This is a genomic window from Paenibacillus sp. 7516 (genome assembly GCF_002272715.1).
GTDB classification, from domain to species: Bacteria; Bacillota; Bacilli; order Paenibacillales; family Paenibacillaceae; genus Paenibacillus; species Paenibacillus illinoisensis_A.
In genome coordinates this window covers 1-48,434 of record NZ_NPBI01000034.1, presented here as the reverse complement: position 1 = coordinate 48,434, position 48,434 = coordinate 1, and the positions used below count along the sequence as shown (strand labels likewise).

The 48,434-nt window shown below is 46.6% G+C and carries 50 protein-coding genes, 1 pseudogene and 1 other annotated feature; of the genes and pseudogenes, 35 read left to right on the top strand and 16 right to left on the bottom strand.

From position 1 onward, the window contains the following. Nucleotides 1-251: 251 nt before the first annotated feature. On the top strand, nt 252-1,199 hold the full coding sequence (locus CHI14_RS24865; RefSeq protein ID WP_095292224.1) for a class I SAM-dependent methyltransferase: 948 nt from the start codon (nt 252-254) through the stop codon (nt 1,197-1,199). A 101-nt stretch (nt 1,200-1,300) separates the two neighbouring features. On the opposite strand, the gene CHI14_RS24860 is transcribed toward CHI14_RS24865, so the two are convergent. Next, entirely contained in the window at nt 1,301-3,688 is a 2,388-nt protein-coding gene (locus tag CHI14_RS24860; protein WP_095292223.1) for a helix-turn-helix domain-containing protein, read from the bottom strand. A gap of 491 nt (nt 3,689-4,179) precedes the next feature. Between CHI14_RS24860 and CHI14_RS24855 the strand changes: the two genes are divergently transcribed. The 12 genes from CHI14_RS24855 (at nt 4,180) to CHI14_RS24800 (ending at nt 14,642) form a co-directional block, all read left to right on the top strand. Next, a complete protein-coding gene (locus tag CHI14_RS24855) occupies nt 4,180-4,488 on the top strand; it encodes a LiaF transmembrane domain-containing protein (RefSeq protein WP_095292221.1) in 309 nt (102 codons plus the stop codon). A gap of 34 nt (nt 4,489-4,522) precedes the next feature. Then, nucleotides 4,523-5,194: a PspA/IM30 family protein gene (locus CHI14_RS24850; RefSeq protein WP_095292220.1), complete on the top strand. Its 672-nt coding sequence runs from the start codon at nt 4,523-4,525 to the stop codon at nt 5,192-5,194. Between the two features lie 4 nt (nt 5,195-5,198). Continuing rightward, nucleotides 5,199-5,429: a PspC domain-containing protein gene (locus tag CHI14_RS24845; RefSeq protein WP_095292218.1), complete on the top strand. Its 231-nt coding sequence runs from the start codon at nt 5,199-5,201 to the stop codon at nt 5,427-5,429. Nucleotides 5,430-5,446: 17 nt separating this feature from the next. Then, nucleotides 5,447-5,944 carry a PspC domain-containing protein gene (locus tag CHI14_RS24840; RefSeq protein WP_095292217.1) on the top strand — a complete coding sequence of 166 codons (498 nt, stop codon included), beginning with the start codon at nt 5,447-5,449 and terminating at the stop codon, nt 5,942-5,944. A 1-nt stretch (nt 5,945) separates the two neighbouring features. Further along, nucleotides 5,946-6,653, top strand: coding sequence for a PspA/IM30 family protein (locus tag CHI14_RS24835; protein WP_095292215.1), 708 nt, complete (start codon nt 5,946-5,948; stop codon nt 6,651-6,653). A gap of 149 nt (nt 6,654-6,802) precedes the next feature. Further along, nucleotides 6,803-7,450: a cell wall-active antibiotics response protein LiaF gene (liaF, locus tag CHI14_RS24830; RefSeq protein ID WP_095292214.1), complete on the top strand. Its 648-nt coding sequence runs from the start codon at nt 6,803-6,805 to the stop codon at nt 7,448-7,450. Nucleotides 7,451-7,484: 34 nt separating this feature from the next. Continuing rightward, nucleotides 7,485-8,600 carry a sensor histidine kinase gene (locus tag CHI14_RS24825; RefSeq protein ID WP_095292213.1) on the top strand — a complete coding sequence of 372 codons (1,116 nt, stop codon included), beginning with the start codon at nt 7,485-7,487 and terminating at the stop codon, nt 8,598-8,600. Then, on the top strand, nt 8,542-9,210 hold the full coding sequence (locus CHI14_RS24820) for a response regulator transcription factor (RefSeq protein ID WP_095292211.1): 669 nt from the start codon (nt 8,542-8,544) through the stop codon (nt 9,208-9,210). Before CHI14_RS24825 ends, CHI14_RS24820 begins: the two co-directional genes overlap by 59 nt. Before the next feature lie 219 nt (nt 9,211-9,429). Then, nucleotides 9,430-10,167 (top strand): YwmB family TATA-box binding protein, encoded by a 738-nt coding sequence (locus CHI14_RS24815; RefSeq protein WP_095292210.1) that lies wholly within the window; start codon nt 9,430-9,432, stop codon nt 10,165-10,167. 250 nt (nt 10,168-10,417) lie between these two features. Continuing rightward, complete coding sequence (gene zwf / locus CHI14_RS24810) at nt 10,418-11,968, top strand: glucose-6-phosphate dehydrogenase (RefSeq protein WP_095292209.1); 1,551 nt, start codon at nt 10,418-10,420, stop codon at nt 11,966-11,968. A gap of 349 nt (nt 11,969-12,317) precedes the next feature. Next, nucleotides 12,318-12,716 (top strand): DoxX family protein, encoded by a 399-nt coding sequence (locus CHI14_RS24805; protein ID WP_053783291.1) that lies wholly within the window; start codon nt 12,318-12,320, stop codon nt 12,714-12,716. Between the two features lie 345 nt (nt 12,717-13,061). Beyond that, a complete protein-coding gene (locus CHI14_RS24800) occupies nt 13,062-14,642 on the top strand; it encodes a peptide chain release factor 3 (protein WP_095292207.1) in 1,581 nt (526 codons plus the stop codon). 198 nt (nt 14,643-14,840) lie between these two features. Here the strand turns inward: CHI14_RS24800 and sspI are convergent, their stop codons facing one another. Next, nucleotides 14,841-15,074, bottom strand: coding sequence for a small acid-soluble spore protein SspI (gene sspI / locus CHI14_RS24795; protein WP_095292206.1), 234 nt, complete (start codon nt 15,072-15,074; stop codon nt 14,841-14,843). Nucleotides 15,075-15,201: 127 nt separating this feature from the next. Between sspI and CHI14_RS24790 the strand changes: the two genes are divergently transcribed. From CHI14_RS24790 to CHI14_RS24775, 4 genes are all read left to right on the top strand, one after another. Further along, nucleotides 15,202-15,903 (top strand): potassium channel family protein, encoded by a 702-nt coding sequence (locus CHI14_RS24790; RefSeq protein WP_095292232.1) that lies wholly within the window; start codon nt 15,202-15,204, stop codon nt 15,901-15,903. A 52-nt stretch (nt 15,904-15,955) separates the two neighbouring features. Further along, nucleotides 15,956-16,744, top strand: coding sequence for a TrmH family RNA methyltransferase (locus CHI14_RS24785; RefSeq protein ID WP_095292204.1), 789 nt, complete (start codon nt 15,956-15,958; stop codon nt 16,742-16,744). Between the two features lie 185 nt (nt 16,745-16,929). Then, on the top strand, nt 16,930-17,514 hold the full coding sequence (locus tag CHI14_RS24780; protein ID WP_095292202.1) for a sigma-70 family RNA polymerase sigma factor: 585 nt from the start codon (nt 16,930-16,932) through the stop codon (nt 17,512-17,514). Next, on the top strand, nt 17,504-18,271 hold the full coding sequence (locus CHI14_RS24775; protein ID WP_095292201.1) for a DUF3600 domain-containing protein: 768 nt from the start codon (nt 17,504-17,506) through the stop codon (nt 18,269-18,271). Before CHI14_RS24780 ends, CHI14_RS24775 begins: the two co-directional genes overlap by 11 nt. A gap of 134 nt (nt 18,272-18,405) precedes the next feature. On the opposite strand, the gene CHI14_RS24770 is transcribed toward CHI14_RS24775, so the two are convergent. Further along, nucleotides 18,406-19,275 carry an AraC family transcriptional regulator gene (locus tag CHI14_RS24770; protein WP_249281233.1) on the bottom strand — a complete coding sequence of 290 codons (870 nt, stop codon included), beginning with the start codon at nt 19,273-19,275 and terminating at the stop codon, nt 18,406-18,408. A gap of 119 nt (nt 19,276-19,394) precedes the next feature. On the opposite strand from CHI14_RS24770, the gene CHI14_RS24765 reads away from it, so the two are divergent. Further along, a complete protein-coding gene (locus tag CHI14_RS24765) occupies nt 19,395-20,555 on the top strand; it encodes a Gfo/Idh/MocA family protein (protein WP_095292198.1) in 1,161 nt (386 codons plus the stop codon). Nucleotides 20,556-20,896: 341 nt separating this feature from the next. Here the strand turns inward: CHI14_RS24765 and CHI14_RS24760 are convergent, their stop codons facing one another. Continuing rightward, the gene (locus CHI14_RS24760) at nt 20,897-21,217 is read right to left on the bottom strand and encodes a winged helix-turn-helix transcriptional regulator (RefSeq protein ID WP_095292196.1); all 321 of its coding nucleotides are present in this window, start codon (nt 21,215-21,217) and stop codon (nt 20,897-20,899) included. A 416-nt stretch (nt 21,218-21,633) separates the two neighbouring features. Here CHI14_RS24760 and zwf (CHI14_RS24755) point away from each other — a divergent pair, with 416 nt between their 5' ends. The 4 genes from zwf (CHI14_RS24755) to yunB all read left to right on the top strand — a co-directional run bounded on the left by zwf (CHI14_RS24755) (nt 21,634) and on the right by yunB (nt 25,973). Further along, on the top strand, nt 21,634-23,088 hold the full coding sequence (zwf, locus tag CHI14_RS24755) for a glucose-6-phosphate dehydrogenase (RefSeq protein ID WP_095292195.1): 1,455 nt from the start codon (nt 21,634-21,636) through the stop codon (nt 23,086-23,088). Between the two features lie 126 nt (nt 23,089-23,214). Further along, entirely contained in the window at nt 23,215-24,108 is an 894-nt protein-coding gene (gnd, locus tag CHI14_RS24750; RefSeq protein ID WP_095292193.1) for a phosphogluconate dehydrogenase (NAD(+)-dependent, decarboxylating), read from the top strand. A gap of 86 nt (nt 24,109-24,194) precedes the next feature. Next, nucleotides 24,195-24,839, top strand: a complete 645-nt coding sequence (gene fsa / locus CHI14_RS24745; protein WP_095292192.1) for a fructose-6-phosphate aldolase — start codon at nt 24,195-24,197, stop codon at nt 24,837-24,839. A 258-nt stretch (nt 24,840-25,097) separates the two neighbouring features. Continuing rightward, nucleotides 25,098-25,973: a sporulation protein YunB gene (gene yunB / locus CHI14_RS24740; RefSeq protein ID WP_170948266.1), complete on the top strand. Its 876-nt coding sequence runs from the start codon at nt 25,098-25,100 to the stop codon at nt 25,971-25,973. 78 nt (nt 25,974-26,051) lie between these two features. On the opposite strand, the gene CHI14_RS24735 is transcribed toward yunB, so the two are convergent. Further along, nucleotides 26,052-27,086 carry a M23 family metallopeptidase gene (locus CHI14_RS24735; protein WP_095292229.1) on the bottom strand — a complete coding sequence of 345 codons (1,035 nt, stop codon included), beginning with the start codon at nt 27,084-27,086 and terminating at the stop codon, nt 26,052-26,054. A 246-nt stretch (nt 27,087-27,332) separates the two neighbouring features. Between CHI14_RS24735 and lipA the strand changes: the two genes are divergently transcribed. Further along, on the top strand, nt 27,333-28,232 hold the full coding sequence (gene lipA, locus CHI14_RS24730; protein WP_095292190.1) for a lipoyl synthase: 900 nt from the start codon (nt 27,333-27,335) through the stop codon (nt 28,230-28,232). A gap of 14 nt (nt 28,233-28,246) precedes the next feature. Then, complete coding sequence (locus CHI14_RS24725) at nt 28,247-28,642, top strand: YutD family protein (RefSeq protein WP_249281232.1); 396 nt, start codon at nt 28,247-28,249, stop codon at nt 28,640-28,642. Nucleotides 28,643-28,725: 83 nt separating this feature from the next. Here CHI14_RS24725 and CHI14_RS24720 read toward each other — a convergent pair whose 3' ends face one another. Further along, complete coding sequence (locus CHI14_RS24720; protein ID WP_095292189.1) at nt 28,726-29,529, bottom strand: NAD kinase; 804 nt, start codon at nt 29,527-29,529, stop codon at nt 28,726-28,728. Between the two features lie 105 nt (nt 29,530-29,634). Then, nucleotides 29,635-30,888, bottom strand: a complete 1,254-nt coding sequence (gene ylbJ, locus CHI14_RS24715) for a sporulation integral membrane protein YlbJ (RefSeq protein ID WP_095292187.1) — start codon at nt 30,886-30,888, stop codon at nt 29,635-29,637. A gap of 563 nt (nt 30,889-31,451) precedes the next feature. On the opposite strand from ylbJ, the gene CHI14_RS24710 reads away from it, so the two are divergent. Both CHI14_RS24710 and CHI14_RS24705 read left to right on the top strand, forming a co-directional pair. After that, nucleotides 31,452-31,829 (top strand): globin domain-containing protein, encoded by a 378-nt coding sequence (locus CHI14_RS24710; protein ID WP_095292186.1) that lies wholly within the window; start codon nt 31,452-31,454, stop codon nt 31,827-31,829. A gap of 38 nt (nt 31,830-31,867) precedes the next feature. Next, the gene (locus CHI14_RS24705) at nt 31,868-32,599 is read left to right on the top strand and encodes a DUF2225 domain-containing protein (protein WP_095292184.1); all 732 of its coding nucleotides are present in this window, start codon (nt 31,868-31,870) and stop codon (nt 32,597-32,599) included. Between the two features lie 11 nt (nt 32,600-32,610). Here CHI14_RS24705 and CHI14_RS24700 read toward each other — a convergent pair whose 3' ends face one another. After that, entirely contained in the window at nt 32,611-32,844 is a 234-nt protein-coding gene (locus tag CHI14_RS24700) for a hypothetical protein (protein ID WP_095292183.1), read from the bottom strand. Next, nucleotides 32,841-33,011: a YycC family protein gene (locus CHI14_RS24695; protein WP_095292182.1), complete on the bottom strand. Its 171-nt coding sequence runs from the start codon at nt 33,009-33,011 to the stop codon at nt 32,841-32,843. The genes CHI14_RS24700 and CHI14_RS24695 overlap by 4 nt, the downstream gene beginning before the upstream one ends. Nucleotides 33,012-33,141: 130 nt before the next feature. Here CHI14_RS24695 and CHI14_RS24690 point away from each other — a divergent pair, with 130 nt between their 5' ends. Further along, nucleotides 33,142-34,941: a M3 family oligoendopeptidase gene (locus tag CHI14_RS24690; RefSeq protein WP_095292180.1), complete on the top strand. Its 1,800-nt coding sequence runs from the start codon at nt 33,142-33,144 to the stop codon at nt 34,939-34,941. A 318-nt stretch (nt 34,942-35,259) separates the two neighbouring features. Next, nucleotides 35,260-35,673: an O-methyltransferase gene (locus CHI14_RS24685; protein ID WP_095292178.1), complete on the top strand. Its 414-nt coding sequence runs from the start codon at nt 35,260-35,262 to the stop codon at nt 35,671-35,673. A gap of 79 nt (nt 35,674-35,752) precedes the next feature. Here CHI14_RS24685 and CHI14_RS24680 read toward each other — a convergent pair whose 3' ends face one another. Both CHI14_RS24680 and CHI14_RS24675 read right to left on the bottom strand, forming a co-directional pair. Then, nucleotides 35,753-35,986 carry an alpha/beta-type small acid-soluble spore protein gene (locus tag CHI14_RS24680; RefSeq protein ID WP_095292177.1) on the bottom strand — a complete coding sequence of 78 codons (234 nt, stop codon included), beginning with the start codon at nt 35,984-35,986 and terminating at the stop codon, nt 35,753-35,755. A 198-nt stretch (nt 35,987-36,184) separates the two neighbouring features. Beyond that, a complete protein-coding gene (locus CHI14_RS24675; RefSeq protein WP_095292175.1) occupies nt 36,185-37,162 on the bottom strand; it encodes an aldose 1-epimerase in 978 nt (325 codons plus the stop codon). 241 nt (nt 37,163-37,403) lie between these two features. Continuing rightward, nucleotides 37,404-37,650, top strand: a binding site (T-box leader). Nucleotides 37,651-37,720: 70 nt separating this feature from the next. Between CHI14_RS24675 and trpS the strand changes: the two genes are divergently transcribed. Beyond that, nucleotides 37,721-38,713, top strand: a complete 993-nt coding sequence (gene trpS / locus CHI14_RS24665; RefSeq protein ID WP_095292173.1) for a tryptophan--tRNA ligase — start codon at nt 37,721-37,723, stop codon at nt 38,711-38,713. 106 nt (nt 38,714-38,819) lie between these two features. Here the strand turns inward: trpS and CHI14_RS29800 are convergent. Both CHI14_RS29800 and CHI14_RS24660 read right to left on the bottom strand, forming a co-directional pair. Continuing rightward, nucleotides 38,820-38,900, bottom strand: a pseudogene (locus CHI14_RS29800) (GntT/GntP/DsdX family permease); the annotation flags it as partial. Between the two features lie 12 nt (nt 38,901-38,912). Next, nucleotides 38,913-39,110, bottom strand: a complete 198-nt coding sequence (locus CHI14_RS24660) for a hypothetical protein (protein ID WP_095292171.1) — start codon at nt 39,108-39,110, stop codon at nt 38,913-38,915. Nucleotides 39,111-39,228: 118 nt separating this feature from the next. On the opposite strand from CHI14_RS24660, the gene CHI14_RS24655 reads away from it, so the two are divergent. Then, nucleotides 39,229-39,447, top strand: coding sequence for an alpha/beta-type small acid-soluble spore protein (locus tag CHI14_RS24655; RefSeq protein ID WP_095292170.1), 219 nt, complete (start codon nt 39,229-39,231; stop codon nt 39,445-39,447). A 107-nt stretch (nt 39,448-39,554) separates the two neighbouring features. Here the strand turns inward: CHI14_RS24655 and CHI14_RS24650 are convergent, their stop codons facing one another. Continuing rightward, complete coding sequence (locus CHI14_RS24650; RefSeq protein ID WP_095292168.1) at nt 39,555-40,535, bottom strand: metal-dependent hydrolase; 981 nt, start codon at nt 40,533-40,535, stop codon at nt 39,555-39,557. Between the two features lie 258 nt (nt 40,536-40,793). On the opposite strand from CHI14_RS24650, the gene cyoE reads away from it, so the two are divergent. Continuing rightward, nucleotides 40,794-41,723 (top strand): heme o synthase, encoded by a 930-nt coding sequence (gene cyoE, locus CHI14_RS24645; RefSeq protein WP_095292167.1) that lies wholly within the window; start codon nt 40,794-40,796, stop codon nt 41,721-41,723. A gap of 238 nt (nt 41,724-41,961) precedes the next feature. Next, entirely contained in the window at nt 41,962-42,573 is a 612-nt protein-coding gene (locus tag CHI14_RS24640; RefSeq protein ID WP_095292226.1) for an SCO family protein, read from the top strand. A gap of 101 nt (nt 42,574-42,674) precedes the next feature. On the opposite strand, the gene CHI14_RS24635 is transcribed toward CHI14_RS24640, so the two are convergent. Both CHI14_RS24635 and CHI14_RS24630 read right to left on the bottom strand, forming a co-directional pair. Further along, the gene (locus CHI14_RS24635) at nt 42,675-43,022 is read right to left on the bottom strand and encodes a toprim domain-containing protein (protein ID WP_095292165.1); all 348 of its coding nucleotides are present in this window, start codon (nt 43,020-43,022) and stop codon (nt 42,675-42,677) included. A gap of 165 nt (nt 43,023-43,187) precedes the next feature. Continuing rightward, complete coding sequence (locus tag CHI14_RS24630; RefSeq protein ID WP_095292164.1) at nt 43,188-44,369, bottom strand: MFS transporter; 1,182 nt, start codon at nt 44,367-44,369, stop codon at nt 43,188-43,190. Nucleotides 44,370-44,586: 217 nt separating this feature from the next. On the opposite strand from CHI14_RS24630, the gene CHI14_RS24625 reads away from it, so the two are divergent. From CHI14_RS24625 to CHI14_RS24615, 3 genes are all read left to right on the top strand, one after another. Then, nucleotides 44,587-45,042, top strand: a complete 456-nt coding sequence (locus tag CHI14_RS24625) for an ATPase (RefSeq protein WP_095292162.1) — start codon at nt 44,587-44,589, stop codon at nt 45,040-45,042. A gap of 18 nt (nt 45,043-45,060) precedes the next feature. After that, on the top strand, nt 45,061-46,209 hold the full coding sequence (locus CHI14_RS24620; protein WP_095292161.1) for a transglutaminase domain-containing protein: 1,149 nt from the start codon (nt 45,061-45,063) through the stop codon (nt 46,207-46,209). Nucleotides 46,210-46,315: 106 nt separating this feature from the next. Beyond that, nucleotides 46,316-48,340: a peptidoglycan D,D-transpeptidase FtsI family protein gene (locus CHI14_RS24615; RefSeq protein WP_095292160.1), complete on the top strand. Its 2,025-nt coding sequence runs from the start codon at nt 46,316-46,318 to the stop codon at nt 48,338-48,340. Nucleotides 48,341-48,434 lie beyond the last annotated feature (94 nt).

Genomic DNA, 48,434 nt, shown 5'->3' with positions numbered 1-48,434 from the left:
GTATAACCCTGTGGATTGCTTAGACAATTCACAGGGTTATTTTTATTACTTTAGTTTTCGTAATGGATGAATAGTTAACTATATGAGGTTGACGTATAAAGAGATTAAATATATTGTAGATAAATAAAGTCTGTGATATGGAGCCTTAGTAATATTAGCTACAAGGTATTGAGATACTTTTGTTGGTTTAAAGAGAGAAGATCTTTTCAGGTGAACTTTTAATTTTATTACATAGAACGGAGTGAAACGAAATGCTTAAGGAAAAAGTGTCTGAGGAAAACAATTCAGTTAATTATTCAGAACTATTATTTGATCTATCGATCTGGGAAGAGGCGTGGAAGCAGCGGCCGAGGAATCCCAGATACAAGAAGAAGAGTGCGCCATTCGAAACGGAAGAAGCATTTGAACGCTGGGCACGTGACTATCATCGTCAATCCTTTACAGAAGAAGGTAAGCAGCGTTCCGAGCGCATCATGAGCTGGATTGAGAATCAGGGCGTAGATTTTAGTGAGTTATCCATATTGGACATTGGTGCGGCTTCAGGCATTTTTACAATTCCTTTTGCAGAAAAGGGGGCAACTGTCACTGCAGTCGAACCTTCTGAACTGCTTATTTCTTTGATGAAAGAGACAATACCGAGCACATTAGCGTCTAAAATCGAGATTGTTCCTGAACGGTTTGAAGAAATATCGATTCAGGAGAAAGGCTGGGAACAGAAATATGATTTAGCTTTCGCCTCCATGTGCCCCGCAATGTCTGATTGGGAAACCGTTGAACAGGCAATTCAAAGTGCACGCAAATACGTTTATATCAGTGGCATGGCCGGCCCGAGAGTGCATACGTTAATAGACGAGTTAAAAGAGGTACTTCATGTTAATCCGCCTTACCGTTCGGGAGATATGGGATACATACAACAGCTGCTATTCTTGAAGGGTTACGCGTATACGTCGTTAATTACAAATGAAGTTAACACCATTGAGATGCCTGTTCAGCAAGTTGTAGATCATCTACAGGAATGGCTAAACACCTATGGATTGCCTACGGACACAGACTCACTATACAAGGCTGAGCACTATATCCGAAGTGCCTATCCAGATGGCGTGGTTAACTTCCTACGTGGCGGCAGGTTCGGAAAAATACTAATTCAGCTAGACCAGCAGAATATGAAGATTGTTCGTAAGAAGGAAGCTAAGAAATAAAACAAGAAATAAAACAAGAGATAAAATAAGAAATAAAACCATGCATGAATCATTCAAAGGAGCAGACCATCTGCTCCTTTTTCATTCATCATTACAAACAGTTATTTCATCGAAGAGCGAAGAGGCTTCTGTCTACGTTCCCGGTACTGACCTGGAGTAATTCCCTCCCATTTTCGAAACGAACGGATAAAGTTCTGTGGGTTATTGTAACGAAGCCGAGCAGCAATATCCTTAATGGTTAGCTCGGTTTCATCCAACCACATTCGGGCCATCTTGAACCGATACTGTGACAAATATTCACTGAATGCGTAGCCTGTTTCTTTGCTGAACACAGTACTCAAATAGCTCGCATTATAATGGAGCCTACAAGCACACTCTTCGAGTGTCAGATCGGTATCGTATTCCTGATGGATGATGGCAATCATTCTTTCCGAGATCTGCTGATGCTGTGCATACTGCCTTTCTCTGAAAATGTCAACAACCGGTCTAATGATACGGTAAATAAACCATTGTTCGATATCGGCAGCCGTTTGCAGAGCGAGAAGTTCCTGGATCATTGGTCTGTGTCCTGAAGAGATCTGTCCAATTCGTATACCGGACTCCTGCATGATCTGTAATATATGCATCAATAATCGAGTTAAAGCAACCTGGTATTCTTCCTCGGTCCATTCCATATGATACACACGCTGGAGCAACTGTTGTAATAGTACGGAAGCTTCTGCCTCATCTGCAGATTGAATGGATTGCATAAGACGATATTCGAGGGACTCAGGGTAAGGTAGCGTCCACATGGAAGAGTAAATTGAAGCTTCATCATTTTGTTTGACACTAGCTCCCGGTATGGTCTGCTGCTGCAACAGCTTCATGGCTTCAATATACGCCAGGTGTATTTCTGAAAAGGAAGTATGTGGTTGACTGAAACGGATATCCAGCTGAAGATTCAAAACTTCACTCACTCGATGGTGCAGCAGCTCAGTTATTTCGTAAAGTTCTTTTGAAAATACAGAGTTGTCCATTTCTACTGTACCTATTACGGTTACTACAGTCTGTTCCACAATGATCGGAAGGAGTTGTCGATCCTTATCGATGGATTCCTCCACTATATTCTGAACGGCAAATAACAGGAGATCGAGATCGTGATGATCATATTTCGTTTGACTTGCCAAATCGATCTGTAGGGTCAATACGGCCATTTGTTGCCACTGAAAAAGATGATCTCTGTAACCTAGTTCGATCAAGTTTTGGTGCAGCATGCCGGGCGAGCACTTACCTAGAAGCATATTTATCATATACTGAGTGCGTGTCTGCAAAATGTATTGATTTAATTTATACTCCATTTGGGACCGAGAAGCCGACAGCTGAGTAATATGGGTCTTGATCTGCTCGAATTCATTTTGAGGTGAAAAAAAGGATTGTTGCAGTTTCTGATTCGATGAGACTCTGTCAGTGATTCCAAGCTGTGATAGCAGGTTCCGTATGGGGACATGCAGACGCCTTGAACCTAACCATACGAATAATATGGAGAGTAGAAGGAGTATTACGCCGACAGACAAGGAATACAGTCCAATCTCAACATACTCTTGGGATAGGACATTCATAGGTGTAATTAAAATATAAGTCCATCCCTTTAACGGTGTTTTAGCGAAGGTTAAGGAATATTCCGTATCAGCAATTCGAACTTCGCGGTATTCTTTTGGAGCAGCAGACGTATTCGGAGAAAGCAATTCGCTTATGTCCATTTTAGATTCAATATCTTCTATGTTCATTGCCGATAAGGGTTGTCCAATATACATAGGATCGGGGTGAACAAGAATGCGCTGTTCCCGGTTCACAATAATCAATTCTGAAGCAGACATATTCATGTCAACAGATTCAGATACAATAGAATGGTGCAATGAGCATGCAGGAATCCCGCCAATTAAAGCCGAGTCAGAGGGTGCATTCATAAGTGAGATGGATCTGCCGAGCACGATATGATAGTTACATCCGGACGGGAAATCCTGTTCATTATGCTTAAATACAGATGATGGAATCAGCTGCCAGCCAGAGGTCAGGGTTTTGGACAACAAATCTCGCATGGGAAGAGCCAAAGGGAAGTCTGTGTTAAGATATAACCCCGCATGATCGACCAGCCAATCCTGAGCTTCGTTAACTAGCGTAATATCCATTAAGGGCTCCCAGGATCGCATATGTTGAAATTCGGATTGAAGCTGGTTTGCTGTCGTTAATGTACCTGGAAGTGTAGCTGAAAGGGACTGAAGTGTAATAGGAGAGCGAGTCGCCTGATCCAGCATATAACTGACGGTGTTAAGCTTATGCTCGACGCTCGTCTGCATGTGTAAAAGAAGTTGTTTATTTGTTTGCATGCGATGCAGCTCCGTTTGATTCATGGAATACAGAATTGCCGCTATTCCGGCCAGTAGAATAGGCAGGGTACTGAGCAGAATGCCAAACAAGATCATTTTATGAAGATAACTGATGGACCGCACAGCTCCCACTCCTAACTTAAGAATTAGGATCAATACTGCTTCTATTTTAGTAAACGCTTACATTAATAACAACATAAATTTGTTTATATGGATAAAAAAGTATTTAGGTTTTGGGTTAAGAAGGGCTTTTCATTCAACCGCACATCATTTGGGGGAAACGAAATCCTTTTGTAAACGTACATAAGGCTTAAGGGCAGATCATATCAATGGCGATTGCAAGCTCAGATGCGGTTAAGTCTCACTAATCGGATAAGGGTATATAAGGCATCCCAATTACAAGCTCATTGTATGTCGACAGAGGTCTGATGTAAGGACAGACGGAGGTCCAACACCATCCCCGACCTGAGTCTAGGATGAAAAACCGTCCGCGGTCTGTTTTGAAAAGTCCCCGTTTCCCCTAGAATAAAGACATAAGGTTGAACAAGAAACAACAAACACAAACGAGCAAATAAACAAATCAAAATACAAACCGAAAGGGTGGTGAAAAAATTATGAGATGGAATAAGGGAAATGGTTGGGCGATTGTCCTGATTGCGCTGGGAGCTCTCATCCTTTTCGGAAAGTTAACTCCGCTTCTTGGACACCTGATGGGGTATCTGATTCCGATTCTGATGATTGCACTTGGTTATTACGGGGTTAAACGAGGAAATGTAATGCTGGGCTGGATCGTCTTGATCATCGGTATCCTGTCACTGATGGGTAAACTGGCTTGGTTGATCGGACCAATCATCGCCATCGGATTAATCATCTTCGGTGTCTCGATGCTCAGCAACAATCGCAGTCGTCGTGGCCGCTACTAAATTATCACGATCTTGAAAAGGAGGACAGAACATAATGAGTGTATTTCGTCGAATGCGGGATATTACCGTAGCTACATTAAATGAACATCTGGAGCAAAGTCAGGATCCAGTAAAACTGATTGATCAGTTTCTGGTCTCGACCCGCCAAGACATTGGCGAAGCCGAGAAGCTTCGTCATCAATATGCAAGCCATACTAGACAGATGAAGCAGCAAGCCGACCAGGCAGCAAGCATGGTGCACAAACGTGAAGAGCAGGCTTCAATGGCTCTGAAAGCAGGAGAAGAGCATCTTGCGAAACTTGCCCTGCAGGAGAAAATTCTCCATGAAGAAAAGATGGAACAATACAATGAACTGTATGCCCAGAGCAATGCAGCATTACAGGAACTTGATGAACAGATTGACCAGCTGAAAGTGGAGTATCAGAATGTGTACAGCAAACGTCAATACTACTACGCTCGTATGCAAACTATTCAGTTGCAGCAACGAATGAATCAAAGAGGTCATTACAATAATCAGAATGTACCTCGAATGTTTAATCGCCTGGACGACCAAGTCTCTGATCTTGAATATGAGGCACAGAGTCTGAGAGACATTCGCCGCATGAGCCAGGATGGTTCAGGAACAACAGGCAGCATGTCCTCCTCTACCTTGGATAAAGAGCTAGAGCGCCTGAAACAGAAGCTGAACAATGAAAGGAAGGAGTAGTCACATGAATAGATTATACCGCTCGACGCGTAACCGAAGGCTGACAGGTTTGATCGGCGGCATCTCTGAGAATCTTGGTTTTAGTTCGATGCTGCTGCGTCTCATCTTCTTCATCAGTATTTTCGCTACGGGGGGTACATCATTGCTGATCTACTTCATCGCTGCATTAGTGGTGCCGAAGGAACCCTATCCTGCAGATCCATACGGATATGATTCCGTAACAGGATATAAGTAAACGAAAGGAGTAAGCACATGAGCAAATTATACCGCTCAACGCGTGACCGGATGCTAACAGGTTTGATCGGCGGGATATCCGAATCCATTGGGATGGACTCCACGCTGCTGCGGATCATCTTCGTCATCAGTATCTTTGTAACAGGCGGCACAGCGTTGTTAATCTACTTTATCGCAGCCCTGGTGGTACCGAAAGAACCGTTTCCACCTTATGATCCGTACGGTTACGGTCCTGGTCCCGGTCCTGGCAGAGGATACAACAGCTATGATCACGACCCGAACAGAGGACCTTTCCGGGGCAACAATCAAGGTCACGGTGGCTTCGGTCCCGGCCCAGGTTACAATAACAGACCCAATTCGGGCCCACGTTCTTACGATAATAACAGCTATGGAGCGGGTGCACCTCAAGAGAGTGAACTGGATTCCATGATGAAAGATATTGAGAAAAAAGCATTGAAAAAAGAAGTTGAAGAGCTTCGCCAAAAATTATCTCGTTACGAGAAGGGAGAAAAGTAAAATGGGAGTATTTAAACGGATTAAGGACATGACTAAAGCGTCGGTAAACGATATGTTGGATAAAGTGGAAGATCCGATTGTAATGTTGAACCAGTATTTGCGTGACATGGAGGCAGAGATCCATGAGGCTGAAGTAACAGTAGCCAAACAAATGGCAAACGAGCGTCGCATGAAGCAGCGTCTGGACGAAGCGGAGCGTACATCGGTACAACGCGAGTCCCAAGCTGAAGCTGCGCTTGCTAATGGTCAGGAAGAAGTAGCTCGCAAATTGCTGGAAGAGAAAATCTACTTTGATCAAAAAATTACGGAGTACAGTGAACTGCACGCACAATCTGAAGCACAAGCCAAAGACTTGCTGCAACAGCTTCATGACATGAAAGACGAGTTCTACAAAATGCGTAACAAACGCAATGAGCTCGTATCCCGTGCCCAAATGGCGAAAGCCAAAAAGCAAATGTCTTCCATCAACAGCTTGCATTCGATCGAAAGTGGTAGTGCATCGCTTGGATTCCATCGTATGGAAGAGAAAATCATGCAGCTGGAAGCAGAAGCAGACGTATCCCGTGCACCTTACCGGAACACACAATCTACGTATACGAATCCTGTAGATGTTGAGAAACAATTCAAGGTAGATCAACAATTGCAAGCTCTGAAGAACAAACTGGGCAACGGATCAAAAAATGAAACAGGCGGCACTTCTAAAGAATAACTGTTCGCTCAGCAGACAATATGATATTCTATAAATCGTGAATAAAGAACGGTTTGTAGAACAAAGGTTAAGCCATACAGGTCATTATCGCCTGGTATGGCTTTTCCAACGAATAGGGAAAATCAACTTGCAGAGGAGGTGCGGCAGAGATGAACAAAAAAGAACAATGGCTTGCATTTGCGATCATTATTATCGGTATAATCATGCTATTGAATCAGCATATTAATCTGCTGACAGCTGCCGCACTGATCCTGTTAACGATTGGAATGGTCCAGGTTCGTAAAGGAGATGCGCACAAAGGTCACCGCTACTTGGCGATTGGTGGATGTCTTCTGCTGCTTGGGAACCTGATGATTGTATTTTTAATTGTACTGGCTTCACTAGCCTATTTTTATTCCAAAAACAAAAAGATGCATCTGCATGGCGATGTCATGCGCAAACAGAATTTTTTGGCCCGCTACTACTGGGACCAGGTGCCTTGGACGTTACGAAGCATGAGCCTATGGCACGCTATTGGTGAAGTCAATGCAGATCTGTCTCTCTCCATTCCGGAAGAAAAACAGACCATTGTATTGTTACAAGGGGTTATGGGAAATGTTCGGTTGACACTGCCTGAGGATTACGGAGTAGAGATTGAGGCTTCGGTCATGTTTGGACGAATTAGTCTGAATGGGGAAAAAGACAGTGGCATGATGAACAAGTTGATATGGAGAACACCTGGTTATGAAACCAGTGAACATAAAGCAAAATTTGTTATTTCTTATATTGTTGGCGACCTAAGCATTCGTAATCCGTAATAAATCAATAAGTGAAGAAAAGGAGGAGACCCGGTTGAAGACAAAACGACATACCGACATGGTAACCCGAAGTATGGGTGAAGGGATCCTCCTTGTTTTCATTGTGCTCGCTGTTATCTTATATGTGTTGTATACATATGGTTATCTTGCTCCGTTTGCTGGATGGAGGCATCTGATTCAGTCTGGCTTAGCGCTGGTTTTATTGCTGATAGGCATCGGAGCGGCTTTTGGCTTCTATCAGAGTTACCGGGTCAAACGCAGGCTTGAATTGCTGCGGGAAACCCTTTTACAATGGGAAAAGGGATCTCTATCGCGCACCGTACCCGATCTGGGGATCGACGATGTAGGGCGTTTAAGCGAACAGCTCGGACGGATCGGCAAGAAGTGGGAAGATCAGGTTACCTCACTGCAACGATTATCGACCAATAATGCACAGCTCGCAGAGCAAGCCAGAATCACGGCAATTGTGGAAGAGCGGCAGCGATTGGCCCGAGAGCTGCATGATGCCGTATCCCAGCAGTTGTTTGCCATTTCGATGACTGCCACAGCGGTTGGACGAAAGATGGAAAAGGACTTTGCACGTGCCCAGCGGCAGGTGGCGTTAATTGAGGAGATGGCTTCGGTAGCCCAATCCGAGATGCGGGCTTTACTTCTGCATTTGCGGCCGGTGTATCTGGAAGGCAAACATTTGGAACAGGGCCTGAAAGATCTTGTCATGGAATTAAAAACCAAAGTACCCATGGACATTGTGCTTGAGATGGATGAAGATATCGATTTGGTCAAAGGCATTGAGAATCATCTGTTCCGTATTATTCAGGAAGCGATGTCCAATACATTGCGCCATGCTAAGGCAGAAAAAATGGAGATTCGGCTGCAGCGCCGGACCGATGCAATTCGTGTGCTTATTCGTGATGATGGTCAGGGCTTCGATCTGGATGACCAGAAGCAGGCTTCCTATGGTCTGGCCAACATGCGGGAACGTGTTACGGAGATCGGTGGAGCCATTCAATTTGTTACGGCACCAGGTAAGGGAACACGAATTGAGATAACGATACCTTTGATGAGCGATGAAAGTGAGGAAGAACATGTCAATGGAACCGGAAGTAGAAACGGAGACGGAAACGTCGATCAAAGTGTTGCTCGTGGATGACCATGAAATGGTACGGATTGGCCTCGCGGCCGTGCTCGATACGGAGGACGGGATTGAGGTTGTGGGTGAAGCGGGAAGTGGCGAGGAAGGCATTCGACTGGCACAGGAATATAAGCCTGACGTTGTTCTGATGGATCTGGTCATGGAAGGTATGGACGGGATCGAGGCTACCCGGCAGCTGCTCAAAATGTATCCGGAATGCAAAGTCATCGTACTAACCAGTTACTTGGATGATGAGAAGATGTATCCCGTTATTGAGGCAGGCGCCTTCAGCTATCTGTTAAAGACATCAAGAGCCAATGAAGTGGCAGATGCCATTCGTGCTGCGGCACGTGGACAATCGGTTCTGGAATCACAGGTGGCCTCCAAAATGATGAATCGATTCCGGCAGCCACAGGCAGCAGCGCCAGCGCATGAAGAGCTTACAGACCGGGAGATGGATGTGCTTCGTTTACTTGCGAAGGGCAAGTCCAATCAGGATATAGCCGATGATCTGATCATTGGTATCAAAACAGTCAAGTTCCATGTAACGAATATCCTGGCCAAACTTGGCGTGGATGACCGGACACAAGCAGCCATCTATGCCTATAAAAATGGTCTAGCAGAGTAAGAAGATTGTAGTGTGAACGACTTTAATTAGCAAATTCATTGAACAAGTAAACGTACTTAACGAATTTGAATAGCATAGATAGGCAAGTGGAAAGGTCTGCTCTACCATGCAAGTGGTGGAACGGGCCTTTTTTGTGTTTTCCGAAGAAGTTTAGCAAATGGGGAAAGGGGGCATGCTGTTGATAGATTCATAGAATGAAAGAGAGAGCGGAGGATAACCATGTTAAATCGTTGGATGTCTGCAGGTATAGTGGCATTGGCACTTATTATTGTTATAGGTATGACGAAGGCGTATGCAGGGAGTAGCGAGTCAGAAGGTGCCAAGTTGGAACAGTTGATACATACTTCGAACGCAGCGATGGATCAGGTGGAACGAATGATTATCAAATGGCAGGGACAAGGGACAGGGAGTGCAGAGGAACAAGCAGGCCGGTTATCGGAGCAATTGGGACTGCCGCGACCGATTTTGGGAAGCCAGACAGGTCATGATGTATATCGCAGCGAGATTCAGGCTGATGGAAGTCATGCGGGCATATTGGTAAATGCCGTCGTGACTGGAGAAAACGGATACTATGTTATTGTACAGTTGGCGGGTAATCGTTCCACCGAATTAAGCGAACTCATTTCCCTGCATGAACAGGTAGATCAGCTGCTTGCAAATTCTGAGGTGGAAGCGACATGGAACCTTGCAGTTCAGGGCAGAGGAACAACCGATGCCTCGGTTAGCAATCAACTAGGAGAGACAGAGGCTAAGCTGTCTGGCCAGCTGGGTATGCATGCAGCTGAGCGTTATACGGATGACAATACAGCAAGCGTGTCCTACCGTGTCCCTGAGCTCCCGACTGCCATCCAGAGTGGCTCGGATGTTCTAAACATGCAGGTTGCTGTACATCAGGATCACGATAAGGGAAGCAATCGTATTACGTTAGGTTTTCCGGTAATCACTATAGAATATTGAAATGATATTAGGTGAATTTATAAGCTCGATCATGAATTATTTATAGATGGATTTTTCAGAAAAATGTTTGGAGGAATAAAGGGTTCCTTTATCAGGAAAATTAGTGCAACCCTTCAGGCAATATGCTAAAATGGCATCACATCCAAGAGGAAGCTACTGGTAATTGTCGGTTGTATGTTGTGCATATATAACACCATTACATAGCTCGGGAAGAGCAGAGAAAGAGTCTTCCCGGAAGGAAGAGGAGCCCATGGTCGAAAAACAAATGCGAGATGAAGTGCAGACGCCAGGCGCAGTATTTTTCATTTTTGGAGCAACGGGTGATTTGGCCCGCCGGAAGCTGTTTCCGGCAATCTATAGTCTTTACCGTGAAGGCAAGCTAGCCGAAGACTTTGCGGTTATTGGTGTAGCCAGACGTCCGAGGACACCAGAACAATTCCGGGAAGACATCCATGAATCCATTAAGGAGTTCTGCCGTTATCCGGCAGGTGAACCTGATGAGTGGAATGCGTTTGTCGAACATTTTGAGTATAAATCTCTTGATATTAATAACGTGGATGGCTTCAGAGAGTTACGGGATCAAACAGAAAGCCTGGAAGCGAAGTTTAACACGCCAGGCAACCGGCTGTTTTATCTGGCACTGGCTCCAGAGCTGTTCGGCAGTGTCTCCTATAGTTTACGTGATGGCGGAATGCTGGAGAGCCGAGGCTGGAACCGGCTTGTCATTGAGAAACCATTTGGGTACGATCTGCAATCAGCAGAGCAATTAAATGAGCAGATCCGTGAAGTGTTCCGTGAAGAGGAAATCTATCGGATTGACCATTATCTGGGCAAGGAAATGGTGCAGAATATTGAAGTGATTCGCTTTGGTAATGCATTTTTTGAGCCGCTCTGGAATAACAAACATATTGCGAATGTTCAAATCACGCTTGGTGAGACGGTTGGTGTGGAGGAACGTGGGGGTTACTACGATCATTCCGGTGCCCTGCGGGATATGGGGCAGAATCATATGCTTCAGATGCTGACGATGATTGCCATGGAGCCGCCAAGCCGTCTATTTCCCGAGGATATTCGGGATGAGAAGGTTAAGGTGCTGCGTTCCCTACGACCATTTACGTCCGATGAAGAAGTGAGCAATAACGTTGTCCGTGGACAGTATACGGAGGGGGAGTACCGGGGCAAACAGCTTCCGGGATATCGTCAGGAGGACAAGGTTGATCCGGAGTCGAATACCGAGACTTATTTTGCTGCGCGTGTATTTGTGGATAATTTCCGCTGGGCGGGTGTACCTTTTTACATTCGGACAGGCAAACGTCTGCCGGTGAAAACGACCGAGATCGTGGTTGAATTCAAGTCCATGCCGAACAATGTATATCTGGGCAAAAAATATAAACTGGAACCGAATCTGCTCGTCATTCGGGTGAATCCGATGGAAGGCATCTATATTAAAATCAATGCCAAGAAGCCGGGCTCGGACTCCGAAATTCAGCCGCTCGCAATGGACTTCTGTCAGAGCTGTATGATTGGAATCAACTCGCCAGAAGCGTACGAGCGACTGCTGCATGATGCGGCAGAAGGAGATTCCACGTACTTCACCCGTTGGGATGAAGTGGCGACCGCATGGTCTTTTGTCGACCGTATTGCTTCCGCATGGGCTGGAAATCATGGAGAACTGCATACGTATCCTGCAGGCACATGGGGACCGGAAGCGACAGGGAAGTTGCTGGAGCAGGATGGTTTCCACTGGTGGCCGGTGAATGGGCAGGACGAAGACAGTGTTATTTGGCAAGTAAACAACTAATCCAGTAAATCATGTGTAAAGAAGCCTTGGATAGGACGTGAGTGCGCGTTCTTCCGGGCTTTTTTTGCGTAGGTGAGAGAAAAGAATAATAAGGAAATAAATAAATAAAAATAAGTTGTTGACAAAAAGTAAGTGAATAACTTATACTCAACTCAAGAGTTAAAGAAATTACGCAAAAAGAAAAACGGACGAAGGAGTTCTAAGGAGTTCCTCGAACCGATAGATTATTCATGAGATGAAATTTGAACCAGGTGAAGGGGTTACGAACACATTCATGAAGGAACATTTTAGCATAATATCTTTAATCTAAGAATACTATTTTGTAACTATTTGAATGGAGGAAAAGGACATGTTGGATGTAGGACTTTTGTTAATTCGTTTGGTGATCGGTTTGTCGTTTATGGCTCATGGTGCACAGAAATTGTTTGGTTGGTTCGGGGGTTATGGGATCAAGGGTACAGGCGGATGGTTTGAGTCCATGGGCATGAAGCCTGGCGCACTCGTTGCACTGCTGGCAGGTTTGGCGGAATTCGGTGGCGGCTTGCTGCTGGCTCTAGGTCTGCTGACTCCAGTAGGTGGCATTCTGATTGCACTGACTATGGTAATTGCGATTGTGAAAGTTCATGGTGCGAATGGATACTGGTCTACACAAAACGGTTTTGAGTATAATCTCGCGATCCTGGTGGTCGGTGTGGCATTGGCTCTGACCGGTGGAGGACAATACGCACTGGATGCATTAATTTTCTAAAATGAGCTACGAACGTGAAATAGGAGTACCTGGATGCCATTCTATTGGCTGAAAGGTGCTCTTTTTTTGTGATTGGAAAAGTGAAGAATGCTTTGCAGGTAATCGGTTATTTTCGGTAAAGATTATGGTACAATAGGAGAGTTGGGTAAGAAGCAGGTTAACGGTTTGTTATAGCAGCACAGGAATAGGGAGGATGAACTCCGTTGTAAATGTGTAAAATTAAACCTAATGTGCAAAAATCGAAGGAAACAATCAACCGGTATCGCCGGATTGCATAAAAGATTGAGATTAGACCGGCCAGGCCGGTAATTAACGTTGAATGAACGGATGAAAGGGATAGAACCTATGAGCAAAGCAGATAACATTCTTCAACAGGAAGTGGACAAACGCCGGACGTTTGCCATTATCTCTCACCCGGATGCGGGTAAAACCACCTTGACCGAGAAGCTGTTGCTGTTCGGGGGCGCGATTCGTCTCGCCGGTACGGTCAAAGCGCGGAAAGCAAGCAAGCACGCTACAAGTGACTGGATGGAAATCGAGAAACAGCGGGGGATCTCGGTTACATCTTCCGTCATGCAGTTCGATTACCTGGGTCATCGTGTAAACATTCTGGATACACCGGGTCACCAGGACTTCAGTGAAGATACCTATCGTACACTGACGGCTGCAGACAGTGCAGTCATGTTGATTGACGTGGCCAAAGGTGTCGAGGCACAAACCATCAAGCTGTTCCAAGTTTGTGCGAAGCGCGGCATTCCAATCTTCACATTCATCAACAAGCTGGACCGTGAAGGACAAAGCCCGTTTGACCTGATGGAAGAGCTCGAAAACGTACTGGGTATTCGCTCGGTACCAATGAACTGGCCGATTGGTACAGGACGCGATCTGTGCGGCGTGTATGACCGGATGAAAAACCAGGTGGAATTGTTCCAAGGGGACGATCACTCCACGATTAAAGTGCAAAAAGTAGACGGCTACGAAGATCCGATTATCCGCGAGATGGCGGGAGAATATCTTCATGACCAGCTGTGTCAGGATCTGGAGCTTCTGGATGTAGCGGGAGATCAGTTCGACATGGAGAAGGTACAACGTGGAGAGCTGACACCGGTATTCTTCGGTAGTGCCATCAACAACTTTGGTGTGCAGACATTCCTGGAGAACTTCCTGCAGTTGGCTCCTAAGCCTGAGCCACGTCACAGTACGGCGGGTGAGATCGAGCCGACGAATGAGAAATTCAGCGGATATGTATTCAAAATCCAGGCAAACATGAACCCGGCACACCGCGACCGTATCGCGTTCCTGCGGATTGTATCCGGTAAATTCCAACGGGGGATGAGCGTTAAGCATAACCGCGTGGGGAAAGAGATTAAGCTGTCCCAACCACAGCAATTCCTGGCTCAGGACCGGGATATCGTAGAAGAGGCATATGCTGGCGATATCATCGGATTATTTGACCCGGGTATTTTCCGGATTGGTGATTCGCTTAGTCAGGGAAGTGAGGTTGTATTTGATGAAATGCCAACCTTCTCGCCAGAGATTTTTGCCAAAGTAACCGTCAAAAATGCATTGAAACATAAACAGTACCAAAAGGGTATCGACCAGTTGACGGAAGAAGGAACGATTCAGGTCTTTAACACCGTAAGTTTCGATGAAACACTGCTTGGTGTTGTAGGTCAGCTCCAGTTCGAGGTATTCGAATACCGGATGAAAGGCGAGTACGGGGTAGATGTGCAGCTGCAGCGCATGCCTTATCAGTTTGCTCGCTGGATCGTGGACGAGAATCTGGATCCGAGCAAGTTCCGGATTAACTCTACCCTGGTAAAGGATAAAAAGGGGAATTACGTTGTCCTGTTCGAGAATGAGTATGCGATGAGAACAGCAATGGACAAAAACCCGACAGCTCAATTTCTTGAGACAGCTCCATAAGTTTAGCTCTTAAAATGAAGCCAATATAATAATGGCAGTAATACAGCAATGGTAAAGATCCCTCCGCCTTCTGGCGGGGGGATCTGTTGCTTTGCACCTTACTTAGATGGCAGGTATGATCCAGTCGGATAAGGGAAAGCTTTCTTTTGCAGGCAGAACAAACGTGATGACGGTTACCGATCCCTTTCAATGCCTCGATTAGCGAAGCGGTTGAACGGGGATGGTGTGCAGATGCTCCTGCGCGACTTGAATCAACTCATCCTGCTTCGCAGAATCAGTGTTCTTCCAGATCATTTCGAAAATGGCACCTAGTCCGGGCAATGCGGCTTCCGGTCCGTCAACAGAACCTTCAATCATTTCCCGGAGCTGATCATCACTTTTGTCATGAACTTTATGAACAATCGCTTCACGCAGGCTTAATGTAATTGGCATCGCAATTCCCTCCTCGTATATTCGGCTGCTCCTATACTGTTCCCTGGGAAGCGTGAGCGCATTCAAGTTTATCCGGCTTTGTGGTATACTACGAAGGATATTTAAGTAAGCATTGACATCTGAAAGGATGGCAAGAGCTGAAGTGCAGCGGGAGGTTAAGACCCTAATGGCTAAGAAACAGTATGCCGTAATTGGCATGGGGCGGTTCGGATCAAGTGTGGCCAATGCGCTGAGCGGTATGGGATTCGACGTACTGGCAATTGATGCGGACGAGCAGCGGACGCAGGAAATGTCCAATGTGGTGACTCATGCTGTATCGGCAGATTCAACGGATGAAGAAGCGCTACGAGCGCTGGGCATACGAAATTTCGACGTTGTCGTTGTGGCAATCGGTGAAGATATTCAGGCGAGCATTTTGACGACCCTGATTTTGAAAGATATGGGTGTACCGGTTCTGATCGTCAAGGCACAAAATGAGCTTCATGGTAAAGTGCTGCAAAAGATTGGAGCAGACAAGGTCATTTACCCTGAGCGGGATATGGGGCTGCGTGTAGCCCATCATTTGACCTCCCCGAACATACTGGATTACATTGAGCTATCTGAAGATTACAGCATATTGGAGATGAGAGCCTCCGAGCAGATGATCGGCAAAAATCTGTTGGAGCTTAACATTCGTGCACGCTTTGGTTGTAACGTCATGGCGATTCGCAGCGGGAATTCCATGAATATCTCTCCGTATGCTGAAGATCGGATTGAAGCTGGGGATGTATTGATCATAGTGGGCCACAAAGACCATTTGACGAAAATGGAGCTTGCCTATCCGAAGTGATCTCTCGGAGTCACCCGGAGTAAATTGAACGGCAGACGGGAAGGATGGAAAGATGGATATCGTATCACCGCAAAATACACGTGTGAAGGAATGGGCACAGCTGCTGGAGAAAAAGCACCGTACCCGTCAGCATAAATATCTCATAGAAGGCATTCACCTGGTTCAGGAAGCATTACGTGCACAGGCTGATCTGGAATGCATCGTTTATGATGGTGAGCAAGGAGTACCTACGGAACTGGCTGGCCTTGAGGGACCACTTCAACGTATAGAATGGATCAGCGTATCGCCGGCTGTGATTGCCAAATGTACGGATACAATGACACCTCAGCCTGTTTTTGCCATTGTTCGGAAAGGTCGTGAGCCGCTGGAAAGCCTGCTCTCTGGAGAGCGTCGGCTCGTTGTGGTGCTGGATGGAGTGCAGGACCCAGGTAATGTAGGGACGATCATTCGCAGTGCTGACGCAGCCGGAGCAGCCGGTGTGGTGCTAGGTGCAGGCTCTGCCGACGTGTATAATCCGAAGACCATTCGTTCAACGATGGGATCATTGTTTCATTTGCCCATTGTGGAAGGGCAGTTGGAATCTTTGCTTCCGGAAGCGAAAGCAGCGGGCGTGAAGCTCGTAAGTACCTCTTTGCAGGCAGAGTACTCATGTTATAGCTATGATTTTACTCAATCCGTTTGGCTTGTGATTGGCAATGAGGGTAAGGGGATATCCGAGTCTACGGCAAGGCTTGTGGATGATGCAATTACGATACCGATGCAGGGACAAGCTGAATCGTTGAATGCCGCAATGGCGGCGACGATTTTGATGTTCGAAGCGATGAGACAGCGGATGGTTTAGTTATAGATCGGTAAGTAGTATGTGCGATATAGGACAAGGATTTAAGAAAAACAAATTAAGCTTATTCCTACTTATGTGAGAGATAGGGATGAGCTTTTTTCTTTTGAAATAGAAAGTTAATAAAAAAATCGAACGAAATCCTTCCCGTATACCAATATATAGTGTAAAGAGGAGAGGGGATGCGGATGAGTGAGCAAGAAAAGTACATAGAACTAGTGGCGTTAACTCGAGCTGGTGACGATGAGGCATATGGAGAATTGTATGAAAAAACAGTAACGGATGTGTATCGAACGGTACGCTTTCTTATCAAAGATGCATCTGATGCTGAAGATCTGGTGCAGGAGATATATATTCAAGCGTATCGGTCGTTGGAACGGTATGATTCGAATCGGGATTTTCGACCTTGGCTGATGGGAGTAACGATGCGACAGGTGCAGAATTATCGGCGCAGGAGATTGATGCAGTTCCGGTTCAGCCAACGGGTTGAGAGAATGGACATGGGGATGGAAATGGATTTTGCCGGGGATCTGATTAATAAGCTTGCCAATCGACCTTTACTAGAACATGTGCGCCGTTTGCCATATAAGCTGCAGCAGGTAATTACTCTCCACTATTTGAACGAGCACACACAAGAGGAGATTGCTGTCATTCTGGATATTCCTTTAGGGACGGTTAAGTCCCGGATTCATGCCGCTCTGACCAAGCTGCGCCAAAAACAGAGGATGAGATCCGAATTTGGAGGAAAGGTGGAGGGACTACATGAAACTTGATGAGCAGTTAAGACAGGCCTATCGGAACGAGACAGAAGAGTGGGGAATTCCCGAAAGGACCAAAGGTGCAGTTTTGGATAAGATACGTAGTTATCCCTATCGCCGAAGTAATCGAAAAAAATGGATGATTGCTGCACTGCTTACCGCTGTGTTAATTATTCCTACTGGAGCATATGCAGGATATACCTATCTGGCGGATGATATCTATGGTTCACAGGAGAATATTTCGATCATGGGAGGTACACCAGAGGAATACACGAGACTTGAAGCCAAACTGCAGATGGCCAAAGCCCATTTTAATCAAGAAGAATTTGTTCAGTACATGAATTTGTTAAAACAATTGGGGCAATTGGCTATAGAACACTCCGACGAGCAAGGGAGAATGTATCCTGAACAGTGGAGTGATTCATATCAAAAGCAGTATGCCTTTCTCACGAGTGAACTGGAACCGCTTTTTGCAGAGCTGGAAGCTGTATCATCAGCAGACTCACCGAAGACCCTGTTGGATCCAGATCAATTCTGGAACGAGCAGCTGGCACAAGCAGAAAAGACATTTAATAAAGAGCAATGGGCTGAGTTTAAGTCATTGTATGAACGGATGAAGCAGCTCGAAGACCAAGTGACAGACCAAAATGGTATGATTCACGAGGAGTGGCTACCCGCAAAACAGAAAAATGAGCTGGATCGGATCAGAGAGAAACTCTATAGCTACCTGGAGAAGCTAGGACTTGAAATCAGGGAATCTAATAAGGGCTAATGGGAAGAATCTGAACACTGCTTGTAAACTTAATCTGACATTCAAATATGATTTGGATACAATAGTTCCGAAAATGAATGAGTGTAGGCGGAGGACATGTTCCTTCGCTTTTTTGAGGTATGTGGATTATGAATTCATGCCCTCCCTTGCACGTTCAGCCGATATTGATGCGGAGTTGTACCGGTAACGGAACGGAATACTTTGCAGAAGTAGGAAGGCGTGGACATGCCTACACGATGACCGATTTCCGGGACGCTGTATGAATTGCGGGCAAGTAATACGCAAGCATGACGAATACGGGTGGCTTGAGTATAGGCGACAATGGTCGTTCCCGTGGCCTTTTTGAATACATGAGACAGGTGATAAAGAGACATATGCAGTTCTGCAGCGAGATCTTTGAGTTGAAAGGGTTCATGATAATGTTCCTCAATCCACTTCATGACGGCTTCAGCGTGAGGATGAAGAAGACTGTTGAAGGTTGGACGAACGGATTGGGAAAGCGCATGCTTGTCTTCTTCCCATATGTATTGAATCTGTACGAGCAGGTTCAGTAAAAAGAGCCGGGTAGCCTCCTCTTCTCTTTCTATATGAAGTCCATTGAGATGAATCTGCGCGAACTGTTCCATGAATTGCACCAGCATGGAAGAAGAAGACAGAATGAAAGGTGCAATAGGTGAAGGCTGTCCCAGAAGCTCCTGTACAAAATGATGAGTAGCCGTAAAATGCCGCCAGGTTTCCTTCAGCACATCCAGCTCATACATAAGTACACTACGGACAAAAGGATGCTCATCCGTAACCTGAATCTGTACCTGATGCAGCTGAAAAGGACGGAAAACCATCAGTGTACCCGGTTTAAGTGGAAAAGCTTGGCCTTCCGTAATTAACTGGCCATACCCATCATGAATGTAGGTCACTTCCATTTGGGAATGGGCATGAAATATTTCAAGAAAAGTCGTGGTGGATGTACGGCGGCAAGCCAGATCGAATTGCTCCTTGTCTAACATGGACAATGCCTATTCCTCCCTCAATATGAGCACAAGATCCTTTTATTTTAACACAAGATACGCGCATAAAAGCGCTTAATAATTGTGTATTGTGAAGGGAACAAGGGAGGTATGTTCAGATGTTAAAGGTAGCGATTATTGGTGCTGGTGCAATTAGTGGAGCGCATATCTCAGCCTATTTGGCCTTTCCCGATCGATGTCAGATTGTAGCTGTGGTTGATATGTACCCTGAGAAAGCACAGAAACGAATTAATGAACATGGACTGGAGAATGCACTGGCCGTAGCGGATTATAAAGAATTGCTAAGCCAAAATATTGATGTGGTCTCTGTCTGTACTCCGCCGTATACACATGCTCCCATTGCGTGTGACTTTTTGCGTGCGGGTACTAACGTGCTGGTGGAAAAACCGATGGCTTCCTCCCTGGAAGAAGCGGACCAAATGCTGAAAGCGGCTGAACAGAGTGGCAAACTTCTCTCAGTCGTGGCACAGAATCGGTTCACTACACCGATGATGAAGCTTAAGGGCGTGCTGGACAGTAAGCTGATGGGCCCGATTGTGCATGTTCAAGTGGATTCATTCTGGTGGCGGGGTCATAACTACTATGATCTGTGGTGGCGCGGTACTTGGGAAAAAGAGGGGGGTGGCTGTACGCTTAATCATGCCGTGCATCATATTGATGCGATGCTCTGGATGATGGGGCCACCGGTGGAACTGCAGGCCATGATGGCCAATACCTCGCATGATAATGCGGAAGTGGAAGATGTATCGATGGCCATGCTTCGATTCCGAGAAGGGGCACTTGGCATGATAACGAGTTCCGTCGTCCATCACGGAGAGGAGCAGCAGTTAATTTTTCAGGGAAAAGAGGCCCGGGTATCTGCACCGTGGAAAGTGGTTGCCTCAACGGCCCGTAGTAATGGATTTCCGGAGTCGAATCCGGAACTGGAACAACAGATACAGCAGAAAGCAGACGCATTGCCGGATGTCATTCACGTCGGTCATGCGGGTCAGGTCGAGAATGTGCTAAACGCCATTGAGACCGGATCACCACTTCTGGTGGATGGACGGAGTGGGCGGAATACACTTGAACTGATTGTAGGTATATATAAGTCCGCGAGTACGGGGGAGAAAGTTAACTTTCCTCTGGAATCAGGCGATGCGTTCTACACACGTGAAGGTATAATGCAGCATGCGGTGCACTTTTATGAAAAGAAGACGGCAGTGGAGAACTTCGAGGATCTGAGCATTACGCTGGGGACCCAGTTGGAGTCAAAATAAATAAAGGAATGAATAGCAAAAAGATGCCAAGATCTCATGATAAAAAATGAGGCGGCATCTTTTTTTGGTAGACCAGAATCTCACGCATATATGTTATCAAATTTATCATAAAGATGGACGATAATTGGAATACCTAGACTCCCTGGGATTATCCGATCCCACATATTGGAACAATCTAAATGACACATGATGTAACTTTATTTCAACATTTACTGTGCTTTTATAGAGAATTAATCCAAAATACTCCGGTTACCTGCCACTTTCCACTTAAACAAGGGAAACGCTATTTACGGAATCGAAAGGGAACGTTATCGAGTGGTTGAAACAAATTGGTAATAGCATTACAGCCACTTATCCGCCCATCGCTCCACGGCACTTAATGCCCTTCCCAGCTCCGTCCCTTTGCGGGACAACATATATTCTGTCCGAACTGGTCGCTCTGTAACCACATGGCGCACGACCAGACCTTCTTCCTCCAGTTCTTTCATTCGTTCATTCAGTACGCGTTTGCTCAAGTCAGGGATATAAGCGTGAATTTCACTGAATCGTTTGGGCTCTTCCATCAACGCATGAATAATGAGGGCAACCCACTTCCGGCCAATGATTTGATAAGACTGTTCCACCTTTTCGCATATTTGCTTGGCATTCTCATCATCGCTCATAATTGTACTCCTTTGAATTAGTTATGCTTATTATAGCACTAGTATACTTATTGTAACCTGGTTGTCTACAATCATTATGTATAAAATATCACATACCAATTGTTTATAATCTTACCACATAAAGCGTTAACAATAAATAAAAACCCTGTAAACACTGGTGTTCACACGTTAGACATGATTGTTGACGAATTGTGACGACAGGTGTAATATGGGTAACGTTAATTCAAATGGTTACAATTTATAACCTTGGTTTAAGGTTGTGGAGAGAAGGAATGTTCCATGGTTAAATTCGGGTATGGTATATAAACGGAGGCAAGGCGGGTCACGCACCCACTTATTCCGTCTTTTGTCATGCTTGGATTTGAACATTTTGCACCATCATATACTATACTGCACAGATCACAGGAGGCACTCCAATGGACGCAATGACATTTGTCCTGTTCGGGGCAACAGGCGATTTAGCCAAACGCAAGATTTACCCTGCATTATATAACTTGTACATTGATCAAAAAATGCCGAAATCCTTCTCCGTTATCGGTCTTGGACGGCGTGAATTGTCGGATGCTGACTTTCAGGCGAATGTCGAAAAGTCACTGCATGAATTCTCACGGCAAACGCCTGAAGAAGAATCCCAGGTACGTGATTTCATTGGAGCTTTCCGTTATTGTTCCCTGAACAATACGAAGCTTGAGGATTACACGAAATTGCTGAAAATCGTCGAGCAGCGTGAACAGGAACTGAGCATTCCGGAAAATCGCATGTTCTACATGTCGGTTGCACCAGAATTCTTTGAGCCAATCGCACTGAATATCCAGGAAAGCGGCCTGGGTAACACCAAAGGCTGGAAGAAGCTAATTATTGAAAAACCATTCGGACACGATCTGCAATCTGCACGTGAACTGAATGAGAAACTCAGCAATACCTTTGCAGAGGAAGAAATTTACCGCATTGACCATTTCCTGGGCAAACCGATGGTTCAAAATATTGAAACCCTGACGTATGCCAACCCGGTTATTCAGGCATTGTGGTCCAACCGTTACATTGCCAATGTACAAATCACGGCTAGTGAAACTGTTGGTGTTGAAGAACGTGCTGCGTATTACGACCAAAGTGGTGCCGTTCGCGACATGTTCCAGAATCATATGCTTCAATTGCTGATGATGATTGCCCTGCATTTGCCAAAACGCTGCACACCGCAAGAAATTCAGTTTAAAAAGCAAAAGATTGCTGAAGCTCTTCGACCACTGACCAAAGAAAACATCGCTTCTGAAGTGGTACGTGCTCAATACGGCGCAGGCGAGCTGCAAGGGAAATCCGTTGTCGGCTATCTGGACGAGCCTGGTATCCCGGCTGGTTCCCAGAACGATACGTATGTAGCAGCGAGATTGTGGATCGATGATCCATTCTGGAGCGAGGTTCCATTCTACATTCGTACAGGTAAACGCCTGGCTGAGAAATCCACACGCATCGTAGTTGAGTTCAAGGCGCCGCTCAAAACAGGTCATGAATCCGAAAATACGACCGAGCCTAACCTGCTGACGATTGAAATTGGTCCAGGGGAAAGCATCTCGCTTCAATTGAATGCGAAGAACCCATTGAACCATGGTGAAGTGGAGCCAATCAACATGACATTTGCTTCAGGCAAACGGAATATTCCAGAAGCATACGAAAACCTGATCTTTGACGCTATGCGTGGAGATTCCACCTTCTTTGCTCACTGGAACGAAGTGGAGCTGGCATGGCAGTGGGTACAGCCGATTCTGGAAGCTTTCCAGGATGGCAGTGTACCGCTGGATACGTACAGCGCAGGATCGCAAGGACCTGATTCCGCAGATCGCTTGATTGCAGAGAATGGCTACCGTTGGTGGTAAGCACATCTAAGGCTAACTGATTATACCGTTCCAATTTTGCATAAGTCCTTCCGGTAAATGGCCGGAAGGCCGTAAAAATTTTTGATATAGATAAACTTATAATTGTTCATAACAGGAGGATTTATCATGAAACTTGGACTTATTGGATTGGGCAAAATGGGATTGAACTTGGGCAGAAACCTGATTGACCACAAGCATGAAGTGGTTGCTTTTGACTTGAACGCTGAAGCTGTTAACGAAATGAAAGAATACGGCGCACAAGGCGTTTCTTCTTATAAAGAGATGGTTGAATCTCTGGAATCCCCACGTGTACTGTGGATCATGGTTCCTCACAATGTGGTTGATGCTGTACTGGCTGAAGTAAGCCCGCTGCTCTCCAAAGGCGATATCATTATTGAAGCAGGTAACTCCCACTACAAAGAGTCGATCCGTCGTTACGAGGAATTGAAACCATCCGGTATCCACTACATGGATGCAGGTACTTCCGGTGGTATGGAAGGCGCACGTAACGGTGCTTGTTACATGATCGGTGGAGACCCTGAAGCCTGGGCGATCGTTGAGCCGGCATTCAAAGATACTGCAGTAGAGAACGGTTATCTGTATGCAGGTAAAGCAGGTAGCGGTCACTTCCTCAAAATGGTGCACAACGGTATCGAGTACGGTATGATGGCATCCATCGGTGAAGGTTTTGACGTACTTGAGAAAAGCGACTTCGACTTCGACTTCGAAAAAGTGGCTCGCGTATGGAACAACGGTTCCGTTATTCGTTCTTGGCTGATGGAGCTGACTGAGCGTGCATTCTCCAAAGATGCAAATCTCGATGAAATCAAAGGGGTAATGCATTCTTCCGGTGAAGGACGCTGGACTGTGGAAACAGCATTTGACCTGCAAACTGCTACACCAGTTATCGCATTGTCCTTGCTGATGCGTTATCGTTCCCTGGAGACAGATACATTCACAGGTAAAGTGGTAGCAGCACTGCGTAACGAATTTGGCGGCCACGCTGTAGAAAAAAAATAAGTTCATATATAACTGTTAACATATAAGGTTGTTCGGGTAATGAATATCATCGTGTTTATAAATTCATCAAGTGGAGGGAACATATCATGAAATTTTTCTTGGATACAGGGAATGTTGAGGAAATCAAACGGATTGAACGTCTTGGTCTGGTAGATGGAGTCACGACCAACCCGTCTTTGATTGCCAAAGAAGGCCGAGTATTTAAAGAAGTGATTCAGGAGATCTGTGGCGTTGTCAAAGGCCCGGTCAGTGCTGAAGTGGTCGGTCTCAAAGCCGAAGATATGTTGAAGGAAGCTTATGAAATTGCTGAATGGGCACCGAATGTAGTCATTAAACTACCGATGACCGAAGATGGTCTGTATGCTTGTCATGAGCTCACGCAAAAAGGAATTAAAACCAATGTGACGCTGATCTTCTCGGCAGCACAAGGTCTGATGGCGGCAAAAGCAGGAGCGACTTACATCAGCCCGTTCGTTGGCCGTCTGGATGATATTGCGGTGGATGGCATGAAGCTGATTCGTGATCTGCGCCTTATCCTGGATACGTACGATATGCCGTCCGAGATCATTGCAGCAAGCATCCGCAATATCAAACATGTTGAAGATGCCGCCCTTTCCGGTGCGCACATTGCGACGATTCCTGGATCGCTCCTGCCGACATTGTGGAAACATCCACTGACAGATAGTGGCATCGAGCGCTTCCTGAAGGACTGGGAAACTGTTCCTAAATAATGCTGCGAAAGACTCATACTTTGTTCTAAAGCATATGGCATAAATGAATCCAAGCCTTCACCTTGCAGAGTAATCTGCAGGTGAGGGCTTTTTTTATTATGAAGGAAAAGAATAACTAAGCCACTCTGAGCGAACCGCCAATTTAATAAACGGATGTTGTCGCTGTCACACGGGTGCTGTCCTTCTTTTTCGGGACAACGGTGCATAAGGATAACATATAACCCTAGAGCTCATCCCGCAGGGAGAGGGGGACACCCGATGATGAGAAGAAGATGGCGGAGCCGAAGACGACGGAAGCCGCCAAGCGGCAAACGCAAGATGTGGCTGATTATTTTACTGGTAGCGGTATTTTGCCTGATGCAGGGCTTTGCGTATGTGGATAAAAAAATGAAGCCTCCAATTATGCATTTGGCCAAAATAAGGGTGAAGCAGATTGCTACGGAAGCGATCAACAAGGCCATTACGGCCCAGGTGGCGGAAGGCAAATCGACCGAAGGGCTGATTGACTGGAAAACCGATACTGCCGGTAAAGTGTCCGGTTTCATGCTGAACTATGACGAGCACATGCGCATTACGGCAAGTACGATGAATATTGTGCAGTCCACATTACAGAACGTGCATATGTTAAAAGAGAAAATCCCCCTTGGTCAGGCTCTGGGGAGCCCGGTCCTGGCATCCTTTGGTCCGAATATTCCTGTTCGTATCGAGCCACAGGGGGCTGTGAAGGTCGATCTGAACACCAGGCAGCAGAATGCCGGAATCAACATGATCCTGGTAGAGGTGTACATTCATATCATTGCCGAAGTGGCCGTGGTGGTTCCCTTCGATATGGAGCCAGAGACGGTAGATACCGAAATACCGATATCCTACCTGCTCGTGGTCGGGGATGTCCCCATGTATTACTACGATAATCAGGGCAAGCCGGTAGGCAGTAACGGCAGCAGTGCACCATCCATTGCGCTACCATCAGGTCAGCCTGGCGTTTCCGGTGGTACTGGGGTGACTCCGAATCCATCCGGTCAGAACCAGCCACAGATGCCGGGAGGGACGCTGCAGGGAGATGAGCTGGAGCTTGAACCGGATCTTTCAGGTGAGAACGGAGGGCTACCGCTTGATACAGACGTGAATCATTGAATTAAATGAGTTGAATTAAACCAAAAAATCAGTCAACAAAAAACGGGATCCTCTCCTAAGAGGGTCCCGTTTTTTTTTCTATTTGCTTTTCGCCTTGGCTTTTTTCTGCTGGCGCTCTTCTCGTTCCCAATGCTTCAAAAGCGGGTAAGGGTCAAACGACCATTCCGTCAGTCCGGTATCCCGGTAGATTCCGTAATGCAAATGGGGAGGGAATTTGCCCTGTGTACCTGGTTTGCCATAACCGGAGCTGCCTACCCAGCCCACAACTTGACCAGGGGTAACGACCTCACCTATGTGGGCATTCTTATCAAAACCGGATAGATGAGCGTAGTAGTGATAGTGGTTATTCAAATCACGGATGCCAATCCGCCAGCCTCCAAAAGGATTCCAGCCCTTGATCTCCACGACACCATAACAGGTGCTGCGCACGGGAAGTCCATGGGGAGCGAAGATGTCTGTTCCCTCATGGATACGATAACCACCCCAGCTGCGTTTGGTCCCCCATGTGCTGCGATAGGAATAATTCGTGCCTAGGGGAACGGGAAACGCATGGGTAAACAAATCGATGCTGTCAAAATGCTCATATAATTTCGCAAACTGCTGAATGCGCTGCACGGCCCGGGTATTATGATAATACTCCCACAGGGCAATGCTGAAGTCCTCCTGACGGGCTCCGAATCTCTGGATGACGTTCGCCATACTGTACAGCACATCCAAGTCGTTGTTGGCATCCGCCAGTCCGTCTCCCGATCCATCACGACCGTATCCATTAAAAAAAACGATGGAACCCGGCTGTTGATCCGTCTCATCCGGGTTAAGCCAGCCTCTCCAGGCGGGAGATGTCATGAAAATTCCGGTCAGTCGCTCCGGGTGTTTGCGGTCTTTGGGATGAGCACGCGTAAGCGTTCGTTCATATTGGTCGATAGCTGCGAGTCTGAACCAGGGAATGCCGGTTATTTGTTCAATGCTCTCATATAAACTTCGGCGTGCTTTTAAAATCTCCGCTGGTTTCATTTCGGCAGGTTCCGTTTTGGATGGCGCAGCCGAGGATTCACCATGAACATCAACAGGCAAGAATGGGAGAAGCAGTGTGCCTGCAAGTAGGGTTTTCATCCAAAAAGAGTGAGTGAAGCGCAGTTTGTTGCGATTTTGCACAGGGAAGCAGCCCCCTTTCCATTGAGATGATGCACAAGCGTGCCCGGTGAACCAAGCTATAACCTAGCGTTCTTCAAAAGCCCTTATTTTATCCGTGTAAGGGTGGATTGCACAAGATGTGACAAATGGGGGTTTTTCCAACGCTTTCATGGTATAATATGTTCCGAGCAACAGCCTAACTTCATTAGAAAGAGGGTTTACGCATTGGCTAAACGTGTTAAGGAACCGAAACCGGACTGGATTCGGATTAAATTGACAACCGGCGATAACTATCAGGAAATGAAAACGATGATGCGTTCAAAAACGCTGCATACAGTATGTGAGGAAGCACGATGCCCGAATATTTACGAATGCTGGGCCAATCGAACAGCTACTTTTATGATTTTGGGCGACATTTGCACACGGGCATGCCGCTTTTGCGCGGTAAATACCGGCTTGCCGACGGAACTTGATTTGCAGGAGCCAGAACGCGTCGCAGAAGCTGCGGAGCAAATGAACCTGCAGCACTGTGTTATTACAAGCGTCGCTCGTGATGATTTGAAGGATGGCGGAGCAACCATTTTTGCCGAGACGGTAAAGGCAGTTCGACGCCGCTTGCCTTTGTGTAGTGTAGAAGTATTAATTCCAGACTTCATGGGTGATCGGGATTCCCTGAAAATTGTCATGGATGCCAAACCTGACATTCTTAATCACAACATTGAGACGGTCGAGCGGCTATCAGACAAGGTCAGAGCCAAGGCCAAATACAAGCGTTCACTTGAATTGCTTGCTCGTGCCAAAGAAATGCAGCCTAATATTCCGACCAAATCCAGCATTATGCTGGGTGTAGGTGAGGAATACCAGGAAATTTTGCAAACCATGGATGATCTGCGTGCTGTGGATTGTGATATCATGACGATTGGTCAGTACCTGCAGCCATCCGAGAAACATCTGTTTGTTGAGAAGTATTATCCGCCAGAAGAGTTCGCAGCATTGAAGCAGGAAGGACTGAAACGTGGATTCAGCCACGTTGAATCCGGACCGATGGTACGCAGTTCCTACCATGCACATGAACAGGTCAAATCTGCTGCAAAACATGCGGAACAGGCGGCAACACACGCATAATGGAGGACACTGGATTGAAAGAAGAAAAAAGAACTGAGCAGGTTCAGGACACGGTCCAGGATCAGCCTCAGGATAAACCAGAAGAAAAAGTGCAGGAAAAAATCATCGTTCAGGTGAACGGTAAAAATTATGAGATTGTGCAGAACCATAAAGAAGGCTGGAACCCGGAAGTTTTCCGCGACCGGTACAGTGAAGTTCTGGAGCGCTATGATTACATTATCGGGGACTGGGGCTACAGTCAGCTGCGGCTCAAAGGCTTTTATCGTGATAATCATCCCAAAGCCACGAAAGATTCCACCATCTCAAGCATGGTGGATTATATCAATGAATATTGTAACTTTGGCTGTGCTTACTTTGTTCTTCAGAAGAGCAAAGAACAGCCTCAAGCCAAAGCAAAAAGCGGCTCCTGAAGAAGGGCCGCTTTTTTTGTACATGTTATTATTTCCGGGAGTATCCTTTTAGTGAACACCAACCAGCTTGTTTCCGAACCAGGCTAGTCCAAAAAGGCAGTGCGAACCCGGTTCCAAAATGGATAGGGGCGATAACGGGCAAAGCTTACCTTGTGACTTGCTACCTGACAACGTACGGAGATCAGATCCTCCACCATAACATTCACATGATCGATTGTCAGCAGCAGCCTTTGGTCCTTGCGCGAGAAGATGTCACAGTGATGGTGCTTGGGCAAAATAACCGGTGAACCCAGCGTCCGATAGACACGGTTATTGATCGAAGCAATTTCAGCAATCTGAATTGCCTCAATGGTCGGATGCACCATGGCACCGCCCAGGGCCTTATTATAGGCTGTACTGCCTGAAGGTGTGGATACGCAGATCCCGTCACCCCGGAACATCTCAAAGGTAACGTCATTAATGTCGACTTGGGCTACGACCGTACCGTCCACACCTTTTAACGTAAATTCATTTAAGGCAATATAGGAGGTGTTACCCGATTTTTTACGGATCTCAAGCTCCAGTAGCGGATATTCTACAATTCGGGGTTTGAGTCTTTCGGGGTCCCCTTTCCCACTCATTAATCGTACCAGTTCCTGTAATTCGTCCTTCTTCCAATCGGCATAGAATCCGAGATGGCCTGTATGAACCCCAACAAAAGCAATGTCCGGGATCCGGTCGATGAAATTGTGAAATGCCTGCAGCATTGTACCATCGCCTCCGATGGAGATAACAATCTCCGGCGATTCTGCATCCAGCTTGAACCCTTCTTCTTTTGCCAGCGCATGAAACTGCTGACTCAGATCAATCGATAACTGGTCTCCGCGGTCTTGAACATAGTATCTCAAGATGAAAGCTCCTTTGTGGTCATTATATTACCGATGATAATCAATTCCAGAGCAGAACACAACGTTGGATTGATATTCATTCGAAATATAGGCGCGCATTCGGGCTTATTTTTGGAACCGTCCCGGGAAGAGCAGGGCACGAAGCAGGGAAAAGAACAGCAGCAAAAGCAGCACGCCGCCAAGGATCTCGAATCCGAACCATATCATTTGTCCCGCATTTGGTGAGTATATAGCTGTAGCTACTGGTGAAGAGCTGGTCTCACTTATGGCAGGCCATGCAGATTGACCCATTAAAGGTATCCAAAGTAATAAAACAAGTAAAGGTGCGATTAGAGCATGTATGGCTCTCGCAAACAAAAACGGCCCATATCGCATCGGTGTGTTGCTGAGTATGCTCATGATCTGGGCATGTACCGACAAACCTCCCCAGGACAACACAAATGCAGCAGCGGCTGCCTTATAAACAAGAGGGATGGCTGTACCTGCTCCTCCCGCTTCCTTGGCTCCAAGAGTCACCTCAAACAAACCACCTACAAGACTCTGTGATAAGGCAGGTGGCAAGTTCATGAAGGTGAGCAGCTGCTCGGTCATTTGATACAGCACGCCAAGTGATCCGGTCTGTACAAGTAACTCCATCATGACAGAGAAGAATACAACAAGCCCACCTACGATAATAATAAGGCGAAGGGATGAGGAGACAGCCTGGCGCAGTAGTTCTCCAAATGCACGCCCATCTGCCATTCGTGCCTCATGCATGGCATGGATAGCCTGTATGAATCTGCTGCCCTTTGGCTTCACGGTTGAGGTTGAAGGCGTAGGGGATGGAGAAGATGAGCTAGCTGCCCTTCCATGGAATCGCATGAGCAGACCAACGATGAAGGCAGCGGCATAGTGAGAAGCGACCAGAACCGGAGCAACGGCTACATTGTGAAAAAAACCGACGGATACCGCACCGATCATGAAGATGGGATCGGATGAAGTAGTGAAGGCCACGAGCCGCTCACCCTCTTCCCGCGTGACCAGCTTTTGATCCCATAATTGAGCGGTTAATTTCGCTCCAGTCGGATAGCCGGAAGCGCAGCTGACCGCAAATACAAAACCTCCGCTTCCTGGAACACGAAACAGGGGGCGCATGAGTGGATTTAACAGGGTCCCGAGAAAATGGACAATGCCGAAACCGAGCAGCAGCTCAGAAAGAACCAGAAAGGGAAAAAGCGACGGGAATAACACATCCCACCAGATGGAGAGCCCTCTCACACTTGCATGCCAGGTCTCTGCAGGGAACAGGACCATAAGAAAACAGAGAACGAGGAGAGCGAGTGTAATCAGAACATGGGTAAGTTTGTATGAAGCTGCCATGCATACCTCTCCTTTATATGATAATGGTCGTTAAGCCTGCTGCAGTGAGTGTCGCTTGTGCCATCAATATATGATTCAAGGCGGACAAACAGTACAAATTAATATCCGGAAAGCGCTTGCAAAAATGGCTGTATTTTTAAACGATGTATGCTAAAATGATAAAAAACGCCTGAACGTCACCTATTTGTCCAATAGGGTGAAATTCAAATCGGATGGAGTGATGATTATGAGTCTTGTCACCGGAATCCTGGTCTGTGCTTTTGTCTATGTGATACGTGCCTCGCTTGTACGCTCTGAAGAAGAGGACTGGCGAAGTTATTAATGGAATATATGGTGCGCCAATCTTGCGATTGGTGCTTTTTTTGTGTCTTCCGAAGTGAAGAGGCTCTAGAGGAAAAGGATCGAAGACATCTTGACTTGCTGATGTTAGATAGGACTTTTGGGATTTTTTTGATAGAATGAAGATAAAGGTGATGGCAACCTGATCTCGATTTTGTTTTCACATTTAAGCATTGAAGTGTAAGATATGCCAAAATTCGACACGACTAGTGAGGGTTAGATGAATGGATCCCAATCTGAGTATTTATGAAAATCTGGGCGGTGAGCAGGGTGTTCGGGCATTAGTTGAAGCCTTTTACCCTATAGTCCAGCAAAACGACCAACTGGCTCCTCTATTTCCGGAAGATATACAGCCGGTTATGGACAAGCAATACATGTTTTTGTCGCAGTTTTTCGGTGGACCTGCGTTGTTCTCTGAAGCGTATGGTCATCCGATGATGCGTGCCCGCCATATGCATTTTGAAGTAACCGTTGAACGGGCACATGCCTGGCTGGCATGCATGGATCAAGCGTTGACACAGATCGGTGTGGAAGAGCCGCTGCATTCTTTTGTCCTGCAGCGTTTGTCGGGGCCGGCACATCATTTTGTGAATACGCCGTAACTCCGAATACAGGTAAAACGGGAGAGGGATGGGAACAAGTGGAATTAGAGCCTCTATATAAGGTGAAGGTCACATGTCATTATTGTGAAACCGAGTTTGAAACCTCCAGAGTCAGACCGAGCTTAAAGCGGCCCTATCGGACAGATTCCGATTTTTGTGCCTACTATAAGCTGGAGAATCCGGATTTTTATGTTGTGCGGATCTGCCCTGAATGCGGGTTTGCATCGACAGAGAACTCGACAGATAAACTGACGGACAAGCAGCGACTTGCGTTCAAGGAACAGATCGGTAATCGTTGGGAGAAACGGGATTACAGCGGTGCACGGACGCTAGACCAGGCACTGGCCACATACAAGCTCGGTCTATTCTGTGCTCAGGTGATCCAGGAGAAGGATCGCATTGTAGCAGGACTGCTGCACCATATTGCCTGGTTGTATCGTTACCGGGAAGATCATGAGCAGGAACGGCGCTTTCTGGAGTTTAGTCTGGAAGCTTATGTTAGAGTGTTCGAGCGGGAAGGCGCGGGTAGTAATGAAGCAAGGCTGCTGTACCTGCTTGGTGAGCTGAATCGCAGAGCAGGCCGCTTCCACGAGGCCGTCAAATGGTTCGGGCGTGTCATTCACGATAAACGGATCACGGATGCGGCCATGATTCGGGCATCCAGAGAGCAGTGGGCCCTGCTGAGGGAACAGATGATATCTGGCAAGATGGAACTGCCTGAAGAAATGATTGAAGCAGACAAAGAGGCTGCTAAGCGCAGCCCCATCTAATTGAATTTTGATTATTTGCGGACAGGTTTACTGGAAAGCAGATAATCACTATCGTTATCAATAACGGTCATGCTTCCATTGCAACAAGGAAAGACCAGCAATTTCTTTTTGCCTTCACGAATGCGCACAAGCTCCCTCGGTTTGAGGGGCAGCAGCACATTGCTTGCTTGGCAGAACGGGCATTGCTGTACATAGATGTCACCCATGACAATATCATAGGGCCAGCTGTTTTCAAAAGGGATCATTCCTTCTCGCCTTCCGAAGGGGCTGGTTTGGATGCTTCTTCTTTGGCCAACTCGGCAATCTTCTGCAACAGGATGTGCTGGGGCATGTGCATCAGATGCTCAAGCGGTACGCCAAGGGATTCTGCTAATTTGACGGCTGTTTCAGCCGATATTTGTAAAGGTTTCATCACATTTACCTCCTGAAAATGGCTTGAACTATTTCTCTAGTATAGAGATAGAGCACTCATAAAACCAGTTTTTAATTGAAGTATTCTAGCTTAAATCCTTGAATTCCAAAAAAGAGAGGTGCCTTATTAAATGAAAACACCATTAAAACCTGTATGGGATCTGGAGTCCATTTTTAGTGGAGGTTCTTCCTCCGAATCATTCGCTGCGTACTTGGCCCTGCTGGAACAGGATGTACGCAAACTTCAAACCCTGTTGATTGAAACTACTGCACCAAAGACCCTTGAAGAAACTCATGCATTCGACGCCATTCTGGAATTACTCCAGAGCTGTTACATTCGTATTTCGGAAGGTTCTGCATTTGTGTCGTGCCTTTCATCGCAAAATCAGCAGGATAAGAAGGCTACGCAGCTGCAAGGCTCCGTTAGTACGCTCGGGGCCATGCTGAACAGCAGCAAGTCCCGTTTTGACAACCTTCTTAGTCAGACAGCTGATGATGTATGGGAGAAGTGGATTGCTCGTGAAGATATCAAGACATTGGCTTTTGTACTGAATGAGAGCCGGACACAGGCTCGTGAGAAGCTGTCCCCTGAACTTGAAGGTCTTGCGCTGGATCTGGGCGTGGATGGCTATCATGGTTGGGGCAAGTTCTATAATACGATCGTAAGTAAAGTGAACATTCCTTTTGAACAAAACGGTGAAACGATTATGCTTTCCGCCGGACAGGCTGCCAACAAGCTGAGTGACAGTGATCGCAACGTGCGTGAAACGGTATTTGCGAGCTGGGAGAAGGCTTGGACGGATGTGGAGGACTTCTGTGCCGATACATTAAACCATCTAGCCGGATTCCGTCTCAAGTTATATGAGAACCGCGGCTGGGACGATATTCTCAAAGAACCACTAGCCATCAACCGGATGTCTCGCCAAACGCTCGATACGATGTGGGACGTTATCAACGGAGCCAAACCGGCACTCGTGAAGTATCTGGAACGCAAGGCGAAGCTGCTGGGTGTGGATAAACTCAGCTGGAGCGATATTGATGCACCTGTAGGCAAGTCGGGTGGCAAAGTGACTTATGATGAGGCGGCAATCAATATCGTTGAACAATTCGCCAAATTCAGCCCGAAGCTCTCGACATTTGCTGAGATGGCATTTGAGAAGCGCTGGATTGAAGCGGAAGATCGTCCAGGCAAACGTCCAGGCGGATTCTGTACTTCTTTGCCGCTAAGCAAAGCTACCCGCATATTCATGACGTTCTCCGGAACGCCATCCAACGTTTCTACACTTGCGCATGAACTAGGACATGGCTATCATCAGCATATTATGGAAGAACTTCCTGCACTGAATCAACGTTATGCCATGAATGTGGCAGAGACTGCATCCACTTTTGCCGAACTAATTGTGGCTGATGCACTGGTACAGTCCGCAACGGATGAACAGGAGAAGCTGGCTCTGCTGGAAGATAAGATCCAGCGCAGCGTTGCCTTCTTCATGAATATCCATGCTCGTTTTCTGTTTGAGAATCGCTTCTATGAACAGCGCAAAAAAGGTTTGGTAAATGCAGATGAGTTATCCAAATTGATGGTGGAGGCTCAGCAGGAAGCCTTCTGTGGCGTCCTTGCATCGGATCATCCTCACTTCTGGGCATCGAAGCTGCACTTCTATCTGACAGGTGTGCCATTCTACAACTTCCCTTACACCTTTGGCTACATGTTCAGTGCGGGCATCTACGCCAGAGCACAGCAGGAAGGTACAGCCTTTGCAGACAAATATGATGATTTGCTGCGGGATACCGGGCGAATGACGGTGGAAGAACTTGCACAGAAACATCTGGGTACAGATCTGACACAGCCTGACTTCTGGCAAAATGCTGCAAATCTGGTGATTGCCGATATTGAGCAATTTCTTGAAATGACGGCAACCGCGAAGTGACAAATACGGGGAGTGGTACCCAAGCATTTTGAATGAAATGCTTCATATACTCGTATGTGAAAAAGAGAGCTGCAGCACATGTTAACCAGCATGTAGTGCAGCTCTCTTTGGTTATTCTAGTCGTAGGCCTGATTCGTATAATTTGTCGGAATATCAAGAATTAACTCGTTTTAAAGCATTGGATTGGCAATTAATTGTGCAATTTATAGTAATAAATACCCAAGTTTGTTTCATTTTGTTGAATGAGTATATTTGTTGTCATATAATGAGTCGTAAGTCCTTGTTTTGAAGGATGAAGTGCATAAAGGGGGAGCGATAATGGTAAATATTGACCAGCTTTCATTAGCAAGACAGTTGGATCTGGTGTTTAAAGAACTTGATAAGGAACTGGCAGGGTTGGACTCAGGTGTAGTTTTTGTGCAAATACGCAATAATGTAATTGGAAAGTTTGGTATTCGACATAATCCGATAACCGGACGAAATGGACAAATGGAAGCAGAGGATCAGGGGTTAACTGGAAGTCAGCGCTCCTCCTTCCGCGCTATGGCACTTGAGACTTTAAAGTTTAAGCAGAACTGGACGCATGGAGAAATCTCGTATGACTTCACCGTAAGACAAGGCGTAATTTTGGTGGATGCCACGATGGAATCCAATTACAACATGGCTAACCTTATGATTCGCTATCCTAGAACAAATACATACAAGGATTCAGGAATGGAGTCGACATCTTAATGGTGTAGACATGCACAAAAGCGGCGCTTCCGGAGAAGGCCGCTTTTTGGCTTTAAATCATCCAAGCATTAGTCCGAACTTAAGAACGACCAGACAATTGTTGCTCAGCGATTTGTACCAGACGTTTAGTAATGTATCCACCCAGAGAACCTGTCTCACGGGAAGTGTAGTTACCGTAGTAACCGTCTTGTGGAATTGTTACACCCAGCTCTTGCGCAGCTTCCATTTTCAATTGTTGCAATGCTGCGTTTGCTTGAGGAACAACCAGATTGTTGGAACGGCTTCCGCTACCTCTGTTTTGACCTCCGTACATGTGTGTCACCTCCTTATGGCTTGGTGATGTTAGTATGGTTAGAGAATGAGGAAATATACGTGATATGGCGTAAGGGAATAATTGGGATTTAATTGTGAAGAAAGACATGAAAAAAGCCGATCCAGACAGGATCGGCCTCTTTGTTAATAAGGTAAATATTATAGGTGTGTTGTACTACCCGTACAAGATTGAAAGGCACTACTCCTTGGTAGGAGCAATAACCTCAATCCGGGTGAGAAGTTCAACGGGGTGTTCAGGTTCCAAACGAATTAACCCGGTTTGTTCATCCGTCAGAGGGAGGTTCGGGGCATCGGAGAGCCAGGTGTAGGGCTCAATGCACAGAAACTGATCGGATTCACCCTTGGTAAAGAGCACCCAGTGTTTAAAATACTGTTCATCTGCTGAGTAGTTCAGCATATATCCATCCTGACGACGGAGCTGGGCAGTCGCTGCCTGACCTTCCGTAGCTTTGAGAATCGTATCCCAGTTGCGTCCATGCATATTTACACCTTGATTCAAGGCGTCCCAATCTCCAAGTGGCTCAAGCTCACCCGTAGGCAGCTGTTCCTCGTTCTGAGCGTATACGCCAGAGACGGGTAGTTGAAGTGTCCAATCGGCAGGCTTGCCGTCTAGCAGGAACCATGTATGATATCCCATTCCAAACGGAGCGGGAGTCGAACCCAGGTTGGTAACGCGAAGACGCTGGCTCAGTACGGAGTTTTGCAGCCTGAACGTCATTTCGAGCTTCAGGGGCACCGGAAATTGTTCCATCCAATGCTCTTCATTTGCAGTCAGCAATTCGGTTGTAATGGCACAGCCTTCTTCATCTTCTTCAATGTCGCTGACACACCAGGATTGGGTGCGATGGAGACCGTGAATATGGTTGTCATTTGCCGTATTCTGATCGAACTGGTATTGAACCCCTTCGTATTCGAAGCGCCCACGATGTATGCGTCCTGGCGGAACCAGAAGCGGAACACCGAAGTGATAAGGTTTCTGCAAATAAAATGCTAAATCATCTTCTTCTGGACTGCGGACGACATCACGATCCTGCACCAGATCACGAATCGAGATGATATTGTTTCCTAAACGCGGCAGCAGGGTGATCTCCAATTCACGGCTATGTAGGATATACGTGTCGTAACCATTCCATTGGCCTTTGGTCACTTGTTTCATATCGATGCTCCTTTTCCCACTTGAAATCTGTCTGCAAGCGGCTTATCATGCTCCGCTGCAGGCGTGTCATTGAGTACATGCCAGCAATCCCATACAGCCTTCCGAGGAAGGGCTGAAACAGGATAAGCAATTCCATCATAACAGATTTCGGCTTGGCGGGTAAAAAAAGCTGATTCCATTTTTGACAATCTGCGTGAAGCGGATTAAGATGGAATGCAGAAGGAAATAACATATGAATTGAATCAAAGCGATGACAGGGACAAGTAAGTCAGGAGAAAACTCTTCAGAAAGCCGGTGGGTGATGCGAACCGGTGTGAACTCTTTACCGAATGGACCCTTGAGTGCCGATTGGAACAGGTGCCTTGCAGAAATGCAAACCGTACCTCAGTAGAATTGGACGTCTATTCCACGTTACGGGAAAATGAAGGTGTTTTTCGCATGATTGAAAAACACGAATAAGGGTGGCACCACGGTCTCACGTCCCTTGCGGATGTGAGGCTTTTTTGCGTCCGCGGAGAAGAAACAGGCGAACAAAACATGAGGAGGCGCAAGTGACTTATGAAAACTGTATTATCTGGAATCCAGCCGAGCGGTAAACTTACGCTGGGCAACTATATTGGTGCAATCAAGAACTTTGTGAAGCTGCAGCATGATTACCAATGCCATTTTATGGTGGTGGACCTACACGCAGTAACCGTGGCTCAGGAGCCGGCTGCACTGCGTGAACAATCTGAAGCTGTCGCTGCACTGTTTCTAGCAGCGGGGATCGATCCAACAAAATCAAATGTGTTCCTGCAATCCCATGTTCCTCAGCATGCTGAGCTTGGATGGTTGATGACGACACTGACATCGATGGGTGAACTGGAGCGGATGACCCAGTTCAAGGATAAATCTTCAGGCAAGGACTCGGTTGGGGCAGGCTTGTTCGTATATCCTTCATTGATGGCAGCCGACATTTTGCTTTACAATGCAGACCTCGTTCCTGTAGGAGAGGATCAAAAACAGCATTTGGAACTCACCCGCGATCTGGCAGGCCGTTTCAATCATCGTTATGGTGAATACTTTACCATTCCGGATCCATATATTCCGCAGGTGGGCGCACGCGTGATGTCTCTGGACGATGCTTCCTCAAAAATGAGTAAAAGTAATCCAAATGCAGGCAGCTACATTGCCCTCTTGGACCCGCCGGATGTAATACGCAAAAAAATTAGCCGTGCCACGACGGACTCCGGACGTGAAGTGCTTTACGACCCGGCCAACAAGCCAGAGGTCAGCAATCTGATGAGCATCTATGCAGAGTGTGCAGGCATTACGCTGAATGAAGTAGCAGAGCGTTACGAGGGTAAAATGTATGGTCCGTTCAAAAAAGAGTTGGCCGAAGTGGTTGTCTCTGTTATTGAACCGTTACAGGAACGATATCGCGAAATTCGTGAATCTGGCGAATTGGCCGAAATTTTGGAGACTTCAGCACGTCGTGCTGAAACAGTCGCTGCCAAAACGCTTCATGATGTGAAAGAACGCATGGGTTTTGTTCCTAGACGTACCGTATAGGCCATCACAGACATCTTCAACAATGTTAAAATTTCACGATATAAAGTGAACAAAAAGAGAGAGGAGCCAACAGCTCCTCTCTCTTTTTGTTCAAATAGGAACCATCACCGCCTGATTCAGCCATCATTTTGCCCAGCATCATGCCAAGCCCGATGACAATGGCTATGGTTCCAAGCGTACCGCCGAGTCACCTTCCAGGTTAGGATGTCGATTCGGATGTAGAACGCAATTCCTGGCGCTCCTTCTTGGCACGAATGACGAAACCCCAGCCGATATTGGCAATGGATAGGATGAACAGCAGCGAGGCTAACCAGCCGTTATAAGAAATCGATATGGCTGAAACCGTTAACAAAACAATCGAGGAGAATGCGAACCATAAGGACAAACCTTTACTCATTGGGAAAAACCTCCATCACAAATTTAATGAATCTCCGTATAACTTGAAGCGTGCGAGCCATAATAATCTTGCAAGCTTGCAATACATTACAGACACAGATTGAAAGGAGATTTTAAATATGGCTCAAGGATCTCGTTCTAACAACTTGGTGGTACCTCAAGCAACTGCAGCACTACAACAATTGAAAATGGAAGCTGCACAGGAACTGGGTGTAACAATCCCGCAAGACGGTTACTACGGTAACTACACTTCCCGTGAGACAGGATCTCTTGGTGGTTACATCACCAAACGTCTGGTACAAATCGCTGAGCAACAATTGTCTGGGTCTGGCAAATAATTTATCATAAAAGCAAGCAACAAAACAAAGGCCCGGAGCGGAAACGCTCCGGGCTTTTCATCGCGCAACAGTTCCTTACTTGATTGTGCCTTTCCCGGTCCTTCTCGTCAAGACCGGGCGGATAAAAGTTTTTTATCCATTTTCTCATCGCTTAACCAGCCGACATACGTATCAATCGTTTCAAAATTGCGGTCCATCACGACCACGGCGACAAAAGGATACTGCTTGCGGTGTCGATACCGCACATCCGCCCAGCGGACCTTGTATCCTGCAGGCAGCTCCTCTACATCTGCAACCGCATAAGAGGTGAAGTAGAGAAAGGCATTTACCTCTGGTGATTTCCGTGAGGCGGCAACAGCCGCATGAGTGGAAGACGAGGCATGCAGATGCCAGGTCAGCTCTGCTCCATCCATTTTTCCGATTTCGTAACTGTTATCCGCAAAATGCTTCACCACATGCCAGCGGTTCCAGGATATCGTTGGAATGACGATATAGCGAAGCGCCGGTTTGTTGTTGTCCAGTCTTTTTACTTTGGCTACAGCTTGGGCATGGGCAATGATTCGCCATACATAATAGAGGGCTATAACGATATACAGTGTGGCAAACAACGGAGCAGGGGCGATCAGATCAAAGGCCCACAGCAGGATGGCAACCACGTGCGAAGCGAACAGAAACGGATCGAAAATATGAATGATATTCCAGGCAATCCAGCGTTCTGAGAATGGCCTTGCTGCCTGAGTTCCGTAGGTGTTGAACAGATCGGTAAAAACGTGAACGCCTACGGCGACAGCTGTCCAGGCAGCGACGTGCCCAATGGGAACATCCGGGAAAATCAGTGCAATGACGCCAGTGATGAGCAGAACCCATAATAGAAGAAATGGCGGCGAGTGGGACATACCCCGATGATTTCGAATGTACAATGAGTTGCTTTTGAGACGCAGCGCCGTATCAATGTCAGGGGCCTGGGAGCCGGCAATGGTACCCACCATCACCGCAGCCGCGAGCATGGGACTGGAAGCCACGACAGGATCGACATAAGCCAGACCTGCCAAACCAATACCCATGACAAAATGTGTAGAAGTATCCATAAACGTCTCCTTTGTGGTGTAGCTCGATTTCATCATATTAATGATTCTCTATCTAGGTGATACCCATATATAGTGTATATTATCCGCCTGTCTTGAAGCAAAACAGCCAAAACCCGAAAAAGATGTCATAAGAAGTTCATTTCACCCAACATTTGTACGAGCATTGTCATACTCTTGGCGATTTACCTATGATAAACTTTATATCGGAGACAAAGAGAGAAACCTCCAAACCGAGAATTAAGGGGGGATTAACCAAGCGTGGACAATCAGTTGGGATACCAGGCTTCTTCCGATTCTGCAACATTGACCTCGCCTCCGACCAAGTCGGGATCGTGGAAAGACTTTATTCATATCACCAAACCGGGAATACTTCGGACCAATCTTATCGCCGTTTTTGGAGGGTTTTGGCTGGCATCCCAGTGGGATATCAATTGGGTAAAGATGCTGCTGACCCTACTTGGGACTGCGCTTGTTATGGCTTCTTCCTGCGTATTTAACAATTATTTTGATCGTGAACTTGATTTGAAAATGGAACGTACCCGCAACCGCTCCTTACCGACAGGAAGGCTAACACCGAAGGTGGTTTTGTCGTATGCCATTATTTTAGGCGTGCTAGGCTTAACTGTTCTTTTTGCTTTTTCGGGTATACTTGCCGGATTGTGCGGCATTTTTGGCATGTTCGTCTATGTTCTTATTTATACGCTTTGGTTAAAACGTTCTTCAACATGGAGCACATCCATCGGCGGTTTGTCAGGTGCCATGCCGCCAGTTATCGGTTATGTCGCTGTAACGGGGCGTTTGGACCTGGGTGCATGGCTGCTTCTTGCCATGTTGTTCCTGTGGCAGCCTCCGCATTTTTGGGCGCTCGCCATCCGCCGGGTAGAGGATTATCGGGCTGGTGGATTTCCGCTCCTGCCCGTAGTGAAGGGCATTGAACGGACCAAGATTCAAATGATTCCTTATCTGGTACTGCAGATTTTTGTTCCCATTTTAATGTATGCGTACGGGTATGCCGGTATTTTTTATCTGACGGTGTCACTGGTGCTGTCTGTACTGTGGCTGTATTATGCACTCAAAGGATTTCGTGCACAGGATACGGACGCCTGGGCCAAAAAGGTATTTCTTTATTCCATTAATTATCTGTCTCTGAGCTTCATACTGATGATTCTGGATACGGTTCATAAATAATGGGATGCAGTACGGTGAAGGTGCAAAATAAATGCTTGGGCATCTGCATCAAGAACAGTTACAATAAGGAAGGGTCCCATCCAGAGCGGGGTTCTTCGTATACATATGCACTTTTAAGCAAAAGAAGTTACTTATTACTTCATAACGTGACATTCCGGACAAGAAACGATAGCCATGTAATTCAAAGTTAAATATGTATGCGCATTCATATCGAAAGTACAGAGAAAGGACGAGGATGATGCTGAAAAAGTACAAATGGACCTGGATGCTGCTAGGTCTCGCACTGATTATGGCTGTATACCTTATGTGGGGCACCGTCTTTGCCAGCAAGGAGAAATTACCCGAGATTCGGGAGATCCAATCCTTCTCCATGGAAAATGTGGATGGGACAACCGTTTCACTCGATGATACCAAAGGCAAGGTGCGGCTGTTCTATTTTTATTTCACCAGTTGTCCTGATGTATGCCCAATTACGACGTTTACGTTGTCGCAGGTGCAGGATTTGTTGAAGGAAGATGGCACATTCGGCAAGGATGCTTCCTTTGTTTCGATTTCATTTGATCCGGAAGTCGATACCAAGGAGAAAATTAAGGAATTCGCGGACCGTTTCCACGCGGATTATGACGGGTGGTATTTCCTGCGAGGGGATATGGACAAAACAAAGCAGCTCGCCAGGGATTCATTTCAGATTCTGATTGAAGGCGAGAGCAAGGATGATTTTGCACATATGAACATGATTGGTCTCGTCGATCAGAACAATCAGCTGCGCAAGGTGTATAACGCATTTAATACAGAAGATGTTGAGCCTGCAGTAATCGCAGAGGATATCCGCAATCTTATCAATGAATAATCTGTTCTAATTATATTAGAAATCATATTAGTATTCATAAAAAAAGGCTGCTTACCGGTTGGTAAATAACCGGTAAACAGCCTTTTGCAATTGTTTTACGTTTAGAAAGACGGGTACTCGGGGTATTGAATATACTCTTCCAATCCGGCCTTCTCCAACTGGGCAATGATGTACTCGTCAGGGGTTCCTTCTACACCCGCATAACCACGTCTGGTATACATCTGCACTGCATCGGGGAAGGCGTCCCGCAGCACACCTCTGATTTTTTTACCCGAACTGTCATTATCCATAAACAGATATACTTCATCATAACCAACCTGTTTGCGCAGGGACTCCAGCTTGAGCGAATTCAGAGTGCCGAATGTACATAAAATGTTGATTTCCGGCCCAACGAGACGTTTCAGCTTGCTGCGATCATTCTTACCTTCCACAATGACATGAATAGGCATGATATTCACCTCTTGTTCGAGAGCTAGTGTCGACATTCCCCGGGAAATGTTGCAGCGAAAATCGACTGGATTATATATAGTTTAGCTGTAAATGGGGGAATGATGCAAAGCAAAGGTGAATACAAGCCATTTTAATAAAAAAAGGACTTACATCATGGATTAAGTTTATCCCAGTACGCTATTCGGATCGGTTGAAGACAGGGATGCCTCACGTCTGCTGGTGAAGTACGGAAGGAGTAGAATACCGACCATTAATAGAATAAACGCGATAAAATACGGCGAGACACCTACACGCAGCTGACCTGCGGCGATGGGACCAATGAAGGACCCGATGGAGGTAGCAATGGATTGCAGTGAAAAAATACGTCCCAGCTTGCTTCCGCCGCTTAAACGGATGAACAGGGTCGCCATGGCTGGAAAAGTAATCCCTTTGGACATGCCCAGTACAAAGAGCACAGCAGCGAGAGGGATGTCCGGGAAGGCTGCCAGCGTGAAGAAGCAGAGAGACATTAGCAGGACCCCTGCAGTTAAACGCAGCTTGGGCGAATAGCGATTAAGAAAAAGCATGCTGAGCGTAAGCAGTGCCCCGATACTAATGACCGAAAACAATAACCCCGTAGACATCATGGACGAATGCCCTCCGCCCCGAAGAGGCAATTCAAAAAACAGAATCCCTTGTGCACAAGCAATAACCAGCGGCAATGCAAAATACCGCCAGGAGACTGGAATAAAAGTACTGGTACTGCCTCCGAGGTTAGCAGGCTTGGGAGGCACGGTTTCTTTCTCGCGCTGAACATCGACAAGCCCCTTCGGCATGGACAACCAGGCAATCATGCCTGACAGGATGAGCAGGTATCCAAGACTCGCAAAGGTAGCAGAGAATCCCAAAGCGCCAACAATCAGTGCTCCGGCAGCCGGGGATACAACTGACGCCAGCGTATGCACGACACCATGTCCGGACATATACTTGCCCTGAGTGACCGGGTTGGTCGACAGCTGTGCAAGCAGGGCCAGACAGGCCGGAGACAGAAAAGCGAGCACAAAGCCGCTGATGGAACGAAGCGCAAGCAGCTGCCATGGCGTGTGAATATGGGCTTGCAGCAGCAAAATAATGCCTGCTCCAAGCAGACTAAACACGATATAACGCCGACTGCCATGTTTATCGATTTGTGTGCCAGCAATTAAATTGCCGGGAAGATGAGTCAAGGAGTAGATACCCATCATCCACCCGATGAAGGTGGGTGCAGCCCCAAGCGAGATGGCAAAGGGGGTCAGGATGGGATATTGGGCGTGCAGGTCAAAAACAGCAAGAAACAAAAATAGATAGAGCCAGATGGCCGTTTTCACAAAAGCCCCTCCTTGTTAAACGATGCATGTTCATGCCAGGTCGTCAAAATGCGTTCCCGATTCTTCATGCAAAACCTCATGGTACTACTTGTACGTTCAACTGGACGAACTTAGACCTTTATTTTTACGAGAGAGTGCTTAGCTGACAGCGGGTTCGGAAATCATGTATAATATTCGGGAAGTGTGATTTCTTAACTCTAATACGGAAGGTGTAATCATGAACATAGAAGTGATCAAAGAGTTTGTGATGCAGAACTGGCTGGTGATCGTCGTTGCACTGATCATTTTGTTCTTTGTTCTGAATGTGGTCAAAACCGTATTAAAATGGGCGATTGCCATCATCATTATTGCGGCTCTGTTGATATACAGCGGCATCTCCATCGATCAGATTAAACAGACGGTTTCGGATGTGCAGTCCAGTACGATGGACACATTGAAAAAGGAAGCGACCAATATGATGGTGAAGGAAGCCTCCAAGGCCACCTACGCCAAAGGACAGGATGGACAATTTACCATTACGAGTCCCAATGTGGAAATTAAGGGGACAGCCGGGTCGAACAAGGTCAATGTGACCTTGCGCGGAATTTCACTTGGCGAATGGAATCTCGACAATGAAACGATACGTACGTTTGTCGAACAGGCCAGAGGAAATGGAACTGTACCAGCTTCTTAGCAAAGGGGGAATAAATACGTGTTGCAGAATTGGCTGGACAGCCTGAAGGAATTCAATGGCATCACGATTATGCTGTTATTGATTGTGGCAGCTTCATTGCTTCAGGGATGGTCCAGAGGCGCTTCGCGTTCAGCAGGAAGACTATTTGGATTCCTGATGGATGGCATTATGGCGGTCATTGGCATTCTGCTGTCCATTGGTTTGACTCTTTGGCTGGCTCCGTATGTGCAGCAGTGGTTGTCTGCGCATGCTTCAGCCATGCCGAATCGGGATCTGAACCGATGGGAGCAGATGTATTATACGTTGGTTACGGCGATTGCTGATTTTCCATTGATGCGTTTTGCCGTGTTGTTTGTGCTTAGCTATGGAATTATTCGTATGGTTCTTGGCTTGTTCTCTTTCCTTTTCTTCAGAAGGAGATATCATTCGGCAGAACAAGAGAGTACTCCCAAGGGGATTATTAGCCGCTTCATGGGTGCAATCATAGGAGCGGTCATTGGATCTGCTCGCGGGATGATTGTCATTGCCGTTCTTTTCATGATCGTCAGCCTGTATCCTGGAAGCATGTTTAGCCGATATGTAGAGGCTTCGCCGATCTACATGCAGGGAGCAAAGTCCGTTATTGAACCGTTATCGGGTAACCTGATCAAGGACAAGCTGCCGGTATTTACCCAAGCGGTTCAGAAGGAACTGGGCGGAATTTTGCAGCGGAAGTATGAAGTCATTGACCACAATATTCCCGCAGATATTGAATCTGCAGCCAGTGAAATTGTGAAAGGTTACACGACGGAAGAAGCGAAAGCACGGGCCTTGTATGATTGGGTTGGTTCCCGCATTCAATATGATTACGGGAAAGTGGATGATTATGAGCAAAAAGGCATATGGCATGAACAGACACCGCAGAACACGTTTGATACGCGTAAAGGGGTATGCATTGATTACGCTCGTCTGTATGCGGTCATGGCCCGTTCACAAGGACTGGATGTTAAGGTCGTTACAGGACTTGGGTACAACGGCCAGGGCGGATATGGCCCACATGCATGGAATGAAATTTATTTGAGTGATTCCCAGAGCTGGATTCCGCTTGATCCGACATGGGCGGTGAGCGGTGACTGGTTCAATCCTCCGAATTTTGCCGATACCCATCTGAAAGATCAGACAGCATAACATTACACCGGACAGGGTTCCGGATTATGACGACGTTGCCAGGTTATCATGCCGCGGCTGGACTTCTAAGAGCGGTATGCATCAAGTCATGAAAGAGGTAGGATGAATGAACAATCATTCAAAAGAGAAGGATGAACTTACCGACAAACGGCGCTTCAGTTACCGGATGAACGTATTTTTCTTCGCTTCCTTTGTTATTTTTAGCGTAATTATCGTACGACTGGCGTTTCTGCAATTCGTGGAAGGACCTGAGCTCAGTCAGGAAGAGGCCAGCAACATTACCAAAGATGTGCCGCTCGCACCGGTGAGGGGAACCATCTATGATTCAACCGGTGAGGTGAAGCTGGCGTATTCCAAGCCGATTCAGTCTCTATACCTGACGCTCTATAAAAACTATGGTGATGTGAACGGACAACCAAGTCCAAACTTCCCGGAAGCTCAGGATATTGCGACAAGGCTGCATGATGTGTTCGAACAGTACAAAACCAAGGAGTCGGAGTCCCTTACCGTAGATCAGATCATTGAAGCGATGGACCTGAACTCCCGCAAGGCGAATGGCTTCATGCCACGTCTCATCAAGAGTGATCTGTCGGAGGAAGAAGTCGCTTATTTCCTCCAGCATAAGGATGAATTCACGGGAATTCAGATTGTTGAAGAAAGTGTGCGTTACTATGATCCGGATACGGTTGCTGTTCAGACTATCGGATATTTGAAAAAGTTTAAAAGTTCCAAAACACTGGACAAATACCAAGAGATTGATGAGGCAAACAAAACGCAAACGGACCCAGGACTGGTATACACGGAAAACGAGTTTGTCGGGTTCGACGGTCTTGAGCTGCAGTATCAAGATATACTGCGCGGCAAAAGCGGTTATAACTCCGTGGATGTGGATTTGCGGAATTTGCCTGAGGGCGTTGCAGGATCTACTCCACCTGAGAAGGGCTATGACCTGATTACGAGCATCAACAAAAACGTGCAGGTGAAGACAGAGCAGGCGATCCTGGATCAACTGAGCTGGCTGCATACGCACCCGGTTTCCGGTAGACTGCACCCGAATGCCAAGACAGGTTTTGCGGTAGCGATGGAAGTGGACACTGGGAAAATTGTGTCGATCGCCAGTATGCCGGACTATGATACGAACATCTGGAGAACAGGAAGCATCACGAACGAACAATATGATGACATCAAATATGTTTATCAAAATGGTACCATTCGTTCTTTCCCTCCGGATGATTCCAAAAAGCGGGCTGAATCGGTTGTATTGCTTGGTTCCACGATCAAACCTCTGAGTGTATTGATCGGTCTAAAGGAAGGTTTCTTCACTACGAATACCGTATATCCAGATAGGGGTTCTACAACTTTTGGTGGGGATAACCGCAGAGTACAGAACTCTTCCGGTCACGTATACGGTCCGTTGACTCCACATGATGCGATTCGTCACTCTTCCAACGTTTTTATGATCGATGAAATCGGTAAGAAGTTGTACACCCAATATGGTGCCGGAGGGATCGATATATGGGACAAGTACATGAAGCAATTCGGTCTCGGTGTTTCGACTGGAATCGATCTGCCAAACGAATGGCTGGGATACAGAGAATACACGAATGAACAGGAAAGTTCTCTGACTCGCCTTGTGTATGCTTCTTTTGGTCAACAGGGGAAATACACGGCTATGCAGCTTGCCCAATATACAACGATGCTGGCCAACAAGGGTAAACGAATGGAGCCTCAATTGGTGAGTGAGATCCGGGATTCAGAAGGGAATGTCGTTGAGAAAATGAAACCCAAAGTGCTAAGCACAGTCGATTTCAATGACGCTTATTGGAATGAGGTACAACGAGGCATGGCGACCGAGGTTACTGCATTCAACGGATTCCCTTACGACTTTGCCAGAAAAACAGGTACTTCTACACAGGTGGTCGGCGGAAAATTGGTCGACAACGGGGTATTTATCGCTTATGCGCCGCGAGAAAATCCAAAACTGGCTGTAGCCGTGGTTATCCCGGAAGGGGGCTTCGGTTCCAACAGTGCGGCTCCAGTTGCACGTGCGATCTTCGATGCGTATGACGAGGAGTTCGGCTTGGACGGTGTTCCGAAGAAAGATAAAACGGAAGAAACAGATACACAATAATATCAGTCAATTCAAACATAAGATAGGCAATAGGTTTGTCATGATTTTATAAAATTGCATTGAAAGTAGATATAATCGGCGTCCATCCAGGAGA

Coding starts and splice junctions, on each gene's coding strand:
- CHI14_RS24865 (WP_095292224.1), top strand. CDS start 252: ATGCTTAAGGAAAAAGTGTCTGAGGAAAACAATTCAGTTAATTATTCA.
- CHI14_RS24855 (WP_095292221.1), top strand. CDS start 4,180: ATGAGATGGAATAAGGGAAATGGTTGGGCGATTGTCCTGATTGCGCTG.
- CHI14_RS24850 (WP_095292220.1), top strand. CDS start 4,523: ATGAGTGTATTTCGTCGAATGCGGGATATTACCGTAGCTACATTAAAT.
- CHI14_RS24845 (WP_095292218.1), top strand. CDS start 5,199: ATGAATAGATTATACCGCTCGACGCGTAACCGAAGGCTGACAGGTTTG.
- CHI14_RS24840 (WP_095292217.1), top strand. CDS start 5,447: ATGAGCAAATTATACCGCTCAACGCGTGACCGGATGCTAACAGGTTTG.
- CHI14_RS24835 (WP_095292215.1), top strand. CDS start 5,946: ATGGGAGTATTTAAACGGATTAAGGACATGACTAAAGCGTCGGTAAAC.
- liaF (WP_095292214.1), top strand. CDS start 6,803: ATGAACAAAAAAGAACAATGGCTTGCATTTGCGATCATTATTATCGGT.
- CHI14_RS24820 (WP_095292211.1), top strand. CDS start 8,542: ATGGAACCGGAAGTAGAAACGGAGACGGAAACGTCGATCAAAGTGTTG.
- CHI14_RS24815 (WP_095292210.1), top strand. CDS start 9,430: ATGTTAAATCGTTGGATGTCTGCAGGTATAGTGGCATTGGCACTTATT.
- zwf (WP_095292209.1), top strand. CDS start 10,418: ATGGTCGAAAAACAAATGCGAGATGAAGTGCAGACGCCAGGCGCAGTA.
- CHI14_RS24805 (WP_053783291.1), top strand. CDS start 12,318: ATGTTGGATGTAGGACTTTTGTTAATTCGTTTGGTGATCGGTTTGTCG.
- CHI14_RS24800 (WP_095292207.1), top strand. CDS start 13,062: ATGAGCAAAGCAGATAACATTCTTCAACAGGAAGTGGACAAACGCCGG.
- sspI (WP_095292206.1), bottom strand. CDS start 15,074: ATGCCAATTACATTAAGCCTGCGTGAAGCGATTGTTCATAAAGTTCAT.
- CHI14_RS24790 (WP_095292232.1), top strand. CDS start 15,202: ATGGCAAGAGCTGAAGTGCAGCGGGAGGTTAAGACCCTAATGGCTAAG.
- CHI14_RS24785 (WP_095292204.1), top strand. CDS start 15,956: ATGGATATCGTATCACCGCAAAATACACGTGTGAAGGAATGGGCACAG.
- CHI14_RS24780 (WP_095292202.1), top strand. CDS start 16,930: ATGAGTGAGCAAGAAAAGTACATAGAACTAGTGGCGTTAACTCGAGCT.
- CHI14_RS24775 (WP_095292201.1), top strand. CDS start 17,504: ATGAAACTTGATGAGCAGTTAAGACAGGCCTATCGGAACGAGACAGAA.
- CHI14_RS24770 (WP_249281233.1), bottom strand. CDS start 19,275: ATGTTAGACAAGGAGCAATTCGATCTGGCTTGCCGCCGTACATCCACC.
- CHI14_RS24765 (WP_095292198.1), top strand. CDS start 19,395: ATGTTAAAGGTAGCGATTATTGGTGCTGGTGCAATTAGTGGAGCGCAT.
- CHI14_RS24760 (WP_095292196.1), bottom strand. CDS start 21,217: ATGAGCGATGATGAGAATGCCAAGCAAATATGCGAAAAGGTGGAACAG.
- zwf (WP_095292195.1), top strand. CDS start 21,634: ATGGACGCAATGACATTTGTCCTGTTCGGGGCAACAGGCGATTTAGCC.
- gnd (WP_095292193.1), top strand. CDS start 23,215: ATGAAACTTGGACTTATTGGATTGGGCAAAATGGGATTGAACTTGGGC.
- fsa (WP_095292192.1), top strand. CDS start 24,195: ATGAAATTTTTCTTGGATACAGGGAATGTTGAGGAAATCAAACGGATT.
- yunB (WP_170948266.1), top strand. CDS start 25,098: ATGATGAGAAGAAGATGGCGGAGCCGAAGACGACGGAAGCCGCCAAGC.
- CHI14_RS24735 (WP_095292229.1), bottom strand. CDS start 27,086: ATGAAAACCCTACTTGCAGGCACACTGCTTCTCCCATTCTTGCCTGTT.
- ylbJ (WP_095292187.1), bottom strand. CDS start 30,888: ATGGCAGCTTCATACAAACTTACCCATGTTCTGATTACACTCGCTCTC.
- CHI14_RS24710 (WP_095292186.1), top strand. CDS start 31,452: ATGGATCCCAATCTGAGTATTTATGAAAATCTGGGCGGTGAGCAGGGT.
- CHI14_RS24700 (WP_095292183.1), bottom strand. CDS start 32,844: ATGATCCCTTTTGAAAACAGCTGGCCCTATGATATTGTCATGGGTGAC.
- CHI14_RS24695 (WP_095292182.1), bottom strand. CDS start 33,011: ATGAAACCTTTACAAATATCGGCTGAAACAGCCGTCAAATTAGCAGAA.
- CHI14_RS24690 (WP_095292180.1), top strand. CDS start 33,142: ATGAAAACACCATTAAAACCTGTATGGGATCTGGAGTCCATTTTTAGT.
- CHI14_RS24685 (WP_095292178.1), top strand. CDS start 35,260: ATGGTAAATATTGACCAGCTTTCATTAGCAAGACAGTTGGATCTGGTG.
- CHI14_RS24680 (WP_095292177.1), bottom strand. CDS start 35,986: ATGTACGGAGGTCAAAACAGAGGTAGCGGAAGCCGTTCCAACAATCTG.
- CHI14_RS24675 (WP_095292175.1), bottom strand. CDS start 37,162: ATGAAACAAGTGACCAAAGGCCAATGGAATGGTTACGACACGTATATC.
- trpS (WP_095292173.1), top strand. CDS start 37,721: ATGAAAACTGTATTATCTGGAATCCAGCCGAGCGGTAAACTTACGCTG.
- CHI14_RS24660 (WP_095292171.1), bottom strand. CDS start 39,110: ATGAGTAAAGGTTTGTCCTTATGGTTCGCATTCTCCTCGATTGTTTTG.
- CHI14_RS24655 (WP_095292170.1), top strand. CDS start 39,229: ATGGCTCAAGGATCTCGTTCTAACAACTTGGTGGTACCTCAAGCAACT.
- CHI14_RS24650 (WP_095292168.1), bottom strand. CDS start 40,535: ATGGATACTTCTACACATTTTGTCATGGGTATTGGTTTGGCAGGTCTG.
- CHI14_RS24640 (WP_095292226.1), top strand. CDS start 41,962: ATGCTGAAAAAGTACAAATGGACCTGGATGCTGCTAGGTCTCGCACTG.
- CHI14_RS24635 (WP_095292165.1), bottom strand. CDS start 43,022: ATGCCTATTCATGTCATTGTGGAAGGTAAGAATGATCGCAGCAAGCTG.
- CHI14_RS24625 (WP_095292162.1), top strand. CDS start 44,587: ATGAACATAGAAGTGATCAAAGAGTTTGTGATGCAGAACTGGCTGGTG.
- CHI14_RS24615 (WP_095292160.1), top strand. CDS start 46,316: ATGAACAATCATTCAAAAGAGAAGGATGAACTTACCGACAAACGGCGC.